The 57513-nt window shown below is 67.2% G+C and carries 47 protein-coding genes (1 of these 47 cut by a window edge); 25 read left to right on the forward strand and 22 right to left on the reverse strand.

Features of this window, described 5'->3' with window-relative positions; all coding sequences use genetic code 11:
* The first annotated feature begins 125 nt into the window (after nt 1-125).
* From HNP48_RS03390 to HNP48_RS03425, 8 genes are all read left to right on the forward strand, one after another.
* Complete coding sequence (locus HNP48_RS03390) at nt 126-815, forward strand: TerC family protein (RefSeq protein WP_184855419.1); 690 nt, start codon at nt 126-128, stop codon at nt 813-815.
* A gap of 169 nt (nt 816-984) precedes the next feature.
* Complete coding sequence (locus tag HNP48_RS03395; RefSeq protein ID WP_184855420.1) at nt 985-3639, forward strand: CHASE2 domain-containing serine/threonine-protein kinase; 2655 nt, start codon at nt 985-987, stop codon at nt 3637-3639.
* 19 nt (nt 3640-3658) lie between these two features.
* Nucleotides 3659-4447: a Stp1/IreP family PP2C-type Ser/Thr phosphatase gene (locus tag HNP48_RS03400; protein WP_184855421.1), complete on the forward strand. Its 789-nt coding sequence runs from the start codon at nt 3659-3661 to the stop codon at nt 4445-4447.
* 42 nt (nt 4448-4489) lie between these two features.
* Nucleotides 4490-5146, forward strand: a complete 657-nt coding sequence (locus HNP48_RS03405) for an FHA domain-containing protein (protein ID WP_184855422.1) — start codon at nt 4490-4492, stop codon at nt 5144-5146.
* Between the two features lie 107 nt (nt 5147-5253).
* Nucleotides 5254-7491 (forward strand): CHASE2 domain-containing protein, encoded by a 2238-nt coding sequence (locus tag HNP48_RS03410; RefSeq protein WP_260420063.1) that lies wholly within the window; start codon nt 5254-5256, stop codon nt 7489-7491.
* A 73-nt stretch (nt 7492-7564) separates the two neighbouring features.
* A complete protein-coding gene (locus HNP48_RS03415; RefSeq protein ID WP_184855424.1) occupies nt 7565-8356 on the forward strand; it encodes an MBL fold metallo-hydrolase in 792 nt (263 codons plus the stop codon).
* A 223-nt stretch (nt 8357-8579) separates the two neighbouring features.
* Nucleotides 8580-9116 carry a pilin gene (locus HNP48_RS03420; RefSeq protein WP_184855425.1) on the forward strand — a complete coding sequence of 179 codons (537 nt, stop codon included), beginning with the start codon at nt 8580-8582 and terminating at the stop codon, nt 9114-9116.
* Between the two features lie 115 nt (nt 9117-9231).
* Nucleotides 9232-10020, forward strand: coding sequence for a hypothetical protein (locus HNP48_RS03425; RefSeq protein WP_184855426.1), 789 nt, complete (start codon nt 9232-9234; stop codon nt 10018-10020).
* A gap of 303 nt (nt 10021-10323) precedes the next feature.
* Here the strand turns inward: HNP48_RS03425 and HNP48_RS03430 are convergent, their stop codons facing one another.
* Nucleotides 10324-13329, reverse strand: coding sequence for a fused MFS/spermidine synthase (locus HNP48_RS03430; protein ID WP_184855427.1), 3006 nt, complete (start codon nt 13327-13329; stop codon nt 10324-10326).
* Between the two features lie 132 nt (nt 13330-13461).
* Between HNP48_RS03430 and HNP48_RS03435 the strand changes: the two genes are divergently transcribed.
* A complete protein-coding gene (locus HNP48_RS03435; RefSeq protein WP_311773800.1) occupies nt 13462-14082 on the forward strand; it encodes a pilin in 621 nt (206 codons plus the stop codon).
* A gap of 13 nt (nt 14083-14095) precedes the next feature.
* Here HNP48_RS03435 and moaC read toward each other — a convergent pair whose 3' ends face one another.
* Nucleotides 14096-14611 carry a cyclic pyranopterin monophosphate synthase MoaC gene (moaC, locus tag HNP48_RS03440; RefSeq protein WP_184855428.1) on the reverse strand — a complete coding sequence of 172 codons (516 nt, stop codon included), beginning with the start codon at nt 14609-14611 and terminating at the stop codon, nt 14096-14098.
* Nucleotides 14612-14715: 104 nt separating this feature from the next.
* Between moaC and HNP48_RS03445 the strand changes: the two genes are divergently transcribed.
* Complete coding sequence (locus tag HNP48_RS03445; RefSeq protein ID WP_409362531.1) at nt 14716-16275, forward strand: M48 family metalloprotease; 1560 nt, start codon at nt 14716-14718, stop codon at nt 16273-16275.
* On the opposite strand, the gene HNP48_RS03450 is transcribed toward HNP48_RS03445, so the two are convergent.
* The 3 genes from HNP48_RS03450 to HNP48_RS03460 all read right to left on the reverse strand — a co-directional run bounded on the left by HNP48_RS03450 (nt 16243) and on the right by HNP48_RS03460 (nt 17964).
* A complete protein-coding gene (locus HNP48_RS03450; protein WP_184855678.1) occupies nt 16243-16596 on the reverse strand; it encodes a phage holin family protein in 354 nt (117 codons plus the stop codon). The two genes, HNP48_RS03445 and HNP48_RS03450, sit on opposite strands and share 33 nt — an antisense overlap.
* Before the next feature lie 93 nt (nt 16597-16689).
* Nucleotides 16690-17154: a hypothetical protein gene (locus HNP48_RS03455; RefSeq protein WP_184855679.1), complete on the reverse strand. Its 465-nt coding sequence runs from the start codon at nt 17152-17154 to the stop codon at nt 16690-16692.
* Nucleotides 17155-17232: 78 nt separating this feature from the next.
* Entirely contained in the window at nt 17233-17964 is a 732-nt protein-coding gene (locus tag HNP48_RS03460; protein WP_184855429.1) for a TerC family protein, read from the reverse strand.
* Between the two features lie 537 nt (nt 17965-18501).
* Between HNP48_RS03460 and ggt the strand changes: the two genes are divergently transcribed.
* From ggt to HNP48_RS03475, 3 genes are all read left to right on the forward strand, one after another.
* Nucleotides 18502-20370 carry a gamma-glutamyltransferase gene (gene ggt, locus HNP48_RS03465; RefSeq protein WP_184855430.1) on the forward strand — a complete coding sequence of 623 codons (1869 nt, stop codon included), beginning with the start codon at nt 18502-18504 and terminating at the stop codon, nt 20368-20370.
* Between the two features lie 97 nt (nt 20371-20467).
* The gene (locus tag HNP48_RS03470) at nt 20468-20926 is read left to right on the forward strand and encodes a DUF3717 domain-containing protein (protein ID WP_184855431.1); all 459 of its coding nucleotides are present in this window, start codon (nt 20468-20470) and stop codon (nt 20924-20926) included.
* A gap of 48 nt (nt 20927-20974) precedes the next feature.
* Nucleotides 20975-21280, forward strand: a complete 306-nt coding sequence (locus HNP48_RS03475) for a DUF2007 domain-containing protein (RefSeq protein ID WP_184855432.1) — start codon at nt 20975-20977, stop codon at nt 21278-21280.
* A 17-nt stretch (nt 21281-21297) separates the two neighbouring features.
* Here the strand turns inward: HNP48_RS03475 and HNP48_RS03480 are convergent, their stop codons facing one another.
* Nucleotides 21298-21858 carry a YaeQ family protein gene (locus HNP48_RS03480; RefSeq protein WP_184855433.1) on the reverse strand — a complete coding sequence of 187 codons (561 nt, stop codon included), beginning with the start codon at nt 21856-21858 and terminating at the stop codon, nt 21298-21300.
* Nucleotides 21859-22022: 164 nt separating this feature from the next.
* Nucleotides 22023-23402 carry an adenylosuccinate lyase gene (gene purB / locus HNP48_RS03485; protein ID WP_184855434.1) on the reverse strand — a complete coding sequence of 460 codons (1380 nt, stop codon included), beginning with the start codon at nt 23400-23402 and terminating at the stop codon, nt 22023-22025.
* A gap of 285 nt (nt 23403-23687) precedes the next feature.
* On the opposite strand from purB, the gene HNP48_RS03490 reads away from it, so the two are divergent.
* The 8 genes from HNP48_RS03490 to HNP48_RS03525 all read left to right on the forward strand — a co-directional run bounded on the left by HNP48_RS03490 (nt 23688) and on the right by HNP48_RS03525 (nt 31206).
* On the forward strand, nt 23688-24302 hold the full coding sequence (locus HNP48_RS03490; protein ID WP_184855435.1) for a glutathione S-transferase N-terminal domain-containing protein: 615 nt from the start codon (nt 23688-23690) through the stop codon (nt 24300-24302).
* A gap of 217 nt (nt 24303-24519) precedes the next feature.
* On the forward strand, nt 24520-25239 hold the full coding sequence (locus HNP48_RS03495) for a TetR/AcrR family transcriptional regulator (RefSeq protein WP_184855436.1): 720 nt from the start codon (nt 24520-24522) through the stop codon (nt 25237-25239).
* A 252-nt stretch (nt 25240-25491) separates the two neighbouring features.
* Nucleotides 25492-26055, forward strand: coding sequence for a TRAP transporter small permease (locus HNP48_RS03500; protein ID WP_184855437.1), 564 nt, complete (start codon nt 25492-25494; stop codon nt 26053-26055).
* Nucleotides 26056-26089: 34 nt separating this feature from the next.
* Complete coding sequence (locus HNP48_RS03505) at nt 26090-27370, forward strand: TRAP transporter large permease (protein WP_184855438.1); 1281 nt, start codon at nt 26090-26092, stop codon at nt 27368-27370.
* 55 nt (nt 27371-27425) lie between these two features.
* Complete coding sequence (locus tag HNP48_RS03510; protein WP_184855439.1) at nt 27426-28430, forward strand: TRAP transporter substrate-binding protein; 1005 nt, start codon at nt 27426-27428, stop codon at nt 28428-28430.
* Between the two features lie 75 nt (nt 28431-28505).
* Nucleotides 28506-29366 carry a shikimate dehydrogenase gene (locus HNP48_RS03515; protein WP_184855440.1) on the forward strand — a complete coding sequence of 287 codons (861 nt, stop codon included), beginning with the start codon at nt 28506-28508 and terminating at the stop codon, nt 29364-29366.
* Between the two features lie 29 nt (nt 29367-29395).
* A complete protein-coding gene (locus tag HNP48_RS03520) occupies nt 29396-30289 on the forward strand; it encodes a 4-hydroxyphenylpyruvate dioxygenase (RefSeq protein WP_184855441.1) in 894 nt (297 codons plus the stop codon).
* Between the two features lie 14 nt (nt 30290-30303).
* On the forward strand, nt 30304-31206 hold the full coding sequence (locus tag HNP48_RS03525) for a sugar phosphate isomerase/epimerase (protein WP_184855442.1): 903 nt from the start codon (nt 30304-30306) through the stop codon (nt 31204-31206).
* A 1-nt stretch (nt 31207) separates the two neighbouring features.
* On the opposite strand, the gene HNP48_RS03530 is transcribed toward HNP48_RS03525, so the two are convergent.
* The 15 genes from HNP48_RS03530 to glnE all read right to left on the reverse strand — a co-directional run bounded on the left by HNP48_RS03530 (nt 31208) and on the right by glnE (nt 49982).
* On the reverse strand, nt 31208-31663 hold the full coding sequence (locus HNP48_RS03530) for a nuclear transport factor 2 family protein (protein WP_184855443.1): 456 nt from the start codon (nt 31661-31663) through the stop codon (nt 31208-31210).
* 12 nt (nt 31664-31675) lie between these two features.
* The gene (locus HNP48_RS03535; RefSeq protein WP_184855444.1) at nt 31676-32458 is read right to left on the reverse strand and encodes an SDR family oxidoreductase; all 783 of its coding nucleotides are present in this window, start codon (nt 32456-32458) and stop codon (nt 31676-31678) included.
* Nucleotides 32455-33003 (reverse strand): DUF3833 domain-containing protein, encoded by a 549-nt coding sequence (locus HNP48_RS03540; protein ID WP_184855680.1) that lies wholly within the window; start codon nt 33001-33003, stop codon nt 32455-32457. The genes HNP48_RS03535 and HNP48_RS03540 overlap by 4 nt, the downstream gene beginning before the upstream one ends.
* On the reverse strand, nt 33003-34298 hold the full coding sequence (locus tag HNP48_RS03545; protein WP_184855445.1) for an MFS transporter: 1296 nt from the start codon (nt 34296-34298) through the stop codon (nt 33003-33005). The genes HNP48_RS03540 and HNP48_RS03545 overlap by 1 nt, the downstream gene beginning before the upstream one ends.
* A complete protein-coding gene (locus tag HNP48_RS03550) occupies nt 34295-34870 on the reverse strand; it encodes a chalcone isomerase family protein (protein WP_184855446.1) in 576 nt (191 codons plus the stop codon). The genes HNP48_RS03545 and HNP48_RS03550 overlap by 4 nt, the downstream gene beginning before the upstream one ends.
* Nucleotides 34871-34880: 10 nt before the next feature.
* Entirely contained in the window at nt 34881-36104 is a 1224-nt protein-coding gene (locus HNP48_RS03555) for a cyclopropane-fatty-acyl-phospholipid synthase family protein (RefSeq protein ID WP_184855447.1), read from the reverse strand.
* Between the two features lie 17 nt (nt 36105-36121).
* Complete coding sequence (locus HNP48_RS03560) at nt 36122-36910, reverse strand: DUF1365 domain-containing protein (RefSeq protein WP_184855448.1); 789 nt, start codon at nt 36908-36910, stop codon at nt 36122-36124.
* On the reverse strand, nt 36907-38217 hold the full coding sequence (locus HNP48_RS03565) for an NAD(P)/FAD-dependent oxidoreductase (RefSeq protein ID WP_184855449.1): 1311 nt from the start codon (nt 38215-38217) through the stop codon (nt 36907-36909). The genes HNP48_RS03560 and HNP48_RS03565 overlap by 4 nt, the downstream gene beginning before the upstream one ends.
* A gap of 246 nt (nt 38218-38463) precedes the next feature.
* Nucleotides 38464-39045 (reverse strand): glutathione peroxidase, encoded by a 582-nt coding sequence (locus HNP48_RS03570; RefSeq protein WP_184855450.1) that lies wholly within the window; start codon nt 39043-39045, stop codon nt 38464-38466.
* Nucleotides 39046-39286: 241 nt separating this feature from the next.
* Nucleotides 39287-40495, reverse strand: coding sequence for an HD-GYP domain-containing protein (locus HNP48_RS03575; protein WP_184855451.1), 1209 nt, complete (start codon nt 40493-40495; stop codon nt 39287-39289).
* 96 nt (nt 40496-40591) lie between these two features.
* On the reverse strand, nt 40592-43702 hold the full coding sequence (locus tag HNP48_RS03580; protein WP_184855452.1) for an efflux RND transporter permease subunit: 3111 nt from the start codon (nt 43700-43702) through the stop codon (nt 40592-40594).
* Nucleotides 43703-43724: 22 nt separating this feature from the next.
* Nucleotides 43725-44942 (reverse strand): efflux RND transporter periplasmic adaptor subunit, encoded by a 1218-nt coding sequence (locus HNP48_RS03585; RefSeq protein WP_184855453.1) that lies wholly within the window; start codon nt 44940-44942, stop codon nt 43725-43727.
* Between the two features lie 50 nt (nt 44943-44992).
* Nucleotides 44993-46420 carry an efflux transporter outer membrane subunit gene (locus HNP48_RS03590; RefSeq protein ID WP_184855454.1) on the reverse strand — a complete coding sequence of 476 codons (1428 nt, stop codon included), beginning with the start codon at nt 46418-46420 and terminating at the stop codon, nt 44993-44995.
* The gene (locus tag HNP48_RS03595) at nt 46417-47151 is read right to left on the reverse strand and encodes a TetR/AcrR family transcriptional regulator (protein WP_184855455.1); all 735 of its coding nucleotides are present in this window, start codon (nt 47149-47151) and stop codon (nt 46417-46419) included. The genes HNP48_RS03590 and HNP48_RS03595 overlap by 4 nt, the downstream gene beginning before the upstream one ends.
* Before the next feature lie 86 nt (nt 47152-47237).
* Nucleotides 47238-49982 carry a bifunctional [glutamate--ammonia ligase]-adenylyl-L-tyrosine phosphorylase/[glutamate--ammonia-ligase] adenylyltransferase gene (glnE, locus tag HNP48_RS03600; RefSeq protein ID WP_184855681.1) on the reverse strand — a complete coding sequence of 915 codons (2745 nt, stop codon included), beginning with the start codon at nt 49980-49982 and terminating at the stop codon, nt 47238-47240.
* A gap of 128 nt (nt 49983-50110) precedes the next feature.
* Here glnE and HNP48_RS03605 point away from each other — a divergent pair, with 128 nt between their 5' ends.
* The 4 genes in view from HNP48_RS03605 to HNP48_RS03620 are tightly spaced (each overlapping or abutting the next) and all read left to right on the forward strand, a layout consistent with a single transcriptional unit that may run on beyond the window.
* Nucleotides 50111-54256 (forward strand): YhdP family protein, encoded by a 4146-nt coding sequence (locus HNP48_RS03605; RefSeq protein ID WP_184855456.1) that lies wholly within the window; start codon nt 50111-50113, stop codon nt 54254-54256.
* Nucleotides 54253-55068, forward strand: coding sequence for a carbon-nitrogen hydrolase family protein (locus HNP48_RS03610; protein ID WP_184855457.1), 816 nt, complete (start codon nt 54253-54255; stop codon nt 55066-55068). The genes HNP48_RS03605 and HNP48_RS03610 overlap by 4 nt, the downstream gene beginning before the upstream one ends.
* Complete coding sequence (locus HNP48_RS03615) at nt 55065-57131, forward strand: nitrogen regulation protein NR(II) (RefSeq protein WP_184855458.1); 2067 nt, start codon at nt 55065-55067, stop codon at nt 57129-57131. The genes HNP48_RS03610 and HNP48_RS03615 overlap by 4 nt, the downstream gene beginning before the upstream one ends.
* Nucleotides 57131-57513, forward strand: partial view of a response regulator transcription factor gene (locus HNP48_RS03620; RefSeq protein ID WP_184855459.1) — the 5' portion only. The gene runs 247 nt beyond the window's last position; only the first 383 of its 630 coding nucleotides appear in the window; it begins with the start codon at nt 57131-57133; its stop codon lies beyond the right edge, outside the window. The genes HNP48_RS03615 and HNP48_RS03620 overlap by 1 nt, the downstream gene beginning before the upstream one ends.

Below are 57513 nucleotides of genomic sequence, written 5' to 3' on the forward strand. Positions count from 1 at the left end.
TCGTAAGCACTATTACGGACGCCTTGGGCCGCAGGGCCCGATACACTGGCCGCTCCAAAAAAGAGAAGCGCCCGGAACCCCGGTTCCGGGCGCTTCTTGCATTCATAACAGTGGAGTCATCGACAATGGAATTTCTGCAATCGACCGATTTCTGGATCGGTCTGATCAAGATCGTCTGGATCAACATCATCCTCTCGGGTGACAACGCGGTGGTGATCGCCCTCGCAGCCCGCTCCCTGCCGCCTGAACAACAGCGCAAGGCGGTGTTCTGGGGCTCCGGCGCCGCCGTGGTGCTGCGTGTGCTGCTCACCGTGGTGGCGGCCAAGCTGCTGGCCTTGTCCTTCCTGCAGATCGTGGGCGGCTGCCTGCTGCTGTGGATCGGCTTCCAGCTGCTGAGCGACGGCGACGACGAAGAGGGCGAATCCAAGACCTATGGCAGCCTGATGGCCGCCGTGCGCACCATCCTGATTGCCGACCTGGTGATGAGCCTGGACAACGTGATCGCCGTGGCGGCTGCGGCGCAGGGCAGCACCACGCTGCTGGTCCTGGGCCTGGCCATCAGCATCCCGCTGGTGATCTTCGGCAGCACGCTGATGATCAAGCTCATGGAGCGCTTCCCCCTGATCGTGGTGCTGGGCGCTGCCCTCATCGGCTGGGTGGCGGGCGAGACCATCGCTGGCGACACGGCGCTGCAAGGCCTGGTGGCCGCCCATCCGTCGCTGCACTACGTGGCTGCAGCGCTGGGTGCGATTCTGGTGGTGGGCGGTGGCAAGCTCTGGCAGCGCCGCAATGCCCGCGCAGAAGCATCAGCCTGACAAAAATGGCAAGCGCGGCGCCCAGCGTTGCGGCAATGCGACAAGAACGGCATGGAATGACCGTTTGACGCGGGTTTCGAGGGGGGCGATGGGGATTTCCGGGGTCGCGCAGGCCGGGCTTGGAAATTGCTTCTAAAGGTATCTCATTACCTCCGTGGATCGATTGCAAGTGGGCAGAACAAGATCGGCACAGCAGCTGGTTTGGTGGCGTACCGATGGCTTTGTCTGCGCACTGGTGGCCGCCATCGTGGTGGCGCTTGCCAGCACGCTGGGCTGGGTGCACCGGCTCGATCTGGCGATGTACGACGCTGCAGTCGGCAGTGCGTCGGCCGAGCCTGCTGCGGATCTGGTGGTCGTGGGCGTCGACGATCGCAGCCTCAAGGCCCTGGGGCCCTGGCCCTGGCCGCCCGAGGTCCATGCCCGCCTGGTGGACCAGTTGGCAAGCGCTGGTGCCCGGGCCATTGTCTACACCATGCCGCTGCCGGAAACGCCGGCGCGCCCCCTGCCCACCCCTGCTGCTGCCCTGCCTGGTGAGCCAGCGGGTGCTGGTGCGGCGCCTGCTGCAGAAGTCGCCGCGCCAACTGGTGATGCCCGACTGGCCTTGAGCCTGCAGCGTGCGGGCAATGTGGTGCTGGTGTCGCAGTACGCGGCCGCCGGCCCCGCCACGCCGCTGCCCTCCCATGTGCGCCGCTCCGTGCTGGCCGACCCGGGTGAGCACGCCGTGCCTGCGGGCACTGGGCGCCACCCTCCCGCCACCTTGGGCGCCGCGGCGTCTGCGATTGGCCACCTGCAGTTGACCCCCGATGCAGACGGCGTGCTGCGCCAGATGCCGCTGCTGTTGGCCCATGACCATGCAGCCGTGCCGTCGGTCGCCTTGCTGGCGGCACTGCGCAGCCTGCAGTTGGGTGCCACCGACCTGCGCCTGCAGGCCAGTGCCCCCTGGTTGCGCCTGGGCAGTCTGGGCATTGCCACCGACAGTACGACGCTGTTGCGGCCTCTCTTTCATGCCCCGGAAGGCGGGCAGCCGGCGTTTGCCCGCATGTCCTTTGCGCAGGCGCTTGCGCCCGCAGCGGGCGCGCCCGGTTTCCAGGGCAAGACGGTGCTGGTGGGTTTCACCTCGGCCACGCAGGCAACGCCCCTGGCAACGCCGGGTGGGCAGTCGCTGTACCCGGTGGAGGTGCTGGCGCAGATGGTGTCTGCCATCCGCCACGGCCATGCCGTGGCGGTGCCGGATTGGGCGCTGCCGGTGGCGTGGCTGGCCATGGCGGCGGCGCTGCTCTACCTGGCGCTGGCACTGCCACAGGTGAGCGCCCTGGCCGGCCTGGCTGTGAGCGTGGCCTTGCTGCTGGCCTTGGCCGGTGCGCAGTGGCTGGCCCTGGAGCATGCGCTGCTGTCGTTCTCGCTGCTCGGGGCGGCGCTGGTGGTGGCCGTGGGCCAGGCCACCATGCTGGCACTGAAGCTGCGCCCTGATGGCGGCAGCTCCCGCGCCAGGTCGACCGAGGCTGCCGAGTCCCAGCGCATGCTGGGCCTGGCGCTGCACGGCCAGGGCAAGCTGGAACAGGCGTTCGAGCGCTTTCGCCGCCTGCCGGTGACCGAGGCACTCAAGGACAACCTGTACCACCTGGCGCAGGATTTCGAGCGCAAGCGCAATTACGCCATGGCCAAGCAGGTCTATGAGCGCATCCTGCGCCACGACCGGCAGTACAAGGATGCCAAACTGCGCTACCGCAAGGCGCGGGCCCGGGCCAAGTCTGCCTCGGGCCAGCCGGACACCACGCCGCCGAGTTCGGCGCCTGTGCCCATGCCCAGCGTGTCTGCCAAGCCACGCCTGCCGGGCGATGCGACCATCGGCCTGCCCATGCTGGGCCGCTACGAGATCAGCAAGGAGATCGGCAAGGGGTCCATGGGGGTGGTGTACCAGGGGCGGGATCCCAAGATCGGCCGCACCGTGGCCATCAAGACGCTGGCGCTGGGGCAGGAATTCGAGGGCGATGGGCTGATCGACGCGCGTGCGCGCTTCTTTCGCGAGGCGGAAACCGCCGGGCGGCTGCAGCACCCCTATATCGTGACCATCTTCGATTCCGGCGAGGAACACGACCTGGCCTACATCTCCATGGAGTACCTCAAGGGTTCGGACCTGTCGCCCTTCTGCAAGGAGGGCAACCTGCTGCCGGTGCCGCTGGCCCTGTCGGTGGCGGCCCGTGTGGCCGAGGCGCTGGACTATGCCCATGCCAACCAGGTGGTGCACCGCGACATCAAGCCGGCCAACATCATGTTCGATACGGCGACCGATGCGGTCAAGGTGACCGACTTCGGCATTGCCCGCCTCACGGACTCGAACAAGACCCGCACGGGCCTGGTGCTGGGCACGCCGAGCTTCATGTCGCCCGAGCAGCTGGCGGGCAAGAAGGTGGATGGGCGCACCGACCTGTATTCCCTGGGGGTGACCCTGTTCCAGATGCTCACCGGTTCGCTGCCGCTGCGCGGGGCCTCCATGCCCGAGCTGATGCACAAGATCGCCAGTGTGCCAGCGCCCGATGTGCGCACACTGCGACCCGAGCTGCCGGCCGAGGTGGCCGCGGTGGTGGCGCTGTCGATGATGAAGCGCCCGGAGGCCCGCTACCAGACGGGGCGCCAGTTTGCAGCCGAGATCCGGGGCGCCCTGGCGGTGCTGGCGGGCACGGAAAGCGCCACAAACCCGCGGACAGTCGTCTATGATGCGGCTCGCAAGGCAACAGGGCGCGACATGGCGGATTTTCAGGAAACGGTAATGGAATATCCTGCGCAGCAGGATCCTTCCCTGCCGCCATCCAGTGCCCGATGAGGCCCGCTCCGCTTTATCCATGAATTACGATTTTTTTGCGCGCACCGATCGGGGGCGGGTGCGCAGCAACAACGAAGACGCCGTCGCGATCGACCGGGATGCCCAGCTGGCCATCCTGGCCGATGGCATGGGGGGCTACAACGCAGGCGAAGTGGCCAGCGGCATGGCCACGACCTTCATCCGCACGGAGATGGCCCGCTGGCTGGCCCAGGCAGGAAGCTCGCCACAGTCGACCGATGTGCGCCGGGCGCTGGAAATCTGCGTGGAAAACGCCAATCACGCCATTTTGGGGGCGTCCCTGTCGAATCCGCAGTATGCCGGCATGGGCACGACGCTGGTGGCCGGCATCTTCCAGGGCGCGCGGCTGATCCTGGGGCACATTGGCGATTCGCGCTGCTACCGCCTGCGCGGCGGGGTGCTTCAACAGATCACGCGCGACCACTCCTGGCTGCAGGAGCAGGTGGACGCAGGCATCCTCACACCGCACCAGGCGGCGATCTCCTCCAACCGCAACCTGGTCACCCGTGCCCTGGGCGTGGAGCCGAATGTGCTCATGGAAGTCAATGAATTCCAGGTGGCGCCGCACGACCTGTTCCTGATGTGCTCGGACGGGCTCACGGACATGGTGTCCGATGCCGATCTGGCGGAGATGGTGCGCGCAGCCCTTCCGCTGGAGGAAAAAACCACATTGCTTATTGATACCGCCAATGCACACGGCGGTCGTGATAACGTTAGCGTACTGCTGGTACAGGCCGGCGCGGGGGGCAAGAAACGCAGCCTCATGTCCCGCTTGCTGGGCGCTGCCTGACGGTGCCCTGGCCCATAACAAATCTCAAATCAGGAGTGGATCATGCCCAGAATGATCGTTTCGATCGACGGCGTCGTCATCAAGGAAGTTCAGTTGACCAAGGACCGCACCACCCTTGGACGCAGGCCATACAACGATATCGTGATCGACAATCTGGCGGTGAGCGGCGAGCACGCGATCTTCCACATGGTCGGGCATGACGTCGAGATCGAAGACCTGGGCAGCACCAACGGCACCTATGTGAATGCCAAGGCCGTCAAACGCCAGGAGCTGCGCAATGGCGACACAGTGGAGGTGGGCAAGTACAAGATCCGCTTCCTGCACGAGGCCGAGGGCGAGAATTTCGAGAAGACCATGATCTTCAAGCCCGGCATGGTGCCGCCGCTGGGTACGGCGTCGCGCCCTGCAGGCTTGCCGGCCGCGCCGGCGCCCGCACCGATGACGGCGGTGATCAAGGTCATGTCGGGTGCTGCCGCCGGGCGCGAAGTCTCGCTGCTCAAGGTGGTGACCACCATCGGCAAGCCCGGTGTGGCCGTGGCTTCGATCACCAAGCGCCACCACGGTTTCGTGCTGGCGCATGTGGAGGGCCCCGACATGCCCTTGCTCAACGGCTCGGCCATCGGGCTGTCGCCGGTGCCGCTCAAGCACGGCGACAAGCTGGAGCTGGCAGGCACCGAGATGCAGTTCGAGCAGACCTGAGCAGCGCCATCGTTCCGCAAATCCCGGCGTTCTCTCTTGCACCGAGCGCCGGGCGCCGTCCGATCTGAGCGATCCCTCCGATGCGGCCCCGGCTCAGTTCCTGGTTTATGCGCCACTGGCGCCGCATCGCCGTCACCCTGCTGCCATTGCTGTTCGCCCTGCTGCACGTGAGCGGGGTTCTGCACCTGCAGGTGCTGGAGCGGCTGGAAAGCATCATCTACGACACCCGCCTGCGCGCCACCATGCCGGGCACGATGGACACGCGCATCACCATCGTCGACATCGACGAGCGCAGCCTGGAGCGCATCGGCCAGTGGCCCTGGGGCCGGGACAGGATGGCGCGGTTTGCCACCGAGTTGCTCGACCGCCAGCAGGTGGCGGTGCTCGGGTTCGACGTGGTCTTCGCCGAGCCCGATGGCAGCTCGGGCCTGGCCAGCCTGCAGCGGCTGGCGCAGGGGCCCTTGGCTGCAAGCCCGGGCTTCTCGGAGCAACTGGCCCGCCTGACCCCCGAGCTGGACTATGACGCCCGGTTTGCCCAGGCACTGCAGGGCAGGCCCGTGGTGCTGGGCTACTACTTCACGAGCGATCGGGATGGGCAGGCCCGCGGTGTGCTGCCGACGCCCGCGCTGTCACGGGACCGGCTGCGTGGCAAGCCTTTGAGGGCGACGTCCTGGCAAGGCCATGGCAGCAACATCGAGGTGCTGGCGAAGGCGGCGCCCGCCGCGGGGTTCTTCAACTCCATCACCGACAGCGATGGCGTGGTGCGCTCCCTGCCCCTGCTGGCAGAGTACCAGGGGCAGTACTACGAGTCGCTGGCCCTGGCCATGCTCAGGGTGGCCACGGGCTATTCGGATCTGTCGCCGCTCTACGATGCCTTTTCGGAGTTCGACCACGATGTGCTGAGCGGCGTCATCCTGGCCAAGGGCCAGAGCCGGCTCCTGCTGCCGGTGGACCCGAATCTGGCGACCCTCATCCCCTACCGGGGGCCCGGCGACGTGTCCGGCGGCTCCTACCGCTACATCTCGGCCAGCGATGTGCTGGAGGGGCGGCTGCCCGAAGCCAGCCTCAAGGGCCAGCTCGTGCTGGTGGGCTCCACGGCGCCTGGACTGGTCGACCTGCGCGTGACTCCGGTGGGCCGCACCTACCCGGGGGTGGAAGCGCATGCCAACCTGCTGTCGGCTTTTCTGGATGGCGCGAATGTGCTCCAACCCAACTTCGCCCCCGACTTCGATGTACTGCAGTTGGTGGTCACGGGGCTCCTGCTGGCGCTTTCGCTGCCTCTGCTGACGGCGGGCAGGGCAGTTCTGCTCAGCGCCGGGGTGCTGGCGGGCCTGGTGGGCCTGAACCTGTGGCTGTACCAGGTGCAGGGTCTGGTCATGCCCCTGGCGACGGTTCTGGTGATGGCCTTGTCCGCCTTCACGCTGAACATGGTCTATGGCTACTTCGTGGAGAGCCGGACCAAGCGGGAGCTGGCGGCCCTGTTCGGCACCTATGTGCCCCCGGAACTGGTGGAGGAGATGCTCAAGGAGCCCGAGCGCTACAGCATGGATGCGGCCAACCAGGAGCTCACGGTGATGTTCTGCGACATGCGCGGCTTCACGGCGCTGTCCGAGCACATGGAGCCTTTGCAACTGCAGGCCATGCTCAATGGCGTGTTCAGCCGCCTGACCCACATCATCCGCAGCCGCCGCCAGGGCACCATCGACAAGTACATGGGCGACTGCGTGATGGCGTTCTGGGGCGCACCCGTGGCAACCCCCGGGCATGCGGAACTGGCGGTGGCGGCCGCGCTGGAGATGACCCAGGCGGTTGCCCTGCTCAACGAGGAGCACCACCGCCAGGGCCTGCCGCAGATCGGTGTGGGCATTGGCCTGAACACCGGCACCATGTGCGTGGGCGACATGGGCTCGGACATCCGGCGCAGCTACACGGTGATCGGCGACGCGGTGAACCTGGGCTCCCGCCTGGAGGGCCTGTCCAAGACCTACGGCGTGACCATGGTGGTCAGCGACACGACCCGTGCCCTGGCGCCAGGTTTCATCTGGCAGGAACTGGACCGGGTGCGCGTCAAGGGCAAGGCCCAGGCCGTCACCATCTACACCCCCGTGGGCACGGAGGCCGAACCGCTGGCCCCCGAGCGCCAACAGCGGCTGGCGACCTGGCAGCAGCTCCTGGCCGCCTACCGGGCCCAGGAATGGGACGCCTGCACCCTGCTTTTGCGGAATTTGCACGCAGCGGAACCTGGAAACATCCTGTATTCGCTGTACGCAGGGCGCGTGGAGGCCTTGCGGGTGTTACCCTTCCAGCCGGATTGGGACGGTGCCACCCAGTTCGATACCAAATAAGGAAGTAGCACAATGGCTGCAACAACCCGCGCCGACAACACACACGAGACGACGGCAAACAGGACTGCATGACATGAAGGTTCGCGTACTGGGGTGCTCCGGGGCCATTGCCAAAGACTGCCGGACCACCTCGTTCCTGGTCAACGACAACATCCTCATCGATGCCGGGACGGGGGTGGGCGACCTGACGCTGGACGAAATGCGCCGCATCGACCATGTCTTCCTCACGCACTCCCATCTGGACCACATCGCGGCCTTGCCGCTGATGCTCGATGCCGTGTCCTCGCTGCGCAGCAGCCCGGTGCAGGTCCATGCCCTGACCGGCACGATTGCCGCTCTGCAGGCGCACGTGTTCAACAACGCCATCTGGCCGGATTTCAGCAGCATTCCTACTGCAGACCAGCCCTTTTTGCAGTACCAGACCATCTCGGTCGGCGAACGCCTGACGGTCGAGGGCGTGCACCTGGAAGTGCTGCCCGCTGTGCACACAGTGCCCGCCGTGGGCTACGCCGTGGCTGGCAGCACGGGCTGGTGGGTATTCAGTGGCGACACCGGCCGCAATCCGGATTTCTGGGCCCGCGTCAACTCCCTGCCCGTGGCCATGCTGGTCATCGAGACCGCCTTCAGCAACCGCGAAACCTCCCTGGCCCAGCGCAGCCTGCACCTGTCGCCCCACACCCTGGCCCAGGAACTGGCGCAGCTGACGCCCGGCAAGCGCTGCCCCATCTACATCACCCACACCAAGCCGTCGGAGACCGAGCTCATCATGGAAGAGATCCGCCGCTTCGACCAGAGTGTGGGCCCGCTGGGCGCTGCACCCCATGACATTTATTGGCTCAAGGCCGGGGATGCGTTCGAGTTCTGACCACTCTGTTGCAGGTGGTGACGTTTGTGGTGTGACAAGAATGTCCCGATGAGAGGCTGAAGCCGTGCTGGGAAACACTTCAAGGACAATTGACCCATTTGGGGGAGGGGTTCAGGCCCTGCATCCCGGGGCTCTGAGGGTGGCACGGAACCTGCTCATGTTGAACCAGCCTGGAGAATTCTTCTGCAGGTTTGAATTCCAACTGACCTCCGAGGAGTGATTTATGAAGCGTTTTGCACAAAAGGGTTTCACCCTGATCGAATTGATGATCGTTGTGGCGATCATCGGTATTCTGGCTGCCGTGGCTCTGCCCGCCTACCAAGACTACACCGTGCGTGCACGCGTGACGGAAGGTATCGCTCTGGCTAATGGCGGCAAGAAGCTGGTGGAAACGGATGCCAACACCGCCCTGGAACTGAAGGCAGTGGCTGATACCTTCAACGCACAAGTGGGTGGCAATGGTGCCGTCAGTAAGTACGTGACGAAAACCCAGATCAACAACCTGAACGGCGAAGTGACGGTGACCTTCAACAAGGCCAACATCGGTCCTATCCCCGCATTGGCTACCCTGGTATACACACCCTACATGCAATTGACCGCCGGACCTTCGCAGCTGGCCGCGGCCCTTGCCGGTACGGAAACCGGTACGGTTGACTGGGGTTGCGCTTCGGATCGCAACGTTGTATCTGCCGGCCGCAATTTGCCTCAAGTGACCGCCGGTACGCTGCCTGCAAAGTTCGCTCCTAGCGAATGCCGTTAATCGAGTAATTTCAGATTGCTTTGATAAAAAATGCCCGCTTGCGGGCATTTTTTATTGCTGCTTATCCCCATGAATGTACTTCGGTAGAAGCAGATCCCATGCATCGGACCTGGTCATGAATTCTCAAGTGAAAAAAAGATTACTGGTGCCTTTGCGCCATTTTTTGGTTTCGCTTCTAGTGGCTTTGGCCGTGGCCGGGCTGGTGTTTTTTGTATGGTTTCCTGGGCAAATCAAGGATTTGGCGGGGGGGCAAAAGCTGTTCTGGACTCTGGTAGGGGTCGATGTGGTGTGCGGACCTTTGCTGACCCTCATCTTGTACCGCCCCGAAAAAACACGTTTGGCCCTGGGGATTGACCTTGGCCTGATCGCCGCAATACAACTGTGTGCACTGGGTTACGGCTTACACACATTGGCGCAAGCGCGCCCACTGGCTTTTGTTTTCGAAGTGGATAGATTCAGAGCGGTCAGCTATGTAGACATTCAGGAAAATGATTTGATTCATGTCCCAGATTGGTTCATGCCATGGAGCTTGAACGAAGCTCGCACAGTAGGATTGCGACCCGTGTCATCTTCTGCTGAGCGCTTTGACAACATCAATGACTCGATGCAGGGGATCGAAGCTGGTCAACGACCAAAGCGCTGGCAGGACTATCAACTCAGCATCCAGCAAGTATTTGCACGTGCACAGCCTTTAACTGCACTTTACAAAAAGTACCCTCAGCGGCAACAGATGATTGGTGACGCCGTAGGCGCGGCGCTGAATAATGCCAAGGCAGGAGATACAAACGACGGTAATTCCTTGGTATGGCTTCCTCTGGTTTCACGCCACAGCTTGGATTGGATTGTGTTGTTGGATCCGAAATCTGCCCGAATTCGTGCTTATATACCACTCGATGGATTTTGACCGAGGCGGTTCAGCCCGTGTTGTCTCGTCAGACATTTTTGAAATTGACGAATCGCTGGAATTGATCCAAGTGTTCTTGATTCGGTGGCGAGTGAGCTGGGATTAACGCGGCTGCCGGGAAGCTGGTCGGTTTTTTAGGCCATCACGGTGCCTGTAAAACACAGAGATTTCAGGTACTATTTTTCTCTGCTCTTGCTGCCTGATTTTCACGTTACTGAAATTGAGCAACTGCCGAATGTTTCGGAAAACCGTTCAATAGAAAAGCCGCGACCCTCGGATCGCGGCTTTGATCGCAAATTGCTCTTAGTTGCTTTTTGCCACAGGATTGTTGTTGCCCATGCTATTGACTATATTGGCGAGAAATGAATAGTCATTGACAATGGCGGTATCCTTGTCCAGGAGATCGATCGCTTCTGGCAATTCACCCCACCGCCGTGAATGAATACGGGAGAGAACGATACCGGACCATGCAAGTCCATCGAACTCTATTCGTGAATATTGATTGCGGGGGCGATTTTTGATCCAATCGATTCCCAAGGCTTCCATCTGCGGGTAGTCTCTCTGAGAATGAACCTCCAATATCTTCAGAGCCCGAATCAGATCTTTGGACAATCTCTTGCAGGTTTGCCATGTGGGATTGACCCACACACCTTGCAACGCCGATGCGGGCAGATGCGTTACGGTGCGAGCCCCGATGGTGCTAATAAAACCAGAAGCAGCCTGTATTTGATCGGCTGTCAGATCGGCCGTGCAATTTCCAAGGGTGGCCCGTAAAAATGCGGGCCCCGGAGACAGGGCAGCAACTTCACCCCGAAGTTCGCTCGCCAGCTGGCGAGCTTCAGCGGTCAAAACATCCCCTGCGAAGTATTTCAAGGATGAAATGGGTACATTGTCAGGCAATGCTGGGGAGATGCCCATCGCTTCCAGCAATGGGCGATTGACCTTTGGCAAACTCATCGTAGTGACGGCAGAAGCACCCTTGAATCGCGACTTGGGCGCATGCAGGCCCAGGATCGGAAAGTAATCTGAGTTCGGTCCGGGCTCTTGCGTTATCTTGCTCAGTGCGCGCAGCATGCGCGCATCGGCAACTTTCCGGAAATCAAGCTGCTGGGCATTGGCAATACCTACCCGCTCCAGGTCCGCCTTCACCTTCGGGTTGGCGGCAAGCTTTGAAAAATCCATCTTCGGCAGAGGGCCTTTGGGACTGGCCACGATAAGCAGGTCAGACCCATTGCTCAGCCATGCGCCATAGTCATCAAACGCAGGTGTCAGTGACTTGAGAACGGATCCGAGAAGCGCATCGTCTATTTCGTAAATCTGTACCCATTGCATGAACAGGCCACCCTCGTTCAGGTGCCTGGGAACAAATTTATAGAACTCTTCGCTAAAAAGAGCGCCCACACCACTGATCCAGGGGTTGGATGGCTCTGAAATAATAATATCGTACTTCTGGTTCTGCCCGGAAAAATAGCTCTTCGCATCATCAATGATGACGTGGGAGCGAGGGTCCTTGTACGCGCGTTCCGATCGAACTCCGAATGCCTTGGCCCCTTCCACCATGGCTTCCTCAATATCGATGGTATCGACCCGTTCAAGCCTTTCGTCTCCGAGAAAGGCGTGTGTAGTCAAACCCGATCCAAATCCGATCACGCCCACCCGCTTTGGGTTTTCAACCATGCCAAGGGGAAGCGCCGCGGCGAGGACCATCGTTGGTTCATCCTGCGTGGCGGGAAGATGGTCTTGCATCTGTATGGAAGCATCGGTCTTGCCGTTGGTCGAAATATGAATGCTTCCGTTCCTGGAGGCCGCTGCCGCCACGGTCGCTGTCTTCCCGTCCTTGTAATAAACAATCTGGTCATCAGCTTTCAGGCTTGCACGTCCATGTCGATATACACCGGAGGTGGCAACCATCAAGTCGAAGGGAATACGGACGGCCACAATCACGGCAACAGCAGACAATCCAACTGCAATTCCAAATCGCATCAGGGTCCGTTTGCTGTCAACCTGTTGGCGAAGTAGAAATAAGCCGAGACCGATATCTACCAGGGCGGCGATACACAACGCAAGTTTGAGCCCGAGGTTAGGTATCAAAAAGTGGATTGCGGCAAAAACACCTGCAATCGCGCCCAATGTGTTCCATGCGTAAACCCGGCCAATGGCGCGCTCTCCTTGCCCTGAGCGAAGCAGGGCCACAGTGAAAAGCGGCAGTGTGGTGCCGGCAAAGAAGGCCGCGGGAAGCATGATGGAGATCGCTGTCGCCGCAGTCCCAAGATTGAACAGGGAATATCCTCCATCCGTCTTGGTCAGGGCAGACATGAGCCAGCCAACCCAAGTGAACGCGTTGGCATAGACTGCCAAGGAAGCCAATGCGGCGATGCCCATGAAAACCTGCATCCAACCGACAAGACGCAATGGGGATTCCGCGCTGTCTGCGTGTTTGCGTACCCAAAGTCCGCCTAGTGCAATCCCCGCAATGAATGATGCCAGCATAAGTTCGAAAGCATGCATGGTGCTGCCGACGGCCATGCTCAACATTCGAATCCAGATGATTTCGTAAGCAAAGGACGCAGCCCCGGATAGGGCGGTGCCGAACAACACCGTACGCAGCAGCGGATTGTTGCGCAAGCGCTGGTCAGGCGCGGCCTGAATCGAGACGGGGGCGGGGGCTACCGGCTCAGGGTCACGGGCCAGCCACCAAGCCAGTGCCGCGACCACGAAATTCAAAATGCCGGCTACCACCATGGCTCCGGGTAGCCCCACCCAGGGAAGCAGGACAAACACTGCCATCAAAGCCCCAAATGCAGCCCCGATGCTGTTGGTAAAATAGAGCCCCCCAAGCAAATTGCCATCACTGCCCGGAAAGCGGCGGATGAGCCCGCCGCTCATGAGAGGGAATGTCATCCCCAGCAAAATCGTTTGCGGCAGAATGAGCAGTGCCGCCACGATCCAGCGGGAAAGATTGATTGCCCACGGCGTTCCCAGAGAGGGAATGAGCCAGTCATAGCTGAAGGCCGCTACATTGGTAAAAATCCAATGGAAAAGCAGGCCCAGTGCGCCAATAATTGCTTCTATGAGCGCATAGCCGCGGATCAGGTTGCGCCACCGTTGGCCAGCACGTGCAATCCATGCAGCTCCAGCTGCCATCCCGCCCATGAAGATGGCGAGCACCAAGGCTTGGGCATAGGCTGCATGCCCGAGAAAAAGTCCCAGATAGTGTGACCATATGGATTGATATATCAATCCTGCAAAGCCCGACAGGATAAATATGGCCAGCAGCCAGTGTCGGGGGCTGCGATGCGAAGGGGTCATCAATCAATGCTCCAATTCAAAACCAAGATCTAGGCGCTATGGGCAGCAAGAAGGGTGCCGTGCTCGAAGGGCGTGAGCGCGGGCAAATCGGACGGATTCTACTGACAGACCTGGCCCGCGGGGGACCTAGACATGAGCAACAAAAATGTCATTTCGACGAAATTCGCCGGGAACAAAGTTTGCGTGTCCTCGGCATCGATCTGCATCTGGACGACTTCTTATATGCGCTGTAAATCGGCTCGCGGATTCACTTTAATTGAGTTGATGATTGTGGTCGCCATCATCGGCGTGCTCGCGGCAGTGGCGTTGCCAGCTTATCAAGATTTCGTGATACGCACGCGTGTGTCGGAGGCCGTGATGGCTGCGGATCCAGCCAAGGAGCGGCTCGTCGAAGGCTTCCAAACGGGGGGGATTGCGGGCATGAATGCTGCGGCAGCCATCTACAACGCCATTCCTGCTGCAAACAAATCCAGCAAATATGTCGGTGGCGTTGCCATTACAGCCAGTGCAACCCCTTGGCCAGTGGTCGTGAGCTTGTCTTCGTCGCCCGGCAACGGTTTTCCGACAGGACTGCATGGGCGGACTATCGTCTTTTCTCCCAACATCGAGGGCGCAGTGCCCGTAGCCACCTCGACAGGAACCTTGGACTGGGCCTGCGCCAGTGCTTCGGCAACGGTGGCCACTTCACGCGGGATGGCCAACAGGACTCTGGGCACTCTGCCTGCGAAATATGCGCCATCGGAATGTCGGTAAGGTCTCTGGTGTCCTACGCTGTTCGCTGAACTTGGATTGACTTTCCTCCCTTTTTCTCTACCACCCGCACCCCCTCCACCACCATCGCTCGATCCACCGCCTTGCACATGTCGTAAATCGTCAGCAAGGCAATCTGCACCGCCGCCAGCGCCTCCATCTCCACCCCCGTCGGCCCCACGGTTTCCACCGTGGCCGTGCAGGTGATTCCCGTTGCGCCAGGGTGCTGCACGCCAGCCACCTCAAACTCCACTGCCACCCGCGTCAGCGCCAGCGGATGGCACAGCGGAATCAGATCGCTGGTCTTCTTGGCTGCCTGGATGCCGGCGATGCGGGCGATGCCCAGCACGTCCCCTTTCTTGGCCGTACCGGCTTCGATGATGGCCAGTGTCGCGGGCTGCATCTCGATGCGGCCGGTGGCCACGGCGATGCGGTGGGTGGCGGGCTTGGCGCCTACGTCCACCATGTGGGCCTGGCCCTGGGCATCGAAGTGGGTGAGGGTGGGCGTGCTGGTGGGGTCGGGTTTGGACATGGAGATCGGGTGGCCGGAGACGGCTCGGGCAGGTAGCAGGCAATTTCTTGGTAACCAGTTGAATCGCCGGGGAAACACTGGAGTGTCAGGGCATCATACGGTCCATGCGGAAAATCCCAAGCAAGGCGGCCTTCCCTGACAGCAACAAGCGGGCGCGGGTGCGTGCGGCGCTCGCACCCCTGGTGCTTACCCTGGCCTGCAGCGCGGCGGGCGTTCTTCCGGTGCGCATGGCCCATGCGCAGTTGCCCACGCTGGGCGATGGCAGCGAACTCACCACCAGCGGCGAACGGCGCTTGGGGGACCGCATCATCCGCGAGCTCTACCGCGACCCGGACTACATCGACGATGCAGTGCTGTCCGAGTATGTCCAGGGCCTGTGGCTGCCGCTGATGGAGGCAGCGCGCAAGCGCGGCGAACTGTCGCCGGAGCTCGACGAGCGCTTTGCCTGGGAGATCCTGCTTGGGCGCGATCGCACGGTGAATGCCTTTGCGCTGCCGGGCGGCTACCTGGGCGTGCACCTGGGCCTCATCGGTGTGGTGAGTTCGCGCGACGAACTGGCTTCGGTGCTCGCGCACGAGCTCAGCCACGTCACGCAGCGCCACATCTCACGGCTGATCGCGCAGCAGAGCAAGCAGACGCCCCTGCTGCTGGGCGCCATGATCCTCGGGGCCCTGGCCGCCAGCAAGAACCCGGGGGCTGCCCAGGCCATGGTGGTCGGTGGCCAGGCGCTGGCCATGCAGAACCAGCTCAACTTCTCGCGCGACATGGAGCGCGAGGCGGACCGCATCGGCTACGGCCTGATGGAGCCCGCGGGCTTTGCGCCCCAGGGCTTTGTCAGCATGTTCGACAAGCTGCAGCAGGCCAACCGCATCAACGACAACGGCTCTTGGCCCTACCTGCGCAGCCACCCGCTGACCACCCAGCGCATGGCCGACATGCAGTCGCGCCTGCCTCCGGGCAGGGCGCAACCGGCCCCGGCCTCCACGCAGGAACATGCCATGGCGTCAGCGCGCGCGCGGGTGCTCTCCAACCCGGGGGTGGACACGGTGCGCCAGTGGATCGCCGAGCCGGGCAGTACCGGCTTTGCGGGCCAGAGCGCGCCACGCAAGGCCGCCATCCTCTATGCGTCGGCCCTGGGCAGCAGCCAGCTGCGCGATGCCAAGGCCGCCCGTGCGACCTGGGTGCTGCTGGAGGCCCAGGTGCGCGGCGACGCGCCGGCCCAGCGCCAGGCGCAGCTGCTCAAGTCCGAGATCGAACTGGCCGCAGGCGATGCCGACGCCGCCCTGGCCGCGCTGCCCCCCGGGGCCAATGACCGGCGGCCAGAGTTGCTGCTGCGCACCCGCGCGCTGCTCAAGGTCGGGCGCTCCGGGGAGGTGGCCGGTGCATTGCAGACCTGGATCGCCAACCACCCGCGTGACGCCACCGTGTGGCAGCTGATGGCCACGGTGTGGCAGGCCAATGGCCAGCCGCTGCGCGCTGTGCGCGCCGAGGCCGAGGCGCATGCCACGCGCTACGACTACGCGGCGGCGGTGGACCGTTTCAAGGCCGGGCAGGACCTGGCCCGGCGCAGCGGCGCATCGGCGGACCACTTCGAGGCGTCCATCATCGACACCCGGCTCAAGGCCGTGGAATCATTGCTTCGCGAACAGACCGCCGAGCGCTGACTCGATCACCACGCCCAGCAGCGAATAGATCAGTGAGCCGATCAGCGCGGCGGCAAAGCCGGTGACCTGGAAGCCGTCGAGCACACTGGCCGCGGCCCAGAACATGAGTGCATTGATGACAAAAAGGAACAGCCCGACCGTCACGATGGTCACGGGCAGGGTCAGCACCACGAGGATGGGGCGCAGCACCACGTTGAACAGGCCGATCACGAAGGCCGCGATCAGCGCCGACGGAAAGCTCTGCACCACCACACCGCTGTAGACATAGGCCACGAACAGCAGCGCGGCGGCGCTGAGCAGCCATTTCAGAAGAAGTCGGATCATGGCCACAGGATAGCACCGGCCTGTGGCAAACGGGCTTGCGGGAAGGAAGGCCGGGGCACGCCCCGGCACCAAAGCCCACGAAGGCGCGGCTTACTCCGTGCCCAGCACCAGCAGCAGGCCCACACTGGCAAACAGGCTGCTCAGCGTGCCTGGCAGCGACCAGCGCCCGCCGACTGGCACCGCAGTGCCGGCATCGGGGGCTGGCACATCGAGCTTGGGGCGGCGCGCGTCCACCACCTGGGCCCGGGTGCCTCCCAAGTCGGCCTGCAGCTTGTCGGTCAACTCCGGCAGCGGGCCCTTGGCCAGCACCGTGGTGACCTGGTCGGGATGGGCCCGCAGGCTGGGCACCACCTGGGCAAACAGCTTGTCAGCCCACTTCGCGCGCCAGTTCTCGCGCGCGCTGTGGCTCACCCACTTGCTGATGCGGTGGGTCATGCGCGGCGCGCAGGCCACCAGCACCCAGTGCGTATTGCCGGCCGAGCCACGCGCGAACAGGGGCGCGAGGATCTGCTGCGCATGGGCCGCGTCGTCCACGTACACGATGACTTTGTCCATATGCATGCGCTTTCTTGTCAGGGGTGGCCACCATGAGGTGGCCACCCGGGTTCGTCGAAGAGTCCAGTGCGGGCTTGCTCAGCCGTGCTGCGCGGGCGCCGCGGCAGCGCGGCGCGCCAGCACCATCTTGCCGATGGCCAGCACCACCAGTGCGCCTGCCACGCTCGCACCATACCGGATCGCGTCGGATTGCTCAATCTTGAGCATCCATTGCCACTTGTCTGCATTGGCAAATACCGGATCGGTCACCAGCATGCCGCCGGCGATCCAGCCCAGCAGCATCCCGCCCAGCGTGATGATGAACGGGAAACGCTCCATCAGCTTGATGACCAACTGGCTGCCCCAGACGATGATCGGGATCGAGATCAAGAGGCCCAGCACCACCAGCAGGAACTGGTGTTCACCGGCATTCTGTGCGGCACCAGCGATGGCGATCACGTTGTCCACGCTCATCACCAGGTCGGCCACGATGATGGTCTTGATGGCGGCCAGCAGCTTGTCGCTGCCCTGCACGTCGCCGTGGCCGTCTTCATCGGGGGCCAGCAGCTTGACGCCGATCCACACCAGCAACACTGCGCCCACGAACTTGAGGAACGGCAGGGCCAGCAAGGTCATGGCAAAGGCGATCAGGATCACGCGCAGAACGATGGCGCCTGCCGTGCCCCAGATGATGCCCTTGGTGCGCTGGGCGGGCGGCAGCTTGCGGCAGGCCAGGGCAATGACCACCGCATTGTCGCCACCCAGCAGGATGTCGATGATGATGATCTGTCCCAGTGCGACCCAAAACTCGGGCGAAGCCAAAAATTCCATAAATTCCTCGATATCGGTAGGCAAAGGGAGGGCTTGGCGCCAATGTAGCGCCAAGTCCATCCCGGGGATAGAGGGCCTGCGGTCGGTGGATCAAGGGCTCGCCCGCGTTGCGCGGGGGGACGAAATCGGGAGGACGGCCTTGATCAGCCCACACAGGGCCCATCAAAGGTCTTGCTCGATCCGGCGCCTTGCGTGCGCGCTGGACCCGGGCTGCCGGAAGCGATGCTTCGTACTGACGACAGGCCGATGCCACCTGCCAGCAGCACCCCTGCAGGGCGCGCTGTACGTGCGTGGCGGGAGCTACTCCCCTTCGAAGCCGCAATTGGACCATTGCCCGGCCCTGAGCGCAAGCCCCGCCCTGTGCGCACGCCGCCCATCCAAGGGATAACGAGCACATGCTGCCCGCATTTCACCAACGCCTTTGGGTCTGGACGCTGTGACAAAACCGTGACTATCATGTGTTTCGCTGTGCGCCTGCCCCGTGTCCGCAGGCTGCATCCCCCTTCTGTTCACCATTGGATCGAGGACCCACACTCCATGACCATCTTCACCACCGGGCGCCGCTGGCCGCTCGCCCTGCTCAGTGCCACTGCCGTGGCCGCACTGCTTGCTGCCTGCGGAGGCAATGACGATTCCCCCGTCGCCGAGCCGGTGGAACAGTATGTGCCGCCCGAGCCGCCTTCGGGCTATACGCCCAAGAGCATTGCCTATGCCAATAAGGACATGGTCGCTGCGGCCAACCCGCTGGCTGTGCAGGCGGGCACCGCCATCCTGGCCAAGGGCGGTAGCGCCACCGATGCGGCGATTGCCGTGCAGATGGTGCTCAACCTGGTGGAGCCGCAATCCTCGGGCATTGGCGGCGGCGCCTTCATGCTGCACTTCGACAAGGGGTCCAACCGCGTGCTGGCCTACGATGGCCGCGAGACCGCGCCCATGGCCGCCACGCCCAACCTGTTCATCGGTGCCGACGGCAATCCGCTGGCCTTCCTCACGGCCGTGGACGGTGGCCTCTCCGTGGGCACGCCGGGTGTGCTGCGCATGCTCGAGGCGGCGCACAAGGCCCACGGCAAGCTGCCGTGGAAGGACCTGTTCGAGCCCGCCATCAAGCTCAGCGAAGACGGTTTTGCCATTTCCGAGCGCATGAGCGTATCGATTGCCGGTTCGGCCGCGCGCATCAAGGCCCAGGGCGAGCCCGGCGCCAGCTATTTCCTGCGCGCCGACGGCACGGCCAAGCCCACCGGCACCCTGCTCAAGAACCCTGAACTCGCGGCCACCCTGCGCGCCATCGCCAATGGCGGAGCCGATGCCTTCTACAAGGGCGACATCGCTGCCGACATCGTGGCCAAGGTCACCCGCCATCCGACCAACCCCGGCAAGCTCGCGCTGTCCGACCTGAGCAACTACACCTCCAAGGTGCGCGAGCCCGTTTGCGGCGTCTACCGCACCAAGTACCGTGTTTGCGGCATGCCCGCACCGAGCTCGGGCGGCATTGCCGTGCTGCAGACCCTGGGCATGCTGGAGAGCTTCGACCTCGCGGCGATGAAGCCCAACACACTCGATTCGGTGCACGTGGTCTCCGAGGCCTACCGCCTGGCCTATGCCGACCGTGCCCTGTACGTGGCCGACCCCGACTTCGTTTCCGTGCCCCAGGCCGGCCTGATCAACGCCGACTACCTCAAGGGCCGTGCGCGCCTGATCGACATGCAGCGCAGCATCGGCACACCGGTGGCGGGCACGCCGCCCGGCGTGGTCGCATCGCGTGGCGCCGACAGCTCGCTGAACCTGCCCTCCACCACCCACTTGTCCATCGTGGATGCCTCGGGCAACGCCGTGTCGATGACCACGACCATCGAGAACGGCTTCGGCAGCCTGCAGATGGTGCGCGGCTTCCTGCTCAACAACCAGCTCACCGACTTCTCGTTCACGGCCACCGATTCCGCCGGCAAGGCCATCGCCAACAGCGTGCAGCCCGGCAAGCGGCCGCGCAGCTCCATGGCACCGACCATCATCTTCAATGCCGCCACCGGCGACTTCGAAGGGGCCATCGGCTCGCCCGGCGGCAGTGCCATCATCCAGTACACCGCCAAGAGCATCCTGGGCATGACCGACTGGGGGCTGAACGTGCAGCAGGCCATCAACCTGCCCAACTTCGGCGCCCAGACCAATGCCACCACCTCTATCGAGAAGGGCTCGGTGATCGACACCGCCGCCATCCGCGACGGCCTGCGCGCCCGCGGCCACACCGTGGCGCAGACCGACACCTTCACCAGCGGCCTGCACGGAGTGATCTACAACGGTGTGCGTGCCAACGGCAGCGCCGGCCTGCTCTCGCGCAACCCCGCAGCGGGCACCTACGCCGGGGGCGCCGACCCGCGCCGCGAAGGCATTGCGCTGGGCAACAACTGAGCGGGATGGATTAACCCCCTTGCCCGCATGCCGGGCAAGGCCGGTTATCCTCCGGGCCCCCGCCGGGCAGAAGCCGGTGGGGGCTGTTTTTTTCGCCATGCCCTCTTCCCGCATCCACATCACCGACATCGAAGCCGCCATCAACCACTGGCGCGAGCGTGTGCCCTCGCCCGATGGCTTCACCCTGGCGCCGGCCACCCGCGCCCTGGCCAAGCTGTATGCGCTGATGGTCTACCGGCACGCGGACGAGATCGAGGAAGCGGATTTCCCCGCGGACGCGCTGGCCGCATGGCAGGGCTGGTACGAAACCACGCCCGATACTCCTTGCATCGCCATCTGCTCCACCAGCCAGGGCGATGACCATTGCAAAGGCTGTGGCCGCAGCTTCGACGAGGTGCAGCACTGGCTGGCCTATACACCCGCCGAAAAGCGCAGTGTGTGGCGCCGCATCACACTCGAGCATTCCGCCTGGCGCTTCAACCGCTACGCCGAGCGCGCTGCGGAGGGCCCGTCGCAGGGGCCGCAGCCGGTGCCGGTGCCGGTGCCGCAGGCCTGAGGTTCTGGGGCCCTGTACGCCGCGCGGCCAACGCGGTATGGTGGGCCCATGCTGCGACTGACCCAGGCCCCCAACATCGCGATCGCCACGCTCTGGGCCGACATCCTGTGCGAGGCCGGCATGACCGCCTCCGTGCAGCGCCAGTACCTGGGCGCCGCCGCCGGCCACCTGCCGCCCGACCAGTGCCTGCCCGAGATCTGGCTCGAGTACGACGAGCATGCCGCCCGCGCACGCACCTTGCTCAACGACCTGCAGAATCTGCCGCAGCGCCGCTGGGCCTGCCGCTGTGGAGAAATGGTCGAGGGCGGCTTCGAGCAGTGCTGGCACTGCGGCGCCCTGATGCCGTTGGACTGAGCTGAGCGGAGCAGGGCTTACTTCCAGCGCACCGGCTCCACGGTCACGCTGCCCAGGTTGCTGCTCAGGGTCAGCGCGCCTTCCTGCACTGTGGCCTGCAGCTGCATGCTGCGCTCGGCCAGGGCCGCCAGGGCCTGCGATGCATCGGTGGGGATGCGCCAGACCTGCAGCTTTTCGAGGCGCGTGAGCTTGGTCTCGATGCCCTTCCACCAGACCTCGGCGGCGTGGTTGAAGCAGTAGACCACCACGCTGTCGGCCTTGCTGCAGGCCTTGGTCAGCGGCTTGTCTTCGGGCTGGCCGACCTCGATCCACACGCGCTTGCGGCCCGTGAAGTCGGTGAGCGAGGCGTCCGGATCATCCGGGTCCGACAGACCCGCGCCAAAGGCCAGGGTGCCGTCGCCATTGCAGACGTCGTTGAGATCGTGCGCATGCAGCGCCATGGCCACCAGGCGCACCATCATGCGCTCGTCGGTCTCGCTCGGGTGGCGTGCCAGCGTCAGCGCGTGGTCCGCGTAGTAGCCGTGGTCGATGTCGGCGATCTGCAGATGCGCCTTGAAGATGGTGGATTTGAGGGCCATGCGGTCTCACTGAAAACAATTGACCGCTGCCTTTGCCCGGGTGCAGGCAACAGAGGCCGTGAAAAAAAGAATCACCATGCGCCAGGGCGATGGTGATTTCGGTGGTGGGCGTGCCCGCCCTGGGGAAGGCACGCCGTCCTGCTGCTTCCGCAGGGCTCCTGCAATCAGGCCCGGCGCGCCAGGGCGGCGGCCTTGCCCGTGTAGCTGCCCGGCGTCATCGCCAGCAGCCGGTCCTTTTCTTCCTGCGGGATCTCCAGCGAGCGGATCAGGCCGTGCAGCGCCTCGGCCGTCACCGTCTTGCCGCGCGTGACCTCCTTGAGCTTTTCGTAGGCGCCCTGCACGCCGTAGCGGCGCATGACGGTCTGGATGGGCTCGGCCAGCACTTCCCAGGCGGCGTCCAGGTCCTCGGCCAGGGCTTCCTCGTTGAGTTCGAGCTTGTTCAGGCCGGTCAGCAGCGAGGCGTAGGCCAGCGCGGCATAGCCCAGGGCCACGCCCATGTTGCGCAGCACCGTGCTGTCGGTCAGGTCGCGCTGCCAGCGGCTGATCGGCAGCTTTTCCGACAGGTGGCGCAGCAGCGCGTTGGCCAGGCCCAGGTTGCCTTCTGCGTTCTCGAAGTCGATGGGATTGACCTTGTGCGGCATGGTGCTGGAGCCGATCTCGCCGGCCTTCAGGCGCTGCTTGAAGTAGCCCAGGCTCACATAGCCCCAAATGTCGCGCGAGAGGTCGACCAGGATGGTATTGGCACGCGCCACGGCATCGAACAGCTCGGCCATGTAGTCGTGCGGTTCAATCTGGATGCTGTAGGGCTGGAAGGTCAGGCCCAGGCCCAGGGGCTCTGGCGTCTCGATGACCTTCTTGCTGAAGGCCTCCCAGTCGAAATCGGGCCAGGCGGACATGTGGGCGTTGTAGTTGCCCACGGCGCCGTTCATCTTGCCCAGGATCTTCACGGCGGCAATGCGGTCGCAGGCGGCCTGCAGGCGCACCACCACGTTGGCCATTTCCTTGCCCACGGTGGTGGGGCTCGCGGTCTGGCCGTGCGTGCGGCTCAGCATGGGCACGTCGGCGTAGGCGTGCGCCATCTCGCGCAGCTTGAGCACCACGCGGTCCAGGCCCGGCAGCACGACCTGGTCGCGGCCCGAGCGCAGTTGCAGCGCGTGGCTGGTGTTGTTGATGTCCTCGCTGGTGCAGGCGAAGTGCACGAACTCGGCGGCTTTCTCCAGCTCGGGCCGTGCCTCGAACTTGCTCTTGATCCAGTATTCCACGGCCTTCACGTCGTGGTTGGTGGTCTTCTCGATCTCCTTGATCGCGGCCGAGTCGGCTTCGGAGAAGTTCTTCACCAGGCCCAGCAGGTAGGCCCGCGCGCCCGTGGTCAGCGGTTTGAACTCGGCAAAGCCGGCGTCCGAGAGCGCGATGAACCACGCGACTTCCACCTGCACGCGCCGGTGCATGTAGCCGTGCTCGCTCATGATCGGGCGCAGCGCGGCGAGTTTGTTGGAATAGCGGCCGTCGAGCGGCGACAGGGCGGTGATGGTGGACAGGCTCATGGACCCGGATTGTAGGCTTTGCACGCGGGATAACCCCCATCCGGGGGATGGGCACGGCCCGCCATGGGCGCCAAGCCCCGGTTCCGGGGGACTGGATGCAAGTGTTGCAAATTTGCACCAACTGGGGCCGTGGGGCCGCCGGCTGCCCCCTTGCGGGCGCCTTCGGGGCCTTGCTCACCCGTTTGCGGGGGCTTGCCCGCCGCGTCCTGTGGGCGCCAGCCGATAGAATCGGTCGCGTACCCTGTCATCTGTTCCCGCATCCCGCGCACTGGAAGAAATCTCGCCATGAAATTGATCGGAGCCTCCGCCAGCCCTTATGTACGCAAGGTGCGCGTCGTCATGGCCGAAAAGAAGCTCGACTACCAGTTCGTGCAGGAAAACGTCTGGGCCGACGACACGACGATTGCCACCTCCAACCCGCTGGGCAAGGTGCCCTGCCTGGTGATGGAAGGCGGCGAGGCGGTCTTCGACTCGCGCGTCATCGTCGAGTACCTGGACACCCTCTCGCCCGTGGGCAAGCTCATCCCCAGCCAGGGCCGCGAACGCGCCGAGGTCAAGACCTGGGAGGCCCTGGCCGATGGGGTGGTGGATGCCGCCATCCTGGCGCGCCTGGAAGCCACCTGGGCCCACCGCAAGGATGGCGAGCGCAGCCAGGCCTGGATCGACCGCCAGATGCGCAAGGTCGACGACAGCCTCAAGTCCATGAGCCAGGGCCTGGGTGACAAGCCCTACTGCAGCGGCATCCACCTGAGCCTGTCGGACATCGCCGTGGGCTGCGCGCTGGGCTGGCTGGAGTTCCGCTTCCCCGAGATCGCCTGGCGCAGCGAGTACCCCAACCTGGGCAAGCTGATGGACAAGCTCATGCTGCGCCCGAGCTTCGCAGACACCAAGCCCTCCTGAAGTGAAACACCCCCTGAGTCGCTTAGCGCCTTCCCCCTCTCTCGACTCGTTGCACGAGTCGGGAGGGGGACGCCCCCAGTGCGGCGGGGCGGCCCTTGCACGGGGGCACTGGCCTGGGCCGCGCCAGTTTTATGCGTCGCGGGTGGCGCACAGCGCAATCGACAACTGATACGGCCGGCCTGTGGCCTCTGGCGCCCTTGCCGTATGCTTGGCGCATATGGACGAAACGGTTCAAAAATCCCCGCCCTCCGCCGCTGACAGCCGCCCGGCGCGGCAGCGCGCTGCGCGCGAGGCGGCCGCCACGCCCGGCGCCGAGCGCGTGCGCGTGAACGATCCCGACCGCACCATGGCCAACATCCTGCAGGTGGCCACGGCGGAGTTCGCGGACAAGGGCCTGGCCGGGGCGCGCATCGACGAGATCGCTGCGCTCACCAGCACCAGCAAGCGCATGATCTACTACTATTTTGGTAGCAAGGAAGGCCTGTACGTGCGGGTGCTCGAAGAAGCCTACCGCCGCATTCGGCAGATCGAGTCGGACCTGCACCTGGAAGACCTGGCGCCCGAGCAGGCCCTGCGCACCCTGGTGGGCTTCACTTTCGACTACCAACTGGCCAACCCCGATTTCATCCGCCTGGTGATGAACGAGAACATGCACCGGGGCGAGTACATCAGCCGCTCCACGACCATCCAGGAGCTCAACATCCCGGTCATCCACGCGGTGCACAAGGTCTACCAGCGCGGTGTGGGGGCCGGCGTCTTCCGTCCCGACGTGGATCCGGTGGACCTGCACATGTCGATCTCGGCACTGTGCTTCTTCAACGTCTCCAACCGCCACACCTTCGGCGCGATCTTCAAGCGCACGCTGGAGGCGCCCGCCGCCATGGCCGAGCGCCGCGCTTCCATCGTCGAGATGATCGTGCGCTTTCTGCGCCCGTAGCAGGTACATCCCCCTGAGTCGCTTCGCGCCTCGGCACCGCCGCCAGAGGCGGGCGGAGGACACCGCCAGCGCGGCGGGGCGGCCCTTGCGCGGCGGTCGCTGGCTTGTTGAGCGCGCGCCCTTCCCTTAGCCATTGGCTGATCGACCCGGAAACTCTCTCGGCGAAGTCGGGAAGCAGGGTTTGCACCTAGATTAAATACTAACCAGTTCGTACAAAATTCATTTCACACCGAACAAGAACGGAGACACACCATGTTTGCACTGGCCGATCGCGTGCTGCGGGGCTACACCCGCGTGCTGGATGCGCTCTCGGGCATCTGCCTGGCCGTCATGGTCGTGCTGGTGTTCGGCAATGTGGTGGCGCGCTACGCGCTCAACACCGGCATCACGGTGTCCGAAGAGCTGTCGCGCTGGCTCTTCGTGTGGCTGACCTTCATGGGTTCCATCGTGGCACTGCGTGAGCGTGGCCACCTGGGTACGGACATGCTGGTGGCGCGCCTGCCCGCCGTCGGCAAGCGCTTCTGCCTGGCACTGGCCCAACTGGCCATGCTCTACGTGTCGTGGCTGCTGCTCACGGGAAGCTGGGCGCAGATGCTGATCAACTGGGACACCGAAGCCCCGGTCACGGGTGCCTCGGTGGCGATCTTCTACGCCAGCGGCGTGCTCATGGGGGGCTCGGGCATTGCCATCCTCCTGCGCGATCTCCTGCGCACCCTCTTCGTTCCCCTGCAGGAACAGGAACTGGTCATGGTCCAGGAAAGCGAAGAGCTCGCAGCCCTGGGGCAGCACGGCGGTGACCAGCCCAAGCGCTCATGACACACCGACCAGGCCCCCCAAGGACAAGCACCCCATGACCGTCGCCATCTTCCTCGGATCGCTGTTGCTCGCCATGGCGATCGGCATTCCCATCGCCTATGCGCTGCTGCTCAGCGGCGTGGCCCTGATGTGGCACCTGGACCTGTTCGACGCGCAGATCCTGGCGCAGAACGTCATCAACGGGGCCGACAGCTTTCCCCTGCTGGCCGTGCCCTTCTTCATGCTGGCCGGCGAGATCATGAACGTGGGCGGGCTGTCGCGCCGCATCGTCAAGCTCGCCCTGACCCTGGTCGGCCACGTGCCCGGTGGGCTGGGCTACGTGACCATCATGGCGGCGGTGATCCTGGCGGCTGTTTCGGGCTCGGCCGTGGCCGACGCGGCCGCCCTGGCGTCCCTGCTGCTGCCCATGATGGTGGCCGCGGGCCACGACAAGGCGCGCTCTGCGGGGTTGATCGCATCGGCCGGCATCATCGCGCCGGTGATCCCGCCCTCCATCGGCTTCGTGATCTTCGGTGTGGCCGCCAACGTGTCCATCAGCAAGCTGTTCCTCGCGGGCATCGTGCCGGGCATTCTGCTGGGGCTGGCGCTGGCCGTGACCTGGTGGTGGCTGGTGCGCAATGAAAAGGTGCAGCCGCCACCGAAGGCGAGCCGGGCCGAGCTGGCCAAGGCCCTGCGCGAAGCGGCCTGGGCCCTGGGCCTGCCCGTCATCATCCTGGTCGGTCTGCGCATGGGCGTGTTCACGCCCACCGAAGCCGCCGTGGTGGCCGCCGTCTATGCCTTGCTGGTGGCCATGTTCGTCTACCGTGAGATCAGCGTGCGCCAGCTCGCAGAGATCTTCCAGGCATCGGCCCGCACCAGCGCCATCGTGATGTTCCTGGTGGCGGCCGCCATGGTCTCGGCCTGGCTCATCACCGTGGCCGACCTGCCCTCCAAGGTCATCGGCATGCTTGAACCCTTCATGGGCAACCAGACGCTGCTGCTGATCGCCATCATGGTCCTGGTGATGGTGGTGGGAACGGCCATGGACATGACGCCCACCATCCTGATCCTGACGCCCGTGCTCATGCCTGTGGTCAAGGCCGCCGGCATCGACCCCGTGTACTTCGGTGTGCTGTTCATCATCAACAACGCCATCGGTCTCATCACCCCGCCCGTGGGCACCGTGCTCAACGTGGTGGCCGGCGTGGGGCGCATCACCATGGACCAGGTCACGCGCGGCGTGCTGCCCTTCATGCTGGCGCAGTTCGTCGTGATGTTCCTGCTGGTGCTGTTCCCATCCATCGTCATGGTGCCGCTGCGCTGGCTGTCGGGCTGAAGTCCCGCCTGGCTATCCCCCGTTTTCTGCCCGCCCAAAACCAAGGAGACTTTCCATGAAACTCTTGAAGACCCTGCTTGCCACGGCCCTGGTGGCCGCATCTCTGCTGCCCGGTGCCCAGGCGCAGGAGCGCACCATCAAGTTCGCCTTCCAGAACCAGAAGGAGCACCCGCAGGCGCAGGGCGCACAGAAGTTCGCCGACCTCGTGGCCGCCAAGACCAATGGCCGCATCGCGGTCAAGCTCTTCCCCGGCGGCACGCTCGGTGGCGACCTGCAGACCGTCTCGGCACTGCAGGGCGGCACGGTGGAGATGACGGTGCTCAACGCCGGCATCCTCTCGGCCCAGGCCAAGGAGTTCGGCATCTACGACTTCCCCTTCCTGTTCGCCACGCCGCAGGAGGCCGACGCCGTGACCGACGGCCCCTTCGGCAAGAAGCTGCTCGACAAGCTCGTGGCCAAGAACCTGGTGGGCCTGGGCTACTGGGAACTGGGCTTTCGCAACCTCACCAACAGCAAGAAGCCCATTACCAAGGCCGAGGACATTGCGGGCCTGAAGATCCGCGTGATCCAGTCGCCGATCTACATCGACATGTTCAACGCGCTGGGCGCGAATGCCGTGCCCATGCCCTTCCCCGAGCTGTACTCGGCCATGGAGCAGAAGGCCGTGGACGGCCAGGAGAACCCGTTCTCGACCATCCTCTCGTCGAAGTTCGCCGAAGTGCAAAAGCACCTCACGGTCACGCGCCACATGTACAACCCCCAGGCCGTCATCGTCAGCAAGAAGTTCTGGGACAGCCTGAACCCGGCCGACCAGAAGGCGGTGAGCGAAGCCATGGCCGAGGCCACCACCTTCCAGCGCAGCGTTTCGCGGTCGCAGGCCGACGTGGCACTCGAAGACCTCAAGAAGGCCGGCATGCAGGTCACCGAGTTCTCGCCCGCCGAGCTCGACAAGCTGCGTGCCAAGGTCAAGCCCGTGGTCGACAAGCACAGCGACAAGGTCGGTGCCGACACGGTGCAGGAGGTCTATGCCACGCTGGCCAAGCTGCGCGGCGGCAAGTAAGCAAGCCGGCATTGCGGGGGCCTCTGCCTCCGCTGTCCCCCCATGCGCCCATTGCACCCCGAACCCCTGTCCGCCATGTCTTCCACGAGCCCCCGCAAGGTGCTGATCGGGCTGATCGGCGCCGGCATCCAGCAGTCGCTGTCGCCTGCCCTGCACGAAGAGGAAGCGCGCCACCATGGCATGCGCCTGCACTACCAGCTGATCGATCTGGACCGCTCCGCCTCGTCGCCCGAACAACTGCCCACCTTGCTCGCCGCCGCGCGCATCATGGGCTATGCGGGCTGCAACGTGACCTACCCCTGCAAGCAGGCCGTGATCCCGCACCTCGATGCCCTGTCCGAAGAGGCGCGGGCCATGGGTGCGGTGAACACCGTGGTGGTGCAGGAGGGCCGGCTTGTGGGGCACAACACCGACGGTTCCGGCTGGGCCTGGGGCTTCCAGCGCGCCCTGCCGCAGGCCGATCTGGCGCATGTGGTGCTATTGGGTGCCGGTGGTGCCGGTGCGGCGATCGCGCATGCCGTGCTGCGCCTGGGCGCGCAGCGCCTGTCCATCGTCGATGCCCAGCCCGGGCGTGCCGCCCAGCTCGCGGCAGATGTCAACGCGCTCTACGGGGTGCGCGCCGGGGCTGCGGACATCGCAAGCGCCATGGCCCAGGCCACCGGGCTGATCCACGCCACGCCCACGGGCATGGACAAGCTGCCCGGTCTGCCCCTGGATGCGGGGCTGCTGCGCCCCGCGATGTGGGTCTCGGAAGTCGTGTACTTCCCGCTCGAAACCGCCCTGGTCCGCGCCGCGCGTGCACTGGGCTGCCGCGTCTCGGACGGTGGCGGCATGGCCGTGGGCCAGGCGGTCGGCGCCTTTGAGCTGTTCACCGGCGTGGTACCCGATGCAGCGCGCATGGACGCGCATTTCCGCCGGCTCGTGGCCGCGCACTGATCCTTTCCCTACCTGGAGCGCAACGCACCATGAGCACATCCATGACGGCCGACCGAGAATCCCTGGGCGCCCTGCCCAACCCCCTGGGACTGCTGGGCGTGGAGTTCATCGAGTACGCCACGGCCCGTCCCCAGGCCCTGGGCCAGGCACTGGAGCGCATGGGCTTCAAGCCCGTGGCACGCCACCGCTCGCGCGAGGTGCTGCTGTACCGCCAAGGGGACATGAACATCATCGTCAACGCGCACCAGGGCGAGGGCGCCGGCACCACCCTTCCCGCCCCCGGCGATGCGCCGGTGCTGTCGGCCATCGCCTTCCGGGTGGGCAATGCCGCGGCGGCCTACCGGCGCGTGCTGGAACTGGGTGCCTGGGCCGTGCATACCGAAGTGCAGGTCATGGAGCTCAACATCCCCGCCATCCACGGCGTGGGCAGCAGCCGCATCTACTTCGTCGACCGGCACCGCGAGTTCTCCATCTACGACGTGGACTTCGTGCCCATCCCCACGGTGGACCCGCGGCCGCCCGCGCAGCATGGCCTGCACCTGTTCGGGCTGGTGCAGTACATCGGCCTGGACCGGCTGGCCGACTGGACCGCCTTCTATGGCGCGCTGTTCGGCTTTGCCGAGCTGCCGCCCGGGCAGAACTTCGGCGTGCTCACGCAGGGGCGCATCCTGGCCAGCCCCTGCGGCACGCTGTACTGGCAGCTCATCGAACCGCTGATCGACGCCCTCGATGCCGACCCCGGCGAGCAGTTGCAGCGCGTGGCCTTCGGCACCGGCGATGTCCTCGCCACCGTGGCGGCCCTGCGTGCGCAGGGGGTGGACTTTGTCGAGTCGCCCACGGGCGTGCACAGCGAGGTGCGCGGAGCGCTCACGCGTGCCGAGGCCGGCGGCGCCAGCTTCGAGCTGGTGCTCGACCCCCGCTGAAGGAGGGCATCATCATGCGTGCCTCCGCCATGCAACGCAATGTCGCCGATTTCGGCATGGACACCATCAGCCTGGCCGGCCCGCTGGAGGCCAAGCTGGCCGCCGTGAAGGCCGCCGGCTTCGGCCAGATCATGCTGGCCGCACGCGACATTGTGGGCCACCCCGCGGGCATCGACGCGGCCGTACAGGCGGTGCGCGAAAGCGGCCTGCGCGTCACAGGTTTCCAGGTGCTGCGCGACTTCGAGGGGCTGTCGGGCCACCTGCACAGCTACAAGGTGGGTATCGCCCAGCAGATGATCCTCATGGCGCGGGCCCTGGGCACGCGCGTGCTGCTGGCCTGCAGCTCCACCTCGCTGCACGCCACCGACGACCCGGACGCCATTGCGCGCGACCTGCGCAAGCTGGCCATGCTGGCGCTGCCCCATGGCATCCGCATTGCGTTCGAGGGCCTGTCCTGGGGGCGGCACATCAACGAGGTGCACCAGGCCTGGGCCGCGGTGCAGCGGGCCGACTGTCCCAACCTTGGCCTGGCCATCGATTCCTACCACCAGTTCGCCACAGGCACGCCCTTGTCGGCCCTCGACGGCATCGACCCGGAGCGCATCTACCTCGTGCAGCTGTCGGACTTCATGTGGCAGGAAACGCGCACGGTGCAGGAGCGCATCGATACCGCGCGGCACTTCCGCGTCTTTCCGGGCGAGGGCGTGCACAGCCAGGCGCTGGTGGAACTGGTGCGCACGCTCGATGCCATGGGCTACCGCGGCGACTACAGCTTCGAGGTCTTCAACGACGACTACCAGCAACTGCCCCTGCCCTATGTGGCAAGCCGCGCCTGGGACAGTGCCGTGTGGCTGGCCGAAGGGGTGCTGCAGCGTGCCGTGCCGTTGCCAGGGCATCTGCGGCTGCGCGCGGTTTGACTCAGCTGTTGGCGCGCTTCTTCAGCCAGCGCATCAGGCCGCCTACCAAGGGCAGCTTCTCGTACAGCTCCTCCGCCGCGTCCCAGTAGTCGCGGTGCAGCGTGACCAGGCCCTGGTCGTCGAACACCAGGTGCGAGGCGCCGCGCACGGTCTGGGTCACGCCCTTGTCGAAATTGCGGAAGGCGAACAGGAACTCCCAGGTCAGAAAGCACTGCGGCCCCTGCACCACGCGCCCGGTGACCACAAAGCGCGGCTGGTCGAGCGCCTCGAACATGTGCCCGAAGATGCGCTCGATGGCGGGCACGCCCTGCACCTCGTTGAACGGGTCCTTGAAGCGTGCATCGACGGCATAGAGCCGGCCCAGCGCGGCCACGTCGGCCGGGGCCAGGGTCTCGAAGAACGCCACCACGCGGGTGGCGGCCTCTTCGGTGGATGCGGCGGTGGCGTCGGTGGGCATGCAGGGGCTCAATCAAAGTCCGGTGAACTTGCGGATCGCTGGAAAGTACCACCCATAGGGCAGCACGCGCAGCATTTTCATCACGCGCGTGAAGCGCTTGGGGAAGTGGATGTCGAACTGGCCCTGCGCCCAGCCCTTCAGGATCGCCGCGGCGGCTTCTTCCGGGCTGATCAGGGCGGGCATGTCGAAGTCATTGCCCTCGGTCAGCGGCGTGGCCACGAAGCCGGGGTTGATCACGCTCACGCCCATGCCCAGGTCGTGCAGGTCCAGGTACAGGGCCTCGGCCAGGTTGATCAGCGCCGCCTTGGTCGGGCCATAGGCCAGGCTCTTGGGCAGGCCGCGAAAGCCGGCCACGCTGCTGACCAGGCCGATGTGCCCGGCACGCCCTGCGCGGGCCGACGCCAGCATGGCCGGCAGCACCGCGCCCAGCACATGCAGTGCACCGGTGTAGTTCACCTGTTCGTGGTGCAGCATCTCGGCCAGGTTGAATTCGGTGGCGCGCATGCCGCGGTAGGTACCGGCGCAGTAGCACACCAGGTCCAGCGGTCCCGTGGCCAGCACCTGGGCTGCGGCAGTGCGCACGGCGTCGGGCACACCCGTGTCCACCGGCAGGGCCAGGCTGCCCGGGTGTTGGGCGGCAAAGGCGTTGAGTGCCGCTTCGCTGCGGGCCGAGACGATGACGGCAGCGCCGCGCGCATGCAGGGCCGATGCCGTGGCGCGGCCGATGCCGCTGGAGGCGCCGATCAGCCAGGCCCGGCGGCCGCGCCAGTCGCGCTGGGCGGGGTTGAGGCTCATGGCACCGCCCGTTTCGTGAACGACAGCGTGACCTCGCCCAGGCGCACGCCGAACTTGCGCATGGTGGCGCGGTTGAGCATGACGCGCTCGTCCATCTGGTACATCCAGTCGTCCATGTCCACGTGGTAGACCGTGCCGTCCACGGGCAGGGCCAGGGTGTAGGTCCAGTGGAAGGCGTTGCCGCGGGCCTGGCCCGTGGCCTGGCCGACCACGTCGCCGGCCGTGCCGGTGTAGCGGCCATCGGCGCCACGCACGAGGCGCCAGATGCGCCGCTCGGTGCTGCCGTCCGAGTAGGTGAAGGCTTCGTCAAGCACGCCCTGGTCGCCGGTCCACTGGCAGTGCATGACCACGCTGAAGCGCTTGACAACCTTGCCGCTGCGGTCCTGGAACATGCCCTGCGCATCGACGATGCCGTTGAAATACTGCGCCAGGTCGAGCACCGGCTTTTCGGCCGCATAGTCGGCCACGCTCTGGCCGGCGCAGCCCGGCAGCAGCACAGGGGTGGCCACGGCCGTGGCCGCAAGAAGGAGTCGGCGCCGCTGCATCATGGCTGGCCTCCAAGCGATGGAAGAGGGGCTGCGGCAAGGGGCTGCCGCAGGAGCAGGAAAGACAGCGCGGCCGCTGCCGCCAGCTTCAGGGCGCAGGGCAGCACGGCATAGGCCAGGGTGAGGGTGTGCAGGCCCTCTGCGCTGCGCGTGCCGGGCGCATAGCCCAGGGCGTCGAGCAGGGGCAGCGCCAGGCCGGCAGCGAGCGCCAGGTTGAGCTTGGTGGCAAAGTTCCACCAGCCGAAGTAGGCGCCCTCCTGCCGGCCGCTGTCGCCCGCGGCCGCCACCACACCGGCCAGCAGCGCGCCGGGCAGGGCCAGGTCCGCGCCCAGGGCCATGCCCGAGAGCGCGCACACGGCCAGGAAGGGCCCGCTGTCGCCCGTGCCCAGCAGCGCCGTCCAGCCGAACACTGCCACGGCCAGCAGCATGCCCGCCAGCCAGCTGCGGGCCAGCCCCCAATGCGCCACGGCCCGCAGCCACAGCGGGATCGAGAGCGCCGCCGTGAGGAAGTAGGCGGCCAGGAACATCGGCTCCCGGCCCGGCGGGGCCTGCAGCCGGTCCTGGATGAAGAACAGCACCAGCGTGGCCGGGATGGCGCTGGCGATGCCGTTGAGCACGAACACCGCGAGCAGGCGCCGGAAGGTGGGCCGGGCCCAGGGCCGCCACAGGTCGGCCAGGCCCGTGGCCTCTGGTGGCGCTGGTGCCGGCCGGGGGGCGCGCAGCCAAGCCAGCCAGCCCAGCACCAGGGTGGCGGCAAACACACCCAGCATCACTGGCAGGCCCAGCAAGGTGGGCAGCACCGAGGCCAGCACCACGCCGGCCAGCGCAGCGCCCTCGCGCCAGGCCACGATGCGGCTGCGCTGCAGTTCGTCGCCGCCCAGGCGCGCGCCCCAGGACTGGTGCGCTATGCCGAGCTGGCTGTACGCCAGGTAGCTGACCAGCAGGCAGGCCAGGGCCCAGGCGGTGAGTGCCCCCTGGCCCTGCACCCGGGGAAAGAACAGGGCGGTGAGCCCGACGGCCAGTACCACCGCGGACACGGCCCCGGTGGAGAGCACGGCCAGCGGCGAACGCTCGAACAGCCGATCGGCCCAGCGGCCGAGCAGCGGGTCCGACAGGGCGTCGAACAGGCGTGCGGCCAGCAGCACGCCGCCCAGTGTGGCCAGTGGCATGCCGAACTCGCGTGCATAGTGGTGGGGCAGCAGCACATACAGCGGCAGGGCCACGAAAGCCAGCGGCAAGCCGAGCAGGCCATAGGCCAGCCCCTGGCGCCAGGGCAGTGCTGCGGCCATGGTCATGGCGCTTGCGCGGCGGGCGGCGGCGCGATCAGCGCCTGGCGCAAGGCCGGCTCGGAGGTGCGGGGCGACAGCCAGATGCCGAAGAACAGGCGCGAGAATTCGGGGTCCTGGACCTCGCCGACCACCTGCCCACCCATCTGGAACACGGCGCCCGCCCCGGGCTGGTAGATGCCGCTCAACTGGTCGCCGGCCTTCACGTCGGGCAGGGCGGCCTGCAGGGCCTGTTGCCAGCGGGTGGCCTGTGCGGGCGTAAAGCGGCCCACGCGCCGCATCTCCTGGATCGAGCGCCTGGCAATCGCCTCGGCCGTGAAGTCGCGCTGGTACTCCAGCTGCAGCACCAGGGGCCGGGCGCCGTAGTCGCTGGCCTCGAAGCCGGGGCTCACCCACAGCTGGGCGCTGTAGACCGGAAAGCCTAGGAAGCGCAGCGTGCCCTGGCCCGCCTGGCGCAGGCCGGGCAGCGGTGCCATGGCAGGGGCTGGTGCCACGGCGGGCGCCTGGCCCATGGCCAGGCCAGGGGCCAGGAGCAGGGCGCCACTGGCCAGGGCCAGGGAGAGCGCGGCAACTTGCTTCATGGCCATGGGCTCAGTCGCGCACCAGCGTGTACTGCACGAGGTTGATGTTCTCCATGGCGAAGGCCGCCTCGCAATAGGCCAGGTAGAACTCCCAGATGTGCAGGAAGCGCTCGTCGAAGCCGAGCGCGAGGATCTGCGCGCGCTGGGCCAGGAAGCGCTCGCGCCAGCGCCTGAGCGTCTCGGCATAGTCCTGGCCGAAGGCGAACTCGTCCACCACACGCAGGCCGGCGGCTTCGGCCTCGCGGCGGAACTCGCGTGGGCAGGGCAGGCAGCCGCCCGGAAAGATGTACTGCTGGATGAAGTCGGTGGAGCTGATGTAGCGTTCGAACAGGCTGTCGTCGATCACGATGCTCTGGATGCAGGCCCGCCCGCCGGGCTTGAGCAGGCGCCGCACGGCCTGGAAGTAGGTGGGCCAGTAGGCACGGCCCACGGCCTCGACCATCTCGATGGAGCAGACCGCGTCATACGGGCCGTCGGTGATGTCGCGGTAGTCCTGCAGGCGCAGTTCCGCGCGTTCGGCCACGCCGAGCCGTGCCATGCGCTCCTGGGCGAAGGCCAGTTGCTCAGTCGACAGTGTCACGCCGGTCAGCGCGGCGCCGAACTCGGTGGTTGCCATCTCGGCCAGGGCGCCCCAGCCGCAACCGATCTCCAGCACCCGGTCGCCCGGCTGCACGCCGGCCATGCGCAAGGCCCGGCGCACCTTGGCATGCTGGGCCGTGCGCATGTCGCCACCCGCGTCGCCCTCGAACCAGGCCGACGAGTAGTTCATGGTGTCGTCCAGCCACAGGGTGTAGAAGGCATTGCCCAGGTCGTAGTGGGCATGGATGTTCTTCTGGCTGTTGGCACGCGTGTTGCGGTTGAGCAGGTGCTTGATGCGGTAGAGCAGCCGCCCGGCCCAGGAACCGTAGATCACGCTCTCCACCTGCTGGCGGTTGGCGATGAAGACGCGCAGCAGGTCCGTCAGGTTCGGCGTGGTCCAATCGCCCGCGATGTAGCTCTCGGCAAAGCCGATGTCGCCGGACTTGAGCGCGGCGCGGCACAGGTTCCAGTTGCGCAGCGTGATGGCCGCGGCCGGCCCGCCGCCCTGGTGGTCGCCGAAGTGCTGCAGCGTGCCATCGGGCAGCTGCACGGTGAGGCTGCCGTGCTGCAGGCGCTGCATGAGCTGCAGGGCCGTGCGTGCGGCGGCCGGCGTGCCCGCTGGCAGGGTGCGTGGGAGCGTGGTGCTGTGGTGCATGGCGGGGTCTTTCCGGGTCAGCGGGTCACAAAGGAGGCGGGCGTCTCGGGCTTGCGGTGAAAGCGCACGCGCTTGGTCCACAGGCGCAGCGCCTGCCAGTGGATGCGGGCGATCAGCGCCAGCGTCATCGCGGGATAGCCCCAGAGCGCGTGGCGCAGCGTGGCGCGGGTGATGGGTTCGAGCGTGCCGCTCACGCTGGTCTGCAGCAGCGGCCCCTGGGCGTCGTCGTGGTCGATGCGCACCACGGTGCGCTCCTCGCCGCCGTGCACGGTGCGCAGGAAACGGAAACGGTAGCCGCCGCTGAGGTCGCAGAACGGCGAGACATGGAAGACCTTGCGCGCGCGCTGCTCGGCCCCGTAGCGTGGTGCGTCCAGCAGGTAGCAGTGGCGCTCGCCGAAGGTGTTGTTGACCTCGACCACGATGGCACGCAGGCTGCCGTCCGCGCGGTGGCAGTACCAGAAGCTCACGGGCTTGAAGGTGTAGCCCAGCACGCGCGGGTAGCAGTGCAGCCAGGCCTCGCCCGTGGCATCGGTGATGCCCTCGGCGCGCAGCAAGTCGTCGAGCCAGGCCAGTGCCCCGCCCTGCTCGGGGCCGCGGCCGTCGCCATGGTCGGCATCGTGGAAGCTGATGGCGCCGCGCCGGTTCATGGCCAGCAGGCCCGGGGCCTGCGCCTGCAGCGTGCGCAGGGGCAGCATGAGAAAGAAGGTGGGGTAGGCGAACGCATGCCGCGCGGGGCGCAGCCGGGTGTGGCGCACCTGGCCAAAGCCCAGCAGCGGTTCTGCAGTGCGCGGGGTGCCGGTCGTCATGCGGCCTCCGCCAGCGGTGCCGGCAGGCGGGCCAGCAGCTGCTCGGCCACGGCCAGGCCCGAGCTCAGCCCGTCTTCATGGAAGCCGTAGCCTGTCCAGGCGCCGCAGAACCAGGTGTGTTCGCGGCCCTGGAGCTGCGCGACGCTCTTTTGCGCACGGATCGCTGCCAGATCGAAGACCGGGTGGGCGTAGTCGTAGCGACCGATGACCTGGGCCGGGTCGATCTCGGTCACCGGGTTGAGCGAGACCAGCACCGGTTGTGCGAAGGGCACAGGCTGCAGCTGGTTGATCAGGTAGTGCAGGCAGACGCGGGCCGATTCGCGGCTGCGCTCGGCGGCGCGCTCGTAGTTCCACGCGGCCCAGGCGGCACGGCGCGTGGGCAGCACCGTGGTGTCGGTGTGCAGCACGGCGTGGTTGGCCTGGTAGCGGATGGCGCCGAGCACCGCGCGCTCCTGCAGCGTGGGCTGGGCCAGCAGCGCCAGTGCCTGGTCCGAGTGGGTGGCCAGCACCACCTGGTCGAAATGCTCGGTGTTGCCCGCCGTCACCACGCGCACGCCGGCGGCGTCGCGCTCGATGCGGCGCACGGGGGTGGCCAGGCGCTTGTCCAGGATGCCGGCGACGATCCGGTCCACGTAACGGCGCGCGCCGCCGGCCACGGTCCACCACTGGGGCCGGTTGCTCACCTGGATCAGGCCATGGTTGTGGCAGAAGCGGACCATGGTGGCCACGGGGAACTGCAGCATCTGGTCGGTCGGGCAGCTCCAGATGCAGCCCAGCATGGGCAGGAAGTACCAGTCGCGGAAAGCCTCGCCGAAGCCGTGTTCTTTCAGGAAGTCGCCGAGCGGCTGCATCAGCGCGGCATCGGCCCCCTGCTGCGCCAGCCGGGTGCACAGCCGGTTGAAGCGCAGCAGGTCGTACAGCATGCCCAGGAAGCGCGGGTTCACGAGGTTGCCGCGCTGGGCGAACACGGTCGACAGGCTGGTGCCGCTCCACTCCAGCGGCTGCCCGCCACCCAGGGCCCGGGGCACCTGCACCGAGAACGACATGTCGGACTTCGCCGTCTCCACACCGAGCTCGGCCAGCAGGCGGATCAGGTTCGGGTAGGTGCGTTCGTTGAACACCAGGAAGCCGGTGTCGACGCCGCTGGCCACGTTCCGGCCATCGGTGCCGGGCAGGGTCACGTCGACCGTGTGCGTGTGGCCGCCGAAATAGCTGCCCGCTTCAAAGAGGGTGATGTCGGCCTGGCCGCGCAGCCGGTGGGCCACTGCCAGGCCCGAGATGCCGGCGCCGATGATGGCGATCTTCATGGCCGGCTCCCTCTGGCCGGCAGGCTGAATAAAAAAGTTGCGAAGCGTCCCGAAACGAATAAGAGAGGGAGGGAGGAGAAGCGCTCCAGGAGGACAGTCGGAACCTGTGGGACCGAAAGGCTTCGCAACGGTAAAACGGAGGGACGCTCATCACGTCCTTGCGTTCGATAGAGTAAGGCCGTTCCGCAGAAGTTCCAGAGCTTCAGCGGCATTTTTTTGAAGAAATGTAAAGAAAACATTTCACGCTCACCGATTTGGTGCAACGGCCAGTTGCTGCTCGATGGCCCGGACCAGGCTTTTGCTGTCGGGTGCCGTGAGGCTGGTGTAGCTGTCCACGAGCTTGCCGTCGCGGCCCAGCAGGTACTTGTGGAAGTTCCAGCGCGGCGGGCCCGACATCTGGGCCAGCTGGCGGAACAGGGGCGAGGCCTCGGGGCCCGTGACCACGCTCTTGGCGAACATGGGGAACTTCACCCCGAAGGTGTTTTCGCAGAAATCCGCGATCTGCTGGTTGCTGCCGGTTTCCTGCGAGAAGTCGTTACTGGGAAAGCCCAGCACCACCAGGCCCTTGTCCTTGTAACGCGCGTGGAGCTCTTCGAGGCCCTTGTACTGCCCCGTGAAACCGCAGAAGCTGGCCGTGTTGACCACCAGCACGACCTTGCCGCTGTATTGGCACAGCGATTGCGGCTTCTCGTCCTGCAGGCGTGGGTAGGTGTGCTGCAGCGTGGCCGGGCAGGATTCCGGCGGCGCGGCAAGGGCCGCCGGTGCGGCACCAAACCACAGCAGGGCCGCCACCGGGGCCAGGGTACCAAGGCGCGAAAACTGGATCATGAAAGCACCTCCCGTGTTGTTGTAGGGCAATTTAACCAATGAATCATATTTTGTCCAGATAGGTTTTTATTTGTACTGATCGGTTTTCTTGGCCTGCCATGGTCTGCAGCGGCGCCACGGTGGTGCTGGCATGGGGAAGTACGCAGCGAAGTGGCGCTCGGATGCGCAGGCACCCCCCCGAGCTGTTGGAAACCCGGGAAGAGCGGCAAAGAAAAAGAGGGGCGCCCGCGGGCGCGAGGGCTCAGACCAGCGGCAGCAGCCGGTTGAGCGAGAGCTTGACGCGCACGTCCTTGTGCGCGACCACGCCGACGATCTTCCACTGGGGCTGGGCGGTGTCGCGGGGGATCAGCTCGCCTGTGGGCATGCCCAGGCGGTTGGTGACCACCGCCACGCGCGGTGTCGTGCCGGTGCTGCCGCGGCGCAGCACCACGGCCACTTCCTGGCTGGCGAGCTTGACGAAGGCGCCCGGGGGGTAGATGCCCAGGGCCTTGACCAGGGCGGCGCCGGCTTCGTCGACCTTCTGCTCTTCGTCGTAGTAGCTGGCCTGCATGGCGGCCGTCACGGGCATGGGCGAGCGCGCCGCGCGCGGCGCCAGCCGGGCGCCGAAGACGTCGGCCCGCTGGATCAGCCGGGCCATCTGCAGGGCGGGGCTCTTCTGGCTGAACGCCCCCGGGGTGCGGTGGTGGTGGTGGCGCACGGCCTCCAGCCACATCTCGCTGTGCACCCCCAGTTCGCGCAGCAGGGCTTCGGAGCGGGCCGCGTGGTTTTCCACGGCGGTGATCTGGGCCGAGGTCAGGGGCTGGGCCTGCTGGGCCAGCTGGTCCTGCAGCTCGGTCATGGCGATGTTCATGGAGAGGGCCGCCTGTCCCACCACCTGGACCTGGGCCGCGGGCCAGCGCAGCATCTCCCGGGCCACGACCATGCAGACGCAGGCCACCAGCATGGCGTGGGTGCCGCTGTACATGCGCGTCTCCTGGGCCGACAGGTAGATCAGGGCCAGCAGCGTGGCGTCGGGCGATTGCTCGCAGTTGCGTGCCAGCTCGGCATGCAGGGGCTGGAAGCGGTCCGGAAAATCAAAGGCGTGCGGGTGGCGCAGCAACTGGGTGGTGCGCTCCTGCAGGGTGGGCCAGTCCACCACGTAGGGCGGGGCGTCGCGCTCGCGCGGGGCGGCTTGGGCGCCTGCGGTCATCTTGACGGACGCGAGCTCACCGAGGTTGGTGTCCTGCCGCAGCATGCGCTGCAGCTGGGCCACATAGGCGCGGTAGCTCTCGCCGGACTCTTCCACGTCCACGCACAGCTGGCGGCCCCGGGTGACCATGCTGCCCAGCTCGTCCCGGGTGTTCACCACGAAGCCTTTCTGGGCCAGCAGCGTGCCATCGGCACCCCGCAAGGCAAATGGCAGCGGGTGGCCGAGCTGGATGGATCCGACGTTGATGGTGACGAGCTTCATAGGGGTGCACCATTATCCTGCGGCCCCCGTACGTGTTAAAGGGCGCAAACCCGGGTGGTTTGCGCCCTTTTGCGCGGATGAAGTGATGTGCCGCGGTCAGGGAATCGCGGGGGCCTGCTCCGGTCGGGCGGCCGGCGCGCGCGGCGGCAGGCCGCGCAGGCGCCGCTGCATGCGGCCGAACCACTGGCCCACGTCGTCCACCCCGGTGAACACGGCCGGGATCACCAGCAGGCTCAGGAAGGTCGAGGTGATCAGCCCGCCGATCACGGCCACTGCCATCGGCGAGCGGAAGCTCGCGTCGGCCGCACCGAAGCCCACGGCAATCGGCAGCATGCCCGCACCCATGGCCAGCGTGGTCATGATGATGGGCCGTGCGCGCTTGTGGCAGGCGTCGATCAGGGCCTCGAAGCGCGTCATGCCGTGCTCGCGCCGCGCCAGGATGGCGTACTCCACCAGCAGGATGGAGTTCTTGGTGGCAATGCCCATGAGCATGATGAGCCCGATCAGCGAGGGCATGGAGAAACTCTTCTGCGCGATCAGCAGGCCCACGAAGGCCCCGCCCAGCGACAGCGGCAGCGCGGCCAGGATGGTCACGGGGTGCAGGAAGTCCTTGAACAGCAGCACCAGCACGATGTAGATGCACAGCACGCCGGTGAGCATGGCCAGGCCGAAACTGGCGAACAGCTCGCCCATCACCTCGGCATCGCCGATGGTGATCTGGCGCACGCCGGGCGGCAGGTTCTTGATGGACGGCAGTTCTGCCACGGCCTTGGTCACGTCACCCAGGGGGAGGCCCGAGAGCTCGATCTCGAAGTTCACGTTGCGCGAGCGGTCGTAGCGGTCCACCACGGCCGGGCCGCCGCTGAACTCCAGCGTCGCCACCTGGCCCAGCATCACCGGTCCCTTGGCGCCCGGCACGGCCAGGCGTTCGAGCAGGGACAGGTCCTTGCGCGCGCCGTCCTGCAGCTTGACGACGATGGGCACCTGGCGCGAGGCCAGGTTGAGCTTGGGCAGGGACACGTCGTAGTCGCCCACGGTGGCGATGCGCAGGGTCTCGGCGATGGCACTGCTGGTCACGCCGAGGTCGGCGGCGCGCGCGAAGTCGGGGCGCACCGCGATCTCCGAACGGATCAGGCTGGCCGTGGAGGCCACGCTGCCCAGGCCGGGGATGGTGCGCAGGTCCTTCTCCACGGCCAGGGCGGCCGTCTGCAGCGCCTGCGGGTCGTCGCCCGTGAGCACCAGCACGTACTTTTCGCCCGAACCGCCCAGGCCGACCTTGCTGCGCACGCCGGGCAGGCTCTCCAGCGCGGCGCGGATCTGGTTCTCGATGCCTTGCTTGCGCGGCCGGTCACCGCGGTCGGCCAGCAAGATGGTGAGCGTGGCCTTGCGTGTCTCGGCGTTGGCGCTGCCCATGAAGGGGTCGGAGCCGGCCGAGCCACCGCCGATGGTGGTGTAGACGCTCTTCACATGGTTCACCGCGGCCACGCGCTGGCGCGCGTCCTCGGCCACCACGCGGGTCTGCGCCAGCGTCGCGCCGGGTGGCAGCTCCAGGTAGACCTGGGTCTGGGAGTTGTCGTCCGGCGGGATGAAGCCTGTGGGCAACAGCGGGATCAGCGCCAGCGAGCCGATGAAGAAGGCGCCCGTGGCGATGAAGGTGATCCAGCGGTGCTTGATGCACCATGCGGCCCAGCGCAGGTACCAGCCCATCCAGCGCGGGTCCTTGTGCTCGTCGACAATGGGCTTCAGGATGTAGGCCGCCATCATGGGCGTGAGCACGCGGGCCACGACCAGTGAGGCGAACACGGCCAGCGCCGCCGTCCAGCCGAACTGCTTGAAGAACTTGCCTGCGATGCCGCTCATGAAGGCCGTGGGCAGGAACACCGCGATCAGCGTGAAGGTGGTGGCGATCACCGCCAGGCCGATCTCGTCGGCGGCTTCCATGGCCGCCTGGTAGGGCGTCTTGCCCATGCGCAGGTGGCGCACGATGTTCTCCACCTCCACGATGGCGTCGTCCACCAGGATGCCGACCACCAGCGACAGCGCGAGCAGCGTGATCACGTTGATCGAGAAGCCCAGCAGGTACATGCCGATGAAGGCCGGGATCACGGACAGCGGCAGCGCCACAGCCGAGACGAAGGTGGCACGCCAGTCGCGCAGGAACAGCCACACCACCAGCACGGCCAGCAGCGCGCCTTCGTACAGCAGGTGCATGGAGCCGTCGTACTCCTCCTGCACCGGCGCCACGAAGTTGAAGGCCTCGGTGATCTCCAGGTCCGGGTGCTGGGCCCGCATCTCGGTGAGGGCTGCCTGCACGGCGGCGCCCACTTCGACCTCGCTCGCGCCCTTGCTGCGCGCCACCTCGAAGCCCACCACGGGCTTGCCGTTGAGCAGGGCCATGGAGCGCGGATCGGCGAAGGTGTCGGACACCGTGGCCACCTGGTCCAGGCGCACATGGCGGCCATCGGACAGGGACAGCGTGAGGCCGGCCAATTCCTGGGCCGACTGCACGGTGGCCAGGGTGCGCACGGGCTGCTCGCTGCCGCCCAGGTCGGTGCGGCCGCCGGCGCCTTCGGTCTGCACCAGGCGCAGCTGGCGCGAGACGTCGGCCGCCGTGGCACCCAGGGCCTGCAGCTTCACGGGGTCGAGCGCCACATGCACCTGGCGGTCCACACCGCCCACGCGGTTCACGGCGCCCACGCCGCGCACGGCCAGCAGCTTCTTGGCCACGTCGTTGTCGACGAACCAGGACAGGGCCTCGTCGTCCATGCGGCGCGAGGCGATGGTGAAGGCCAGCACCGGCTGGGCCGCCAGGTCCATCTTGGTCACGATGGGGTCGCGCACGTCACCGGGCAGGTCGCCGCGCACGCGCGCCACGGCCGAGCGCACGTCATCGAGCGCTTCCTGCGTGGGCTTCTCCAGGCGGAACTCGGCCGTGATGGTGGCGCCTCCGTCCTGCACCTTGGTGTAGATGTGCTTCAAGCCCTGCAGCGTGGCGATCGAGCTTTCGACCTTGCGCGCGACGTCGTTCTCCAGCTGCGCGGGCGAGGCGCCGGGCAGCGAGATGGTGACCGAGATCGTGGGCAGGTCGATGTCGGGGAAGTTCTGCACCTTCATGCCGTTGAAGGACAGCAGGCCGCCGAAGGTCAGCAGCACGAACAGCATCAGTGCCGGTATGGGGTTCTTGATCGACCAGGTAGACACATTCATGGTGAATGCTCCTTGTACTGCTTTACTTGGTGGCCGAGGCCGGGGCTGCCGCCTTGGCCGCCGTGGGCACGGTCGCCGTGCCCTGCACCCCGACCGGCGCGCTGTTGGAGACGCGCACCAGATCGCCATCGTTGAGGAAGCCGGCGCCGCGCACGGCAATGGCCGTCGTCGGCTCCAGGCCCGTGAGCACCTCCACCCGGTCGCCGACGCGCCGGCCGGTCTGGATCTTGCGCTGCTGCACGCGCTGGTCGCTGCCCAGCGCGAACACGTAGGAGAAGCCATCGCGCACCACCAGGGCTTCCTGTGGCACGGTCATGGCCTCGCTGCTGCCCAGGGCGAACTCGCCGCGCGCGAACATGCCGGGCAGGATGGCGCTGAGTGCAAGCTTGGGGTCGGCAGGCGTGTCCGTGGCGGACGACGGCAGGTCCACATAGACCAGGGCGTTGCGTGTCTGCGGGTCCACCGTGGGGCCGACCATGCGCACCGTGCCCTGCACGGTGGTGCCGCTGGCCGCCGTCACGCTGACCTTGGAGCCGGGCTGGATGCGCGCCAGTTCGGTCGAAGTGACCTCGGCACGCCACTCCAGCCGGCCCTTGCGCACCATGCGGAACAGCTCGGTGCCGGCCCCCACGACCGCGCCCACCGTGGCGCTGCGCGCCGAGATGATGCCGCTGTCGGGTGCCACCACCTGGGTGTACTTGAGGCGCAGCTGCTGGGCGTTGAGCAGGGCCTGGGCCGCCTCCACGCGGGCCTGGGCCGTCTTCTCGGCCGTGGTGTACTGCTGGATCTGCTGCTGGCTCAACGCGCCGGAGGCCTGCAGCGAGCGTGCCCGCTCGGCATTGGCGGCGGCCTCGGCGGCCGTGGCCTGGGCTTCGAGCAGGCTGGCGCGGCCCTGGGCCACTTCGGCCTGCGTGGTCTCGGCCGAGAAGGTGGCCAGCACCTGGCCGCGCTTGACCACGTCGCCCACGTTCACGCGCACGTCGGTCAGGCGCAGGCCGTTGCTTTCGGCGCCGATGATGGCCTCCTGCCAGGCTGCGACGTTGCCGTTGGCAGCCAGGCGCAGGGGCACGGCAGTGCGCTGGGGCTGGGCCGTGGTCACGGTCAGCGCGGGGCGCGGCTGGTTGGCCTTGGGCTCGTCGGCCGCGCGCGAGGCGCCGGAAAACACCAGGGCGCCAGTGGCGAGAAGGACGCAGGCGGCCACAACGGCCAGCGCGGAAGCGGAGAGTTTGAACTGGTTCATGGAAAGGGTCCGTTCATCCGGAAGGTGTCAGGAAAATGGGGGGGGCAGGGTCAGCGGGTGCCAGCCTGGGCGGTCTCGGCCAGGCCCGGGGCCGTGGTGCTGTCCCAGCCGCCGCCGGCTGCGCGGTACAGCGCGATCCAGGCGGACTGGCGCTCGTGCTGCAGGGCCAGCACGGCGTTCTGCGCGGCCAGCGCGGTGCGGCGCGCGTCTTCCAGCTCCACCAGGCTGGCCAGGCCGCCGCGCCAGCGCGCGTCGGTGGCATCGAAAGACACGCGGTAGCCCTCGGCCGCGGCGCGGGCGCTGGCGTTGCGCTCGGCCGTGCTCTGCAGCCGCACCAGGGCCTGCTCGACCTCGCTCACGGCCCGGCGGATGCTGGCGCGGTACAGCGCCACCGACTCGTCGTAGCGCGCGCGGGCAGCATCCACCTGGGCCGCGCGGCGGCCGCCGTCGAACAGCGGCAGGCTCAGCGAGAGCGGGCCCAGGGTCCAGGCGTCCACCTCGTTGCTGGTGCCGCCCGTGCGGACCCAGGCCTTGCCGATGTTGCCGCTGAGCGACAGGCGCGGGTAGCGCTGGGCCTGGGCGCTGCCCACCTCGGCGCTGGCGGCAGCCACCTCGCGCTCGGCGTTGTACACGTCGGGGCGCTGGGAGATCACCTGCGCCGGCAAGGCGGCGATGGCGAACAGGCTGTCGGGTGCCGGGGTGATGGGCGTGGCCGTGATCAGCTGGCGCAGCGCGGCCTCGTCCTGGCCGGTCAAGGCCACCAGGGTCTTGAACTCCACGTCGCACTGCATGCGTTGCTGCGAGGCGCGCGCCACCGCCTCGGCGGCGCTGGCGCGCGCCAGGGCGGCGGTGGCTGGTGCCGTGAAGCCGGCGCGCTCGCTCAGGTCCGACAGGCGCGAGGTCTCGCCGCGCGAGCGCGCGTCGCGCTCGGCCACGTCCAGCTGCTGCAGGCAGGTGCGCAGGCTGCTGGTCTGCTGCGCCACCTCGGCCGCCACGCTCACGCGGGCTTCGTGCCACAGGGCCTGGGCGCCGGCCAGGCGCTCGCTGGCCGCGTCGCGCGTGGCGGCATTGGCGCCAAACAGGTCCACCTCCCAGGCGGCCTGCAGGCCGGCTTGTGAGGTGGTGGCCAGGCTGCCGACCTGGGCGTTGGCGCCGCGGCTGGAGGTCGCCTGGGCATCGAGCGTGGGCAGGAGGGCCGCGCCCGCCGTGGTCTGGGTGGCGCGGGCCTGCAGCAGGCGCGAGCGCGCCTGGGCCACGCTCGGGCTGATGCCCTGGGCGGCTTCGATCAGGGGCACCAGCGCGGGGTCGTTCCACTGGCGCCACCACTGTGCCAGGTCGGCCATCTGGCCGCCGTGTGGCAGCGGCGCGGTCCAGCTGGCGGGCGGCCGCGCCTCGACCGCCGCGGGGGGCCGCGCCGTGCTGCAGGCGCCCAGCAGCAGCACGCTGCAGATGCCCAGGGTTCGAACAAACAATGTCATTCCTCTTCCTCCTTGTTGTTGTGCCCGCGCGGTTCGCGCAGTGCCTGGCGGCGTGCCACTTCGCCCTGGATCATGGACATGGCATAGCCGGTCAGGCGTTCGGCCCAGGCGTCCGCGGTGGCGGGGCCTGCGAGTTGGGGGGCAATGGCGGCGATGGCGTCGCGCTGGGTCCACAGCAGCATGACCAGGCCGCCGATCGAGAACGCCAGGCGGTGCATGTCGTCGTCGATCTCGGACACGCCCATGTGCTCGCACAGCAGGCGTGCCAGCGCCAGGTGCGGGGCCTTGCATTCGCGCTCGATCAGCTCGGGCCAGACGTGGGTGGGTTCGAGCAGCTCCCGCACATGCAGGCGCGTGGCCTGGCGCACCAGATCGTCGTGCTTGAGCGGCTCCAGCAGCCCCGTGAAGTAGTTCTGGAGCGCCTGTTGCAGGCTGAGCCCGGGGGCGGCAAACACCTCGATGAGATCGCTGCCGCTGCCAAAAGGCTCGTAGAACGTGGCCGTGTACAACTGCGCCTTGTCGCCGAAGTGGTAGCCGATGGCGGCCACATTGGTGCCGGCCGCGACCGCGATGGCACGCACCGAGGTGCGCGCGAAGCCATGCTCGGAAAACAGCCGCAGCGCGGCCTGCAGCAGGCGTGCGCGCGTGTCGTCACCATCGCTGCGCGCGGCCCGTGGCGGGCGCGCAGCGCGCTTGGCGGCAGGCGGGGAAATCGGCGGGGCAGAAGGCATGGCGGTGGATTAGACCACCATAATTCAAACAAGTGTTTAAATTAGCGTGACATTCGGCAACAGGCCGCCGCCGGCCGGGTGGAGGCTCAGCGTGCGGCGCCGAACACCGCCGCCCACAGGGCCAGCACGGCATCGCGCTCGGCCTGCAGCGCCGGGGGCATGACCTGGGTGGGCACCTCGTCCAGCCGCGCCCGGTGCTGCACGCGGCGCAGCTCGCGGTAGGCGTCGGCCGCCGCATGGCCCACGCCAGCGGGCAGCAGGCCGACCTGTTCGGCGCGCTGCAGCAGGGCGATGTTGCCCACGTTGGCGACCAGTTCGGGGTGCGCGGCCGCCTGCGAGAGCACCAGGTACTGCACGGCGAATTCCGCGTCCACCATGCCGCCCGGGCTGTGTTTGACGTCGAACTGTCCGTCGCGCGTGGGATGGGCCTGGGCCACCTTCTCGCGCATGGACACGATTTCTTCGCGCAGGGCCACGGGGTCGCGCGGCGAGGTGATCACGGCCGTTCGTACCGCGTCGAAGCGCGTTTCGAGCTGTGGGCTGCCCATCACGAAGCGCGCGCGCGTCATGGCCTGGTGTTCCCAGGTCCAGGCGGTGTTGCTGCCGCGCCGCTCCTGGTAGTTGGCGTAGGCCTCGAAGCGCGTGACCAGCAGGCCGGAACTGCCGTTGGGCCGCAGTGCCGTGTCGATCTCGTAGAGGTCACCCTCGCCGGTCTTCACCGTGAGCCAGTTGATCAGCTTGCGCACGAAGGCGGCATAGACCTCGGGGGCGCGTTCGTCGTCATCGTCGAAAACGAAGACGATGTCCAGGTCGCTGCCATAGCCCAATTCCTTGCCGCCGAGCTTGCCGTAGCCGATCACGGCGAACTGCGGTACCTCGCGGTGGCGGGTCTTGAGGCGATTCCAGCACCACTGGGCGGTCACGCGCAGCACGCTGTCGGCCAGGGCGCTGAGGTCATCGGCCACCTGCTCCACCGTGATGCGGTGCTCCACATCGCGCGCCAGCGTGCGGAAGGTCTCGGCATGCTGGGCGCGGCGCAGCAGGTTGAGCAGGGTCTCGTCGTCGTCCTCGCCGGTGGAGGTGATGGAGGCCAGGCGCATCGCCAGCTCGCGCTCGAAATCGGCCACCGAGAAGCGCTCGGCCAACAGGGCGTCGCCCACCAGCTCGTCGATCACGCCCGGGTGCTGCAGCAGGTAGCGCGCCGGCCAGCGGGCGGCGCCCAGCAGGTGCAGCATCTGCTCGTGCACCGAGGGGCGCTCCAGCAGCAGCGACAGGTAGCTGTCGCGGCGCAGCAGGGGCTCGAGCCAGTTGGCCATGCGCACGGCGGCCTCTTCGGTCACGCGGCCTTCGGTGAGCCATTGGGCGGTGCGCTGCACCAGGCGGAACAGGCGCGCGCGCGTCTCGTCGCGCAGGCCTTGCACGCGCGGGTGGCTGCGCCATTCGGCCACGCGCTCGCGAAAGCCCGGGGGCAGCTGTTCCAGCAGGGCTTCGAGTTCGGGGGGCGGCGGCGCGGCCGCACGCGGGCCGCCGCAGCCGCCCTTGCTGCACTGCTTCTTGCCGTTGCCGCCCAGCAGGGTGTCGAATTCTTGCGCCACGAGTTCGCGGTGGGCGTCGAGCTCGTGCAGGAAGGCGCAGCAATCGGGGTAGCCCATGGTGCGGGCGATCCAGGCCAGGTCGTCGTCGCGCGTGGGCAGCACATGGGTCTGCTGGTCGTCCAGGTACTGGATGCGGTGCTCCACCCGGCGCAGGAAGACATAGGCGCGTGCCAGGGCGTCGGCCGTCTCCTGCGGCATCAGGCCGGCCTGGGCCAGGCGCTGCAGGGCGTCGAGCGTGGGGCGGCGGCGCAGCTCGGGAAACTGCCCGCCGCGCACCACCTGCAGGAGCTGCACGGTGAATTCGATCTCGCGGATGCCGCCGCGCGAGAGCTTGACGTCGTTGGCGCGCTCGGGGTGGCCGGCGCTGCGCTTGGCCGCATGGTCGCGGATCTGGCTGTGCAGCAGGCGCAGCGCATCGAACACGCTGTAGTCCAGGTAGCGCCGGAACACGAAGGGCAGCACCACGCCGCGCAGTGCCTGCACCTCGGTGCTGGCAATGCACTCGCGCGGCGCCACCACCCGGCTCTTGAGCCAGGCGAAACGCTCCCATTCGCGGCCCTGCACCTGAAGGTACTCCTCCAGCGCCGCCAGCGAGACGGCCGCCGGGCCCGAGTTGCCGTTGGGCCGCAGGGCCAGGTCCACACGGAACACGAAGCCGTGCTCGGTGGTGTCGCCGACCAGGCTGTAGATGGCCTTGACCGCACGCGCGAAGTACTCGTGGTTGGAGATCCTGCCCCGGCCATCGGCCAGGCCGGCGGTCTCGCCGTCGTGCTCGTAGACATAGATCAGGTCGATGTCGCTCGATACATTGAGCTCGCGCGCGCCGAGCTTGCCCATGCCGATGATCCACAGCTGCACCGGTTGGCCGTCGGGGCCCCGGGGCGCGCCGTGGCGGGCGTCGAGTTCCTGGCGGGCATGCCGGCAGGCCCGGTCCAGGGCGAGTTCGGCCAGCTCGGTCACCGCGCAGGTGATGTCGGACAAGGGGCCCTGGCCATCGCAGTCGAGCTGGATCAGGCGCTCCATGACCAGCTGGCGCAGGATGCGCAGGGCGGTTCCGGTGTCGTTGCCACGCGCCAGCAGGGCATCGCAGACCGCATCCATCGCGTCGCGCCGCGGGGCGCCCGGCGGCAGCAGGGCCAGATCGCCACTGTAGCGGCGGTGCAGGCGCTGCAGGAAACGGGAATGCCCGGCCAGGGGCTGGCCGTCCTGGAAGGGATCGTTACAGACCATGGGCATGGGAATGGCGGGAATGGCAACCGGCTGCCAGGAGGGGGCCATGGGCTGCTGCATACACAAGAACACGGGTTCGCATTGAACCCACAAGCACACCGCGGGTCATAATTCCTGCCACATTCAATCCCACCATGATCGATCCCACCCCGCACCCCTCACGCCTGCTCAAGACAGTGGCAGGCTTTGCGCGGTGGTCACTGGGGTTGCTTGTCGCCTTCTGGCTGCTGCTGACCATCGCCTGGGGGGCCCTTCATGGCTGGATTGTGCCGCGAATCGGCGAGTTCCGCCCGCAGCTGGAAGACCATGCCGCACGGGCTCTAGGGGTTCCCGTGCGCATCGGCGCCCTGAGCGCCCGCTCCGAGGGGCTGATCCCCTCCGTGGAGCTGGTGAATGTGGCGCTGCTGGACAGCGCTGGCCGCGAGGCCCTGCGCCTGCCGCGCGTGGTCGTGGCCCTGTCGCCGCGCTCGCTGCTGAACTTCGGCTTCGAGCAGCTCTATATAGAGAAGCCGGACCTGGACATCCGCCGCGCCAGTGATGGCCGCATCACCGTGGCCGGCCTGGCCATGAAGGACAGCGGCAGTGAGAGCAATGGCGCCGCCGACTGGTTCTTCTCGCAGGGCGAGGTGCTGATCAAGGGCGGCACCCTGCGCTGGACCGACGAAATGCGCAATGCGCCCCAGCTGGCCCTGACCGAGGTGGACCTGCTGGTGCGCAACGGCAACTGGAGCCACCGCATGCGCGTGGACGCCACACCGCCGCCCGACTGGGGCGACCGCTTCACGCTGGTCGGCCTGTTCCGTGCGCCGCTGCTGCGCGCGCGCGATGGCAACTGGCAGCACTGGAACGGCCAGGTCTACGCCGACTTCGCGCGGGTCGACGTGTCCCGCCTGCGCCACCATGCCGACGTAGGGGTGGACGTGGCCCAGGGCCGTGGCGCCCTGCGCGCCTGGGCCGACGTGAGGAGCGGCCAGATCGTGGGTGGTACGGCCGATCTGGCCCTGGCCGATGTGAATGCCACCCTGGGAGCGGGGCTGGAACCCCTGGCGCTGCCTTCCATCGCCGGGCGCCTGGGTGGACGGCAGCTCAAGGGCGGTTTCGAATTCTCCACGCAGGGCCTGCAATTCACCACCGACGATGGCCTGCGCTGGCCCGGCGGCAACGTCAAGCTGGTCTACACCGACGCCACCGCCAAGGCGCCCGCCCAGGGCGATTTCCGCGCCGACCGGCTGGAGCTGGCGGCCCTGGCGCAGATTGCCAGCCGCCTGCCCCTGGGCAGCACGGCCCACGACGCCGTGCGCCAGTACGCACCCAAGGGCCTGGTCAACGAGATCCAGGCCACCTGGAAGGGGCCGCTTGATGCGCTGCAGCAATACCAGGTGCGCGGCCGCATCCAGGGCCTGGCGCTGGCCGGGGAGCTGGACAACGGCGTGGCGCAGCGCCTGGGACTGCGCGGCGCCACGGTGGACCTGGACATGACCCAGGGCGGCGGCAAGGCCCAGCTCGCCATCGAATCGGGCGCCCTGCTGCTGCCCGGCGTGTTCGAAGATCCCCTGCTGCCACTGGACCGCCTGAGCGCCGAGGTGCGCTGGCAGCTGGAGGGCGAGCGCATCGCGGTGCAGGCCAACGAGGTGAAGTTCGCCAATGCCGATGCCCAGGGCGAGGCGCGCGCGACCTGGCATACCTCCGACCCTGCGAAAGGGCCGAGCCATTCGCGCTTTCCGGGCGTGCTCGACCTCTCGGGCAAACTCACGCGGGCCGATGGCACGCGCGTACACCGCTACCTGCCGCTGTCGGTGGGCGATGACGCCCGCCACTATGTGCGCGACGCGGTGACGGCCGGCACGGCCAGCGCGGTGGACTTCAAGGTCCGGGGCGATCTGCACGACATCCCGTTCAACGACCCGCGCCAGGGAGAGTTCCGCATCGCCGCGCGGGTCAAGGACGTGACCTATGCCTTTGTGCCACCCCAGTTGCACCCGAACGATCCGCTGCGCTGGCCAGCCCTCACGCAGCTGCAGGGCGAGCTGATCTTCGAGCGCTCCTCCATGCACGTGCGTGGCGCCAGCGGCAGCTTTGCCGGCACACCCGGGGTGCGCGTCGCGCGCGTGGAGGCCTCCATCCCCGACCTGTCGCACACCGTGGTGGCCGTGAATGCCGATGCGCGCGGGCCGCTGCCCGAACTGCTGGGCGTGGTCAACACCTCGCCACTGTCGCGCATGACGGGCAACGCCCTGGCGCAGGCCAGCGGCACGGGCAACGCCGACTTCCAGCTCAAGCTTTCCCTGCCCATCAGCCAGATCGACAAGTCCCGGGTGCAGGGCAGTGTCACCCTGGCCGGCAACGACGTGCGCATCACGCCCGATACGCCCATGCTCGGGCGCGCGCGCGGCGTGGTGCAGTTCAGTGAAACGGGGTTCTCGCTGGTCGGCATGCAGGCGCGGGCCCTGGGCGGCGATGTGCGCCTGGAAGGGGGCATGCGTGCCCTGGCCGCCAATGCACCGGCCACGGAAGCCGCGATCCAGTTGCGCGCACAGGGCACGGCCACGGCCGAAGGGCTGCAGCAGGCGCCCCAGCTGGGGCTGCTGTCGCAGCTGGCCGGCCGGGCCACGGGCAGCGCGCCCTACACGCTGGCGCTGGCCTTTCGCCGCGGCGTGCCCGAGGTGCAGGTGACGACCAGCCTGCAGGGGCTGGCGCTGGCGCTGCCCGCCCCGCTGGGCAAGACGGCCGAGAGCAGCCTGCCGCTGCGCTACGACAATTCGCTGGCGCGCGAATCACTGACCGGCACGGTCACCGCCGCAGGCACCGCGCCGCCGTTGCGTGACCAGATCACGGTGGACCTGGGTGCCCTGGGCTCGGCCACCTACCACCGCGACGTGAGCGGCGCCCAGCCGCGTGTGCTGCGCGGTGCGATCGGCGTGGGCCTGGCGCCCGGGGAGTCGGCGCCCATGCCGACCGAGGGGGTGGCGGCCAACATCCAGCTGGCCCGGCTTGACATCGATGCCTGGGAAGACCTGCTCAGCCCGCCGCGCCCGGTGGCCGCATCGGCTGCGGCGTCGGCCCGGCCTGCGGGCGGCGCGCTGGCCAGCGCCACGCAGGACTACCTGCCCACCACCGTGGCTTTGCGCGCCCGGGAGCTGTCGGCCCAGGGGCGCACCCTGCACAACGTGGTGGCCGGCGGGCAGCGCGAGGGCCCGGTCTGGAAGGGCAACATCGATGCGGCCGAGCTCAGCGGCTTCGTGGAGTTCCGTGAAGGAGGGGGCGGGGACTCGGGCAACGGCCGGCTCTATGCGCGCCTGTCGCGCCTGAACATGCCGCAGAGCGACGCCAACCAGGTCGAAGCGCTGCTCGAGGAGCAGCCGGGCTCGCTGCCCGCGCTGGACATCGTGGTCGATGACTTCGAGCTGCGCGGCCGCAAGCTCGGCCGGGTGGAGATCGAGGCCCAGAACCGCGGCAGCGACAGCACGCCGCGCGAGTGGCGCCTCTCCAAGTTCAACATCACCTCGCCCGAGGGCAGCCTCACGGCCAACGGCAACTGGGCCCTGCTCAACCAGCCGCGCGCCGGCGGCAGCGGCGGCGAGCGCCGCACGGTGCTCAATTTCCGGCTCGACATCCGCGACTCGGGCGACCTGCTGGCCCGCTTCGCCATGCCGGGGGTGATACGGCGCGGCAAGGGCCGCATGGAGGGCCAGGTGGCCTGGATGGGGGCGCCCTTCAGCCCCGACTACCGTTCCATGACCGGCCTGGTCAATGTGAACATCGAGGCCGGCCAGTTCCTCAAGGCCGACCCCGGCCTGGCCAAGCTGCTCAGCGTGCTCAGCCTGCAGTCGCTGCCGCGCCGCCTGAGCCTGGATTTCCGCGATGTCTTCAGCGAGGGCTTTGCCTTCGACTTCGTGCGCGGCGACCTGCGCATCGAGCAGGGCGTGGCCACCACCAACAACCTGCAGATGAAGGGCGTGAACGCCGCCGTGCTCATGGAAGGCAGTGCCGACATCGACCGCGAGACGCAGGACCTGCGCGTGGTGGTGGTGCCCGAGATCAATGCCATGACGGCCTCGCTGGTGGCCACGGCCATCAACCCGGTGATTGGCCTGGGCAGCTTCCTGGCCCAGGTGTTCCTGCGCGGCCCGCTGATCGAGGCGGCGACGCAGGAGTTCCGCATCGACGGATCCTGGTCCGATCCGCGCGTGGTGCGCGTGCCCCGGCGCGCGCGCGTGTCGGGCAATGCCGCGGACAACGGGCCATCACCCACCGCGCCTCGAACCGGAGAGTCCTCATGAAAGTCGCTGCCCTGCAGATGGTGTCCGGAACCCACCTGGACGACAACCTGGTCGCCGCCCGGGCCCTGCTGGAGCAGGCGGCGCGCGCGGGCGCCGAGCTGGCCGTGCTGCCCGAGTACTTCTGCATCATGGGCCGGCAGGACACCGACAAGCTGGCGCTCCAGGAGGCGCATGGCGAAGGCCCCATCCAGGATTTCCTGGCGCGCGCGGCACGCGAACTCGGCCTGTGGGTCGTGGGAGGCACCCTGCCGCTGCGCGGCAATGACGCCGTGCGCGTGCGCAACACCACGCTGGCCTTCAACCCCGAGGGGGCCTGCGTTGCGCGCTACGACAAGATCCATTTGTTCCACTTCGACAACGGCCAGGACCAGTTCCACGAAAGCCGGGTGATCGAGCCTGGCGACGAGGTCGTGCAGTTCGACCTGCGCTCGCGCGAGGGCGAACTCTGGCGCGTGGGCCTGAGCGTGTGCTACGACCTGCGCTTTCCCGAGCTCTACCGCGCCCATGCCCAGGCCGGGGCCGATCTGCTGCTGGTGCCCAGCGCCTTCACCCACACCACGGGGCAGGCGCACTGGGAGGTGCTGCTGCGCGCCCGCGCCATCGAGAACCTGGCCTATGTGCTGGCTCCGGCCCAGGGCGGTGTGCACGAGAACGGGCGCCGCACCTGGGGCCACAGCATGCTGGTGGACCCCTGGGGCGGCATTGCGGCGGTGCACGATGAAGGTGTCGGCGTCGCCCTGGGAACGCTGGCCAAGGCGCGCCTGCGCGAGGTGCGCAGCCAGCTGCCGGCCCTGGGCCACCGCGTGCTGTGAGCAGCAAGCCGCGCAAGACCCTGTGGCAGCGCTGGCGTGGCGCTTGGCGGCGCTGGTCGCTGTGGACCCTGCTCGTGGCGCTGGTGGTGGCCATGCTGGTCACCGTGGTCTGGCTGGCCGGGCGCTACGAAGCCAGCCAGGTGCAGAGCCGGCTCGAGCGCGACACGGCCGATGCCGTCTCGGACGTGCGCGTGGCCCTCACGCGCAACCTGCAGAGCCTGCAGGCCCTGCATGCCGAAGACCCGGGCGTGCTGGCCTGGGAGGTGAATGCCTCCGAGCTGCTGCGCGGCCACCGCGAGCTGGTGCGTCTGGAATGGCGTGACACCGGCATGCGGCTGCGCTCGCAGGTGCAGACCCCCTACCGTCCCGTGTACTGGGACCGCGGCACGCGCGAGAGCGCGCACTCCGACGCCTCGCTGGCCTGTGCCAATGCGCGCCGCCTGAGCGGGCCGGCCTATTCGAGCAGCTACTTCCAGCCGCACGGCGATGGCCTGGGCTCGGAGATGATGGAGCTGTGCCTGCCCATCACCTCGGGCGGGCGCAACACCGGCTTCCTGGTGGCCACCTACGCGCTCAACGCCATGCTCGAAGACCTGGTGGGGCATGGCCTCACGCGCAGCCAGGAAGCCTCCTTCACCGAAGCCGACGGCACGCGCCTGGCGGTGCTGGGCGCGGCGCGGCGCGGCTCGCGCATGTTCACGGCCACGCACCTGCTGGACCTGCCCGGCGCCACCCTGGTGCTGCGCATGGACACCTGGCACAGTGCCCCGAGCCTGTTCCCCAACGTGCTCACGGCGCTGGTCACGGCCATGTCCATCGCACTGGTCACGGTGATGGTGGTGCTGGTGCGCGACAACCGCCGGCGCCTGCGCGCCGAGCGCGACCTGGGCGACGCACTGGCGTTTCGCAAGGCCATGGAGGACTCGCTGGTCACGGGGCTGCGCGCGCGCGACCTGGAGGGCCGCATCACCTACGTGAACCCGGCTTTCTGCGACATGGTGGGCTTTGCGCCGCAGGAACTGCTGGGCCTGAGCGCGTCGGCACCGTACTGGCCGCCCGAGCGGGTGGAGGAATACCAGCAGCGCCAGGCCATCCGCTTTGCCGGCTACATGCCGCCGCGCGAAGGCTTCGAGTCGGAGTTCATGCGCAAGGATGGCACGCGCTTCCCGGTGCTCATCATCGAGGCGCCGCTGATCAACGCCCAGGGGCTGCACACGGGCTGGATGAGCGCCTTCCTGGACATGAGCGAGCAGCGCCGCATCGAGGAGCTCTCGCGCGCCTCGCAGGAACGCCTGCAGGCCACGGCGCGCCTGGCCACCGTGGGCGAAATGGCCTCGCTGCTGAGCCATGAACTGAACCAGCCGTTGGCCGCCATTTCGAGCTATGCCACGGGCTCGATGAACCTGCTCGAAGCCCCGGTGGGCGCGGGCGACGCTGCCCCTCCCCCCCCCGAAAACCTGCAGGACGTGCGCATGGCCATGCAGGCCATTGCGCGCCAGGCCGAACGGGCCGGCAAGGTGATCAAGAGCGTGCACGACTTCGTGCGCCGGCGCGACCAGGCCCGCGAGGCCGTGAGCGCGCAGCAGCTGCTCGACGCCATCATGCCGCTGGTGAGCCTGCAGGCGCGCAAGATCGGCGTGCGCGTGCACACGGCGGTGGAGGCCGACCTGCCCCCCGCGCTGTGCGACCGCACCATGGTCGAGCAGGTGCTGCTCAACCTGGCACGCAATGCCATGCAGGCCATGGACGTGCCCGGCGTTTCCAAGCGGGTGCTGGAGATCCGCGCGCGCCGCGCCGCGTCGAACGCGCACCAGGCCTGGATCGAGTTCGCCGTGGCCGACCTGGGCGCCGGCATCGAGCCCGAGGTGGCCGAGCGCCTGTTCACCCCCTTCTTCACCACCCGCGCCGAGGGCATGGGGCTGGGCCTGAGCCTGTGCCGCACCGTCATCGAGCAGCATGGCGGCTTCCTCGGCTTTGCGCCCAACGAACCCCGTGGTACGGTATTCACCTTCACGCTGCCCGTCCACCAACCTCCCGCTTCCTCTTCTTCGACTGCCTCCTGATGGAACCCGTCTCCAATGCCACCGTGTACATCGTCGATGACGATGCGGGCGTGCGCGAAGCACTGGCCTGGCTGCTGCGCTCGCGCCGCCTGCCCAGCGAGTCCTTCGACAGCGCCGAAGCCTTCGATGCCGCGCTGCAGTCGCGCCCCGCGCAGCGCCAGCCCTGCTGCCTGCTGCTGGACGTGCGCATGCCGGGCATGAGCGGCCTGGCCTTGTTCGACCTGCTCATCGTGCGCGGTGATCTGGCGACCATGCCGGTGATCTTTCTCACCGGCCATGCCGATGTGCCCACGGCCGTGGACGCGGTCAAGCGCGGCGCCTTCGACTTCTGCGAGAAGCCGTTCTCGGACAATGCCCTGGTCGACCGCATCGAGCAGGCGCT

The organism is Acidovorax soli, assembly GCF_014207955.1.
GTDB classification, from domain to species: domain Bacteria; phylum Pseudomonadota; class Gammaproteobacteria; order Burkholderiales; family Burkholderiaceae_C; genus Acidovorax; species Acidovorax soli_A.

Coding starts and splice junctions, on each gene's coding strand:
- HNP48_RS03400 (WP_184855421.1), top strand. CDS start 3,659: ATGAATTACGATTTTTTTGCGCGCACCGATCGGGGGCGGGTGCGCAGC.
- ggt (WP_184855430.1), top strand. CDS start 18,502: ATGACCATCTTCACCACCGGGCGCCGCTGGCCGCTCGCCCTGCTCAGT.
- HNP48_RS03525 (WP_184855442.1), top strand. CDS start 30,304: ATGCGTGCCTCCGCCATGCAACGCAATGTCGCCGATTTCGGCATGGAC.
- HNP48_RS03455 (WP_184855679.1), bottom strand. CDS start 17,154: ATGGACAAAGTCATCGTGTACGTGGACGACGCGGCCCATGCGCAGCAG.
- HNP48_RS03505 (WP_184855438.1), top strand. CDS start 26,090: ATGACCGTCGCCATCTTCCTCGGATCGCTGTTGCTCGCCATGGCGATC.
- glnE (WP_184855681.1), bottom strand. CDS start 49,982: ATGCCCATGGTCTGTAACGATCCCTTCCAGGACGGCCAGCCCCTGGCC.
- HNP48_RS03560 (WP_184855448.1), bottom strand. CDS start 36,910: ATGACGACCGGCACCCCGCGCACTGCAGAACCGCTGCTGGGCTTTGGC.
- HNP48_RS03405 (WP_184855422.1), top strand. CDS start 4,490: ATGCCCAGAATGATCGTTTCGATCGACGGCGTCGTCATCAAGGAAGTT.
- HNP48_RS03610 (WP_184855457.1), top strand. CDS start 54,253: ATGAAAGTCGCTGCCCTGCAGATGGTGTCCGGAACCCACCTGGACGAC.
- HNP48_RS03595 (WP_184855455.1), bottom strand. CDS start 47,151: ATGCCTTCTGCCCCGCCGATTTCCCCGCCTGCCGCCAAGCGCGCTGCG.
- HNP48_RS03590 (WP_184855454.1), bottom strand. CDS start 46,420: ATGACATTGTTTGTTCGAACCCTGGGCATCTGCAGCGTGCTGCTGCTG.
- HNP48_RS03435 (WP_311773800.1), top strand. CDS start 13,462: ATGAGCAACAAAAATGTCATTTCGACGAAATTCGCCGGGAACAAAGTT.
- HNP48_RS03430 (WP_184855427.1), bottom strand. CDS start 13,329: ATGACCCCTTCGCATCGCAGCCCCCGACACTGGCTGCTGGCCATATTT.
- HNP48_RS03420 (WP_184855425.1), top strand. CDS start 8,580: ATGAAGCGTTTTGCACAAAAGGGTTTCACCCTGATCGAATTGATGATC.
- HNP48_RS03540 (WP_184855680.1), bottom strand. CDS start 33,003: ATGCAGCGGCGCCGACTCCTTCTTGCGGCCACGGCCGTGGCCACCCCT.
- HNP48_RS03470 (WP_184855431.1), top strand. CDS start 20,468: ATGCCCTCTTCCCGCATCCACATCACCGACATCGAAGCCGCCATCAAC.
- HNP48_RS03510 (WP_184855439.1), top strand. CDS start 27,426: ATGAAACTCTTGAAGACCCTGCTTGCCACGGCCCTGGTGGCCGCATCT.
- HNP48_RS03480 (WP_184855433.1), bottom strand. CDS start 21,858: ATGGCCCTCAAATCCACCATCTTCAAGGCGCATCTGCAGATCGCCGAC.
- HNP48_RS03545 (WP_184855445.1), bottom strand. CDS start 34,298: ATGACCATGGCCGCAGCACTGCCCTGGCGCCAGGGGCTGGCCTATGGC.
- HNP48_RS03475 (WP_184855432.1), top strand. CDS start 20,975: ATGCTGCGACTGACCCAGGCCCCCAACATCGCGATCGCCACGCTCTGG.
- HNP48_RS03515 (WP_184855440.1), top strand. CDS start 28,506: ATGTCTTCCACGAGCCCCCGCAAGGTGCTGATCGGGCTGATCGGCGCC.
- HNP48_RS03570 (WP_184855450.1), bottom strand. CDS start 39,045: ATGATCCAGTTTTCGCGCCTTGGTACCCTGGCCCCGGTGGCGGCCCTG.
- HNP48_RS03460 (WP_184855429.1), bottom strand. CDS start 17,964: ATGGAATTTTTGGCTTCGCCCGAGTTTTGGGTCGCACTGGGACAGATC.
- HNP48_RS03445 (WP_409362531.1), top strand. CDS start 14,716: ATGCGGAAAATCCCAAGCAAGGCGGCCTTCCCTGACAGCAACAAGCGG.
- HNP48_RS03530 (WP_184855443.1), bottom strand. CDS start 31,663: ATGCCCACCGACGCCACCGCCGCATCCACCGAAGAGGCCGCCACCCGC.
- HNP48_RS03585 (WP_184855453.1), bottom strand. CDS start 44,942: ATGAACCAGTTCAAACTCTCCGCTTCCGCGCTGGCCGTTGTGGCCGCC.
- HNP48_RS03410 (WP_260420063.1), top strand. CDS start 5,254: ATGCGCCACTGGCGCCGCATCGCCGTCACCCTGCTGCCATTGCTGTTC.
- moaC (WP_184855428.1), bottom strand. CDS start 14,611: ATGTCCAAACCCGACCCCACCAGCACGCCCACCCTCACCCACTTCGAT.
- HNP48_RS03535 (WP_184855444.1), bottom strand. CDS start 32,458: ATGAGCCTCAACCCCGCCCAGCGCGACTGGCGCGGCCGCCGGGCCTGG.
- HNP48_RS03500 (WP_184855437.1), top strand. CDS start 25,492: ATGTTTGCACTGGCCGATCGCGTGCTGCGGGGCTACACCCGCGTGCTG.
- HNP48_RS03580 (WP_184855452.1), bottom strand. CDS start 43,702: ATGAATGTGTCTACCTGGTCGATCAAGAACCCCATACCGGCACTGATG.
- HNP48_RS03425 (WP_184855426.1), top strand. CDS start 9,232: ATGAATTCTCAAGTGAAAAAAAGATTACTGGTGCCTTTGCGCCATTTT.
- HNP48_RS03490 (WP_184855435.1), top strand. CDS start 23,688: ATGAAATTGATCGGAGCCTCCGCCAGCCCTTATGTACGCAAGGTGCGC.
- HNP48_RS03495 (WP_184855436.1), top strand. CDS start 24,520: ATGGACGAAACGGTTCAAAAATCCCCGCCCTCCGCCGCTGACAGCCGC.
- purB (WP_184855434.1), bottom strand. CDS start 23,402: ATGAGCCTGTCCACCATCACCGCCCTGTCGCCGCTCGACGGCCGCTAT.
- HNP48_RS03390 (WP_184855419.1), top strand. CDS start 126: ATGGAATTTCTGCAATCGACCGATTTCTGGATCGGTCTGATCAAGATC.
- HNP48_RS03565 (WP_184855449.1), bottom strand. CDS start 38,217: ATGAAGATCGCCATCATCGGCGCCGGCATCTCGGGCCTGGCAGTGGCC.
- HNP48_RS03555 (WP_184855447.1), bottom strand. CDS start 36,104: ATGCACCACAGCACCACGCTCCCACGCACCCTGCCAGCGGGCACGCCG.
- HNP48_RS03415 (WP_184855424.1), top strand. CDS start 7,565: ATGAAGGTTCGCGTACTGGGGTGCTCCGGGGCCATTGCCAAAGACTGC.
- HNP48_RS03575 (WP_184855451.1), bottom strand. CDS start 40,495: ATGAAGCTCGTCACCATCAACGTCGGATCCATCCAGCTCGGCCACCCG.
- HNP48_RS03605 (WP_184855456.1), top strand. CDS start 50,111: ATGATCGATCCCACCCCGCACCCCTCACGCCTGCTCAAGACAGTGGCA.
- HNP48_RS03550 (WP_184855446.1), bottom strand. CDS start 34,870: ATGAAGCAAGTTGCCGCGCTCTCCCTGGCCCTGGCCAGTGGCGCCCTG.
- HNP48_RS03520 (WP_184855441.1), top strand. CDS start 29,396: ATGAGCACATCCATGACGGCCGACCGAGAATCCCTGGGCGCCCTGCCC.